Source organism: Flavobacterium sangjuense (assembly GCF_004797125.1).
GTDB lineage: Bacteria > Bacteroidota > Bacteroidia > Flavobacteriales > Flavobacteriaceae > Flavobacterium > Flavobacterium sangjuense.
On the sequence record NZ_CP038810.1, the window covers coordinates 2,479,871 to 2,537,541 of the forward strand.

The following is a 57,671-nucleotide window of genomic DNA, read 5'->3' on the forward strand; positions in this document are numbered from 1 at the left end:
CACCTATACAGACTTTACCGGAAACCCTGTTTTTCAGGATTTTGATTATAAAACTACTTCCTGGTTTACCCGTTTGACTTCTAAAGTTAGTTTACCATATAAAATTGACTGGCAGACTAACATGACTTATAATGGTGAGCAAAAAAACAATCAGGGAAGCACTTTGGGTAATTTCAGTATGAATTTAGCATTCAGCAAAGATGTCTTCAAAGACAAAGGAACCGTTGCACTTAATGTCAGCGACGTATTCAATTCGAGAAAAAGAATTCAGGACACGTATCTTTCCGGTGTTGTAGAATCACATAGTGAAATGCAATGGAGACAAAGACAAATCAATCTGTCGTTTACCTATAGATTCAATGTTCAGAAAAATGAAAAAGATAAAAAACCAAAAGGCAATCAACAACAAGATGACAATGGTGATTTCCCTGGATAATAAAAAGAAAAAAGCCCCGAAATTCGGGGCTTTTTCATAAACAAAAACTTAAAATTAAGCTTGTTCTGCGTCTCTTTTTGCTTTTCTTTCCTGCAATAATTCTTTAACACCTCCGTAAATCCAAAAAGGAACAACGAAAGTTACCAAGAACATCATCAACCAAAAACCAATGGTTAAAATGGTTAAGAAAGCTAAGAAACCTAAATACTGTTGAAATTCAAACATGTTTTCCGGAATTTTTTTGAATTATACGCAAATGTAAGCTGAATATTTAAGCTAACCAAAAACAAAATCAATTTTTATTAAATAGTTTTTATGCGTAATTTTGCGTTGCCTTTTTAGGAGCTATTTCCCGCTGTCCGCGCTACACGGTAGCTCGCTCCCATCGGGGCTAAAAACGTAAAGCTACTTATTAACATTATATAACATCACAAAATGGAATACAGAATAGAAAAAGATACCATGGGCGAAGTTAAAGTTCCTGCCGATAAATATTGGGGAGCACAAACCGAACGTTCCAGAAATAATTTTAAAATTGGGCCATCAGCATCAATGCCAAAAGAAATCATAGAAGGTTTTGCTTATCTGAAAAAAGCTGCCGCTTATGCCAACTGCGATTTGGGTGTTCTTTCAACCGAAAAACGCGACGCCATAGCAGCCGTTTGCGACGAAATCCTAGCCGGGAAATTAGCTGATGAATTTCCATTAGTCATTTGGCAAACCGGTTCAGGAACACAAAGCAATATGAACGTAAACGAAGTTATTGCCAATCGTGCTCAGGTTTTAGCCGGATTTAAAATCGGAGAAGGCGAACAATTGGTAAAAGCCAATGACGATGTGAACAAATCGCAATCATCAAACGATACGTTCCCAACAGGAATGCACATTGCCTGTTATAAAGCTGCTGTAGAAACTACAATTCCCGGAGTTGAAAAACTTCGCAATACGTTAGATGCAAAAGCAAAGGAATACATGAATGTGGTAAAAATCGGAAGAACGCACTTAATGGATGCCACTCCTTTGACTCTTGGACAGGAAATTTCAGGTTATGTTGCCCAATTAAATTACGGAATAAAAGCATTAAAAAATACGCTTTCCCATTTATCAGAAGTTGCCCTTGGCGGAACGGCCGTTGGTACAGGATTAAATACTCCAGCTGGTTATGACGTTAAAGTAGCCGAATATATTGCCAAATTTACAGGTCATCCATTTGTGACTGCACCAAATAAATTTGAAGCTTTGGCTTCTCACGACGCTATTGTTGAAGCTCATGGTGCTTTAAAACAATTGGCTGTTTCGTTAAATAAAATCGCAAATGATGTTCGTATGCTGGCTTCTGGTCCACGTTCCGGAATTGGGGAAATCCTGATTCCTGAAAACGAACCGGGTTCATCAATTATGCCTGGGAAAGTGAATCCAACGCAATGTGAAGCCTTGACTATGGTTTGTGCTCAGGTCATTGGTAATGATGTTGCAATTGCTGTTGGCGGCATGCAGGGTCATTATGAACTGAATGTTTTCAAACCGGTTATGGCAGCTAACTTTTTACAATCGGCTCGTTTGCTTGGTGATGCCTGTATTTCTTTTGAAGAACATTGCGCCAGCGGTATCGAACCAAATCACAAACGTATCAAAGAATTAGTTGATAATTCATTAATGCTGGTAACGGCTTTAAATACTAAGATTGGGTATTACAAATCGGCTGAAATTGCCCAAACAGCACATAAAAACGGAACAACTTTGAAAGAAGAAGCCGTTCGATTGGGGTATGTTTCTGCTGAAGATTTTGATGCCTGGGTAAAACCGGAAGACATGGTTGGCAGTTTGAAATAATTAAATTTCGACATAATTAAAATAAAAAAAATCCCGATTTACATCGGGATTTTTCGATCTGTCAAAATCAAACAAAACAATAATCAAACTATTTTTTCTTCATAAACATATTGGTGTAATACTTTTTTCCGGTTGTTTCATCAACTGTTACGGATATACCCAAATGAGTGTAATTACCTTCGATGTTAGCTTTGTGAGCTGGGCTGTTCAACCACGCACTCATTGCGCTTTCTGGGGTTTGGTAGTTGTAGGCAATGTTCTCACCTACTCTTTCTGCTCCTAATACCTGGATCAGATTGTTAGATCTTTGTTGGAAATAATCATGATTTACTACATCATTATCAATCATATAAATATTGTGCTCTTGTGATTTGTAAGAGATATGATTAATTACTTCAAGTGTATTCAATCCAACACTTGCACGATAATCATTGATAAGTGTAACAAGTCTCAACTCAGTTTCATTGTAATTGTAGGTAGTTACAATTTTGTTTTCAGTTGAAGAACCTTCTGAAGAATCAGAAGAACAGGATACCATAGTGAACACGATTGCTAACGGCAACAATGCTCTAAACATTTTTGCTTTCATAGTAGTAGGTTAAGTTTTTAATAAAGTAGATGTGGGGCAAACACTTTATTTCGATTAATATTGACAGTTTTTAATAAAGTAGATGTGGGGCAAACACTTTATATATTTTAATTTGAAAGAACGTATTGTTTTTATTTCTTAGACAATTCTACAACTTTTGCCGTTTAAAGTACAAATAAAATCGATGAAATACACTTTTTTTAATTTACTATAGGAATATTTCCTACTTTAATGCATTTCGTCGATACTTATTTTATCTGTTCACAAAACTAAAAAACCACTCAAAGAGTGGTTTACATAATTTCGAGGAATCGTTATACAATTTAAGGGGAAAGTCTATCAATCTCCCAATTGAAATCGTCCTGGAGTTTATATCGGATTCTGTCGTGCAGTCGGTTAGGTCTTCCCTGCCAGAATTCTACTTCTATTGGCCGAACTAAAAAGCCACCCCAATATTTGGGACGTGGAATTTCTTTACCTTCATAAGTTGATTCCAGTTCTTTCAGCTTAGTATCTAAATAGTCTCTTGACGGTATAACTTCGCTTTGTGCTGAAACTATGGCGCCCAGTTTACTTCCGTCCGGTCTTGATTCAAAATAATTATCTGAAATTGCTTCAGAAGTTTTCTCCGCTATTCCTTTAATAATGACCTGTCTTTCCATACTATGCCAAAAGAAGGAGAGGCAAATATTAGGATTGTTTAGAATGGCTTTTCCTTTCTCTGAATTATAATTGGTATAAAATATAAAACCTTCTTCATTGAACTGTTTAAGTAAAACCACTCTCGATTTTGGAAAACCATCCAAACCAATAGTTGCAACAGTCATAGCGTTGACCTCATCTACTCCACCAAACTCCTGGGTTTCATGAAACCATCGGTGAAATAAATTGATTGGATCTTCCGGAATGGTATTTTCCAGAAGCTGGCTTTTCTCATAGGACTTTCTATAATTGCTTAAGTCTTCCATTTTACTTTTATTTTACGCTACAAAATTAACACATTTCTTTTGGGAACACTTTTATTAAAACTCAAATGTTTTACCATCATCGGCAAGCAGCACATTTGAATATAGTGTTTCCGCTTCTTGCCTAAATAAGTCAATCGTATCGTATCGCGTACTGTAATGTCCTAAAATTAATTGCTTCACATTTGCTTTTGCGGCAATAGCTGCTGCCTGTTTCGCAGTACTGTGCATTGTTTTCTCTGCTTTGTCAGCTTCCGATTCTAAAAACGTTGTTTCGTGATACAACACATCACAGTTTTCAATTATCGGAATAATTGATTCGTCGTACATCGTATCGCTACAAAATGCATAGCTTTTAGGTTGGATTGGATCAAAGGTCAATTCCGCATTTGGAATTATAGTTCCATCATCAAGGGTGATGTCTCTTCCGTTTTTAATTTTTTGATAATAACACGTATCTATTTTATATTCCTGAACAGCATCGACATTCAGCTTTCTATCACCTACTTTTTCCTGAAACAGAAATCCATTGGTATATATTCTGTGTTTTAACGGAATTGTTTTAACGACAACCTTTTCATCTTCATAAACAATCTCGCTTTCTTTGGAATCCAATTCGTGAAAATATAAATTATAGCCTGTATAAGAATTCGAATAGCGCAACTGCAGCAATACAATTTCCTTTACACCTTTTGGTCCATACACGTGCAAATCGGTTTGGCGGTTAAGTAACATAAAGGTAGATATCAATCCAACCAATCCATAAAAATGATCGCCGTGCAAATGAGAAATAAAAATATGATTGATTTTGGAAAACTTGAGTTTGTTTTTGCGCAACTGCACTTGAGTTCCTTCTCCGCAATCAATTAAGAACATTCGGTTTCTAATTTCCAGAACTTGAGAAGTTGGATTAGTTATGGTTCGTGGAGTTGCTGCATAACAGCCAAGAATGGTTAATTTCATTATATCTGTTAAAATCCTAAATCGCGTTCTATCTCATCCATTTCTATGATGTCATGAGCTTCTAAAATTGTGGGAACAAGCGTAATGCTTTTTGGAACAGCATTAAAATTTACACTATTGGTTACGAGTACCAATGACTTCTTTGCTTTGTTATGAATTTTAATCAAGTCGGTAAAAAGCTTTACATCATCCATAGTCAATGCTTTATCATGAGATAAATCAACTATTAAGTTTTGTGATTTAAAACTATTGTATTCGTGATTCAGCTTTTGATAAAACTCGGCTGTACTGCCTTGAGTGTTTCTAATAGTTGTGGTATGTCCTTTTTGTTCTACTTTCATTTTGGGAAACAAATATTATATCATGATGCTAATTTACTAAGATTTTGTCACTATTCATTGATTTGTTCCTCCGATAATCAATTTGATGATGCAGTTCATGGAAAATAATGGTTTTTCATCGATGAAATACACCTTTTTTTAACATTTCATAGACGAACTGCACGAAAAAAACGTCCAAAACCCCCGAATTCATTGATTTTGTCGATTAAACGACTTTTAAGGTTAGTTATCGAAAATATTTTCAGTCGGAGAAGTGTTGATGTAGTTTTGAATCAGAAATAACAACGAAACCAAATCACGATGAAAACAACTACTAACAACAGAACTCAAACAAACATCAAATTATTTGTTGCTTTTGTATTATTAGTTTTATCATCTACTGGAGCTTTTGCTCAAACAAACACTACTAGTGTTGTTGTAACTACTTCAACTGAGGTTTCTGTTTCTAATGAAGTAAAAACGGTTATCGCTACTGATAAAGCTGTTGCTTCTACTTCAATGGATTTCGCAGTTTGGTTTATGGGAACTAAAAAAACTACAAACGATTCATCAAACGGAACATTCAGCAAAAAACAATTAATTAACTCTGGTATCAATACAAACAGTGTGTTAATTAGATCTTTCTTGAAAAAAGTAAACACTCAAGGAAACGCAGTCGCATAATTATTTTTTTAATATATTTTGGTTAGTTTAGGAAATAAAAAGTCCCGATTAAAATCGGGACTTTTTTATGCTTTCAACTTTGTGGAAATTATGTTTTATTATTTTGCCTTTAATGCTTTGTATTTATCAGTCATTTCAAGTGCATTGTAAACGCTTAATAAAGTTTTCTTTGCTGGATCATTATCAGGTTTCAATTCAACTGCTTTTTCAAGATATGGAAGCATTGATTTAAAGTTTTTATTTCTTTCTGCTTTGATGACTTCATATCTTTTATTGTCTTTGTCTGAAGTTCCCAATTTGTTCATTTCAGTAACAAATTTTTCATCAGCTCTTAATAACAACTCAGATAAATTAAGTAGTGCATTAAAATAATTCGGGTCTAATTCGAGTGCTTTTCTATAATATTTTTCGGCGTCTTCAAGCTTGTTAGCATTAGTACTAATAACACCTAAGTTATATATCAAATCCACATTAGTAGGATCTTTTTGCAATGCTTCATTCACCAAACGGGTATAAGTGTCATAATCTTTAATCTGCAAATACAATTCAGCTTCAGTTAAAATCAAACCACTGTCTTCCGGATTCGCTTTTCTGGCTTCAGCAATTGCAGCTCTTGCTTCGTCAACTTTACCTTTTTCAACAAGAATCAATGCGATGTTTTTATAAACTGTACCGGCTTTAGAAGGTAATTTTTCTTCTCTTGGCTTTGTATGTGAACCGGCTTTTATGGCTAAGTCACGCAGGCCTTTGTCACTACCAAAATTTTCTTCAACTTTAGAAGTAGTATTGAAAGCAAAATAAATGCTTCTTTCTCCTGTATATTTCAGTCTTTTTAACTCATTGTAATATTCTAATGCTTTATCTAACTCCTGAGCATTAACTGCATAACTAGCCGCATAAAATAAATTATCCTGTTCCGTATTGTCTAACTGATATGCTCCATAAAGCACTTCAGAAGCCTGCTTATATTGTTTTGCATCTCCAAGTTCAATAGCAAGATTTATAATTATAGGTTTTATAAAAGCAATATTTTTTGCAATGTCATCTGCGTAAACTCTTTTCCCTGTTTTCTTTTCATAATCTAAAGCAGCATTGTAAACATTAGCTGTTTCAATAACAGATTTCGGAGTAAAAAATTTAGTAATTTGAACTGGATTTGGATTTGGCCCAAGCAATGCTATTTCTATCTTAGGCTGATTTATCTTATAGTAATTATAATAAACCTTATCTCCTTCTTCTGTTGCAAGTGTAGCTAACTTATCTAAATTAGCCTTATAATCTGCCAGATCACTTGTTGAAAATGATTCTTTTTCATAAATCCTTTTCAATTTTTTTAACTCATCTTTTTGTGCAAAAGACGAAACAGAAACTAATACAGCAGAAGCAAGTATAATGTGTTTGATTCTCATTTTTTTTATTTTTTAATTTATAAATAAAATCACCAATTAAAACATTTCAATTGGTGATTTCTGATTTTTTATTCATCGTCCTCAGAATCGTCTTCAGCTTCAGCATCATCATCGTCAACGATATCGTCATCCTCTTCTTCATCATCTTCAACTGAACCATCATCTTCAAGAACTTCTAAAACTGGTTTTACTCTTTCGATGGCTTCAACTTCGATTACGTTTCCGTCTTCATCAACTTCCGGTTCTGAAACATCGTCTTTCATTACAACTGTAACTGCAGCAATAGAATCGTTTCCTTTCAAGTTGATTAACTTAACTCCTTGTGTTGCTCTTCCCATTACTCTCAAATCTTCAACTGCCATTCTGATGGTCAATCCTGATTTGTTGATGATCATTAAATCATCGGCGTCTGTAACAGCGCTTATCGAAATTAATTTTCCTGTTTTTTCAGTAATGTTCAGGGTCTTTACACCTTTTCCACCACGGTTTGTAATTCTGTAAACATCTTCACCATCATCATCAACCAATTTGGTTCTTTTTCCGTAACCGTTTTCAGTTACGACCAAAATTTGAGAGTCATTGATATCGTCCTTATCTACAGTAACCATGCCAATTACTTCATCGGTTTCGTCTTTCAAAGTAATTCCACGTACACCTGAAGCAGTTCTTCCCATTGGACGCGTTTTAGTTTCTTCAAAACGAACCAGTTTTCCTGATTTGACAGCCATAATAATTTGGCTCTCACCATTAGTCAACTGTGCTTCTAACAATTCATCGTCTTCTCTAATGGTAATTGCTGCAACTCCGTTAACTCTTGGTTTTGAATATTTGTCTAAAGATGTTTTCTTAACCTGACCTTTTTTGGTTACCATAATAAGGTTGTGGCTATTGGTATACTCTTTATCTTTTAAATCCTGTGTACAGATAAATGCTTTTACTTTATCGTCAGATTCGATGTTGATAAGGTTTTGCAACGCTCTTCCTTTGGCTGTTTTGCTTCCTTCCGGAATTTCATACACACGCATCCAGAAACATTTTCCTTTTTGCGTAAAGAACATCATATATTGATGGTTTGTTGCCACATACATATGCTCCAAGAAATCCTGATCTCTTGTACCGGCACTTTTTTGTCCAACGCCACCTCTATTCTGCGTTTTATATTCGGTAAGGTTTGTACGTTTGATATAACCTGCATGGGAAATCGTGATTACTACATTTTCATCGGCAATCAAATCTTCGATACTTACATCTCCACCGGAATATTCGATAAGCGAACGACGCGCATCACCATATTTATCTCTGATTTCGATTAACTCTTCTTTAATCAATTCCATTCTCAAGTCTTTGTTGGCTAACAAATCTTTCAAACGTTGGATTAACTTCATGATTTCTTCATATTCTGCTCTTAACTTGTCTTGTTCAAGACCTGTTAACTGACGTAGTCGCATTTCAACAATCGCACGAGCCTGAATATCTGACAAACTGAATCTTTCAATCAATTTGGCGCGAGCTTCATCTCCATCTTTTGAAGAACGGATTAATGCAATTACTTCATCAATATTATCCGATGCAATAATTAAACCTTCTAATATATGCGCTCTTTCTTCAGCTTTGCGTAATTCGAATTGCGTTCTTCTAATCACAACATCATGACGATGCTCAACGAAATAGTGAATCAAATCTTTTACGTTCAGCATCTGTGGTCTTCCTTTTACCAACGCAATGTTATTTACGCTAAAAGAAGATTGCAATTGTGTAAACTTATACAAGGTATTCAAAACTACGTTTGGAACAGCATCACGTTTCAATTCGTAAACGATACGCATTCCCGTTCTATCCGATTCGTCACGGATATTTGAAATACCTTCAATCTTTTTATCGTTAATCAAATCGGCAGTTTTCTTAATCATTTCTGCCTTGTTAACCTGATACGGAATTTCAGAAACAACAATAGCTTCTTTTCCATTCGACTCTTCAAAGTTTACTTTGGCACGAATAACGATTCTTCCTCTTCCTGTTTTGAATGCTTCACGAACACCTTCCATTCCGTAGATTGTTCCTCCTGTTGGAAAATCCGGTGCTTTGATATGCGTAATTAATTCGTCAATTTCAATATCGTTATTATCAATGTAGGCTAATGTCCCGTCAATAACTTCAGTTAAGTTATGCGGCGCCATATTTGTAGCCATACCAACTGCAATTCCGGATGCTCCATTAATCAAAAGATTTGGAACACGTGTCGGCATTACGGTTGGCTCTTGTAATGTATCGTCAAAGTTTAATTGAAAGTCAACCGTTTCTTTATCGATATCTGCCATAATGTCCTCCGACATTTTTTTCATTCTGGCTTCCGTATAACGCATCGCTGCCGGACTATCACCATCGATCGAACCAAAGTTACCTTGACCGTCAACCAATAAATAACGTAAACTCCATTCCTGAGCCATACGAACCATGGCATCATAAACGGAAGTATCTCCGTGTGGGTGATACTTTCCTAAAACTTCTCCAACAATTCTTGCGGATTTTTTGTGAGCTCTATTTGAAAAAACTCCTAAATCATACATTCCATATAACACTCTTCGGTGCACTGGCTTCAAGCCGTCGCGCACATCCGGCAATGCTCTTGAGACAATAACAGACATCGAATAATCGATGTAAGCTGATTTCATTTCATCTTCGATGTTAATCGGAATTAACCTTTCTCCGTCAGACATATTTTATAAATTATTTAATAAAAATTACTTTAAATTCAAAACGTGCTAATATAGAATATTTAAAAATTTCAACACCCTTTTTTGCTCATAAATTTCAATGATTTATTAACAAAATAGGTACTTTTTTTGGTTAATAAGTTAGTAGCAATACCACTTTTATTATTGGCATTTTTTTTGTCAATTAGCTGACAGTACATTTAGTCGGAATAGTTTTTGTTAGAATGATTCTGAATAACTAAATTTACATCACCAATACTATATTTATGGATGATAATTTTTCACCTAGAGTTAAAGACGTGATTACTTACAGTAAAGAAGAAGCTTTGCGTTTAGGTCATGACTTTATTGGGACCGAACATTTGATGCTCGGTATTTTAAGAGACGGAAATGGTAAAGCAATTACTATTCTCAATAATCTTTCTATTGATTTGGAACATTTGCGAAAGAAGGTTGAAGTACTCAGCCCGGCGAACCCAAATGTGGAAATCAGTAATGAAAAGAAAAATCTACACTTGACTCGTCAAGCGGAACGCGCCTTGAAAACTACTTTTCTTGAAGCTAAAGTGTTTCAAAGTTCGTCTATTAGTACGGCACATTTATTATTGTGTATTTTAAGAAATGAGAATGATCCAACAACCAAACTACTGCATCGTCTGAAAATAGACTATAATGTAGTTAAAGAACAGTATTTAAATATGACACCAAGCGAAGAAGATTTTAATGATAATTTGCCAACAAACGAATCTTACAATGATGACTCAGGACAAGATGACAGTTTGAAAGAAGGCAATTTTAACAATCCGGCTAATAAGACCAATAAAAAATCTAAAACGCCTGTTTTGGATAATTTTGGTCGTGATTTAACCGAGATGGCTGAAGAAGGAAAACTCGATCCGGTAGTTGGTCGTGAAAAAGAAATCGAAAGAGTTTCTCAAATTCTTAGCCGAAGAAAGAAAAATAATCCGTTACTTATTGGTGAACCTGGTGTTGGTAAATCTGCCATAGCCGAAGGTTTAGCGTTGCGAATTATTCAAAAGAAAGTATCCCGAATTCTGTTTAACAAAAGAGTGGTGACTTTAGATTTAGCATCTTTAGTTGCCGGAACAAAATACCGTGGACAATTCGAAGAAAGAATGAAAGCCGTGATGAACGAATTAGAAAAGAATGACGACATCATCCTTTTCATTGACGAAATTCACACTATCGTTGGTGCTGGTGGCGCAACTGGTTCGCTTGATGCTTCCAATATGTTTAAACCGGCTTTAGCAAGAGGCGAAATACAATGTATTGGTGCTACAACACTTGACGAATACAGACAATATATAGAGAAAGATGGTGCGTTAGAAAGACGTTTCCAAAAAGTAATCGTAGAACCTACTTCTGTAGAAGAAACGATTACGATTTTGAATAACATCAAAAACAAATACGAAGATCACCACAGCGTAACGTATACTGACGAAGCTATCGAAGCCTGCGTTAAGTTGACCAACAGATATATGTCTGAGCGTTTTCTTCCGGACAAAGCTATCGATGCGATGGACGAAGCCGGTTCAAGAGTTCACATTACCAATATTGATGTTCCAAAACAAATTTTGGATTTAGAGCGTCAATTGGAAGAAGTACGTGATTTGAAAAATTCTGTTGTTAAGAAACAGAAATATGAAGAAGCGGCCAAACTTCGTGATGATGAAAAACGTTTGGAAAAAGACCTTGCAATCGCTCAGGAACAATGGGAAGAAGATTCTAAAAGCAATCGTATTCTGGTTACCGAAGATAATGTTGCCGATGTCGTATCGATGATGACCGGAATTCCTGTGAATCGTATCGCGCAAACAGAAAGCAACAAATTGGCTCACTTACCAGATTTAATTAAAGGAAAAGTAATTGGACAGGACGAAGCGGTTTTGAAAATCTCTCGTTCTATTCAAAGAAATCGCGCCGGTTTGAAAGATCCAAATCGTCCGATTGGTTCGTTTATTTTCTTAGGGCAAACCGGAGTTGGAAAAACGCAGTTAGCCAAAGTTTTAGCAAAAGAGCTATTCGATTCTGAAGATGCTTTAATCAGAATTGACATGAGTGAATACATGGAGAAATTTGCCATTTCAAGATTAATCGGCGCACCTCCTGGATACGTTGGTTACGAAGAAGGCGGACAATTAACCGAGAAAGTTAGAAGAAAACCATATTGTGTAGTGCTTTTGGACGAAATTGAAAAAGCGCATCCAGATGTTTTCAATATGATGTTACAGGTATTAGACGATGGTTATTTGACAGATAGTTTAGGTCGTAAAATCGATTTTAAAAACACTATCATCATCATGACTTCTAATGTTGGTGCGCGTCAATTGAAAGATTTTGGACAAGGTGTTGGTTTCGGAACTGCAGCCAAAATTGCACAAGCTGATGACAATTCGAAAAGCGTTATCGAAAATGCATTGAAGAAAACCTTCGCTCCTGAATTCTTAAACAGAATCGACGATGTAATTGTTTTCAATCCATTGGAAAAACACGATATCGATTTGATTATCGAAATCGAATTAAAGAAACTGTTTGGCAGAATTTCTGAATTAGGATACACTTTAAATCTTTCAGACAAAGCCAAAGCGTTTATTGCTGAAAAAGGTTTTGACAAACAATTTGGTGCGCGTCCTTTAAAAAGAGCCATTCAAAAATATGTTGAAGATGCTTTAGCTGAGGAAATAATCACTTCCAAAATTGCTTCCGGAGATACTATCTTTATGGATTTAGACGAAGCTACACAAGAGTTGACTGTTGCTATCCAAAAAGCTAAAAAATCTGCGAGTTAAGAAATAATAAAGTAACTTTAAGCCACGAATTTTATTCGTGGCTTTTTAATTTTAAAAACAATGATAAAAAACAAACATCTTTTAATTCTATTTTTTGTAGCCATGATACTGGTTGTCATTGGCGCTTTATTTAAAATAACACATTGGGAATTCCAAGGAATAAACGGAAACACTATGCTTACTATTGGATTATTATCCGAAGCTGTTGTTATTGTGCTGCTAATACTCAAGATAACAAAAGACAATAAATCCGATTTTCTGAATAAATAATGAATGCTTATCTAGACATAATCCTAAGAAGCGTTGCCGTTTATCTTTTTATGGTAATAGCATTGAGGATTTTTGGCAAAAAGGAATTATCCCAACTCAACACTGCTGATATCATTCTGATTTTGCTGATTAGCAATTCGGTGCAAAATGCGATGGTTGGAAGCAATTCATCATTGTTAGGCGGAATCACTGCAGCAGTAGCTTTGTTTATCATTAATTTTCTTTTTAAGAAAGTAATGCTGAACTCAAAATTCATAAAAGGATTGGTGCAGGACAAACCTGAAATATTAATTCATGACGGCAAAATCGATTTCAAAGCTTTAGCCAAATTAGACATCAGTTCCGATGAATTACAGGAAGCGATGCGAGAACACGGCGTTGAATTTTATAAAGATGTAAAACTGGCGATGTTTGAAATTGATGGAAATATCAGTATCATTTCGGGAAATGACAGTTTAAAGCAAACGCATCACAAACGAAAAATCCATAAGACGTTGGGAACTATAAATAATTAAATAGTGAAGTTTAACAAACTAAAACCTTTACTTTATCTCTGGATATGTAGCGTGATAGTGATTATCAGTGCTTATCTGTCCTTTTCTCACAACTGGATATTGGGAATGTTTATTTTTAGTATAGCTTCTTTAGTATTGGGATTTACTACAATCATTTACACAGCTGTTACAGTTACAAAAAATATATTGAAATATGAATAAAACCAGACTTGAAGCATTTAGCGACGGCGTTTTAGCCATTATCATCACCATCATGGTGTTGGAATTTAAGGTTCCGGAAAGCGTAAGTTATGAAGCCATTCGTCCATTATTACATAAATTTCTGAGCTATATATTGAGCTTTATCTATGTTGGCATTTATTGGAACAACCATCATCACATGATGCACACGGTAAAAAGAGTTAACGGAAAAATTCTTTGGGCCAATTTGCATTTGTTGTTTTGGCTGTCACTAATTCCATTTGCTACCGCTTGGATTGGCGAGCATCACTTCGCTCCTTTCCCAATGATGTTTTACGGATTTGTCCTTTTGATGAATGGTTTGGCTTATTTTATTTTGCAAAACCTAATTATAAAACAACACGGTAATGATTCGATATTGTCCAAAGCTCTAGGCAAGGATTACAAAGGTAAATCTTCACCTATACTATATTTAATTGCCATTCTTTTTGCTTATAAATTTCCGGCAATCGCAGGCGGAATTTACATTTTTGTAGCTTTGATGTGGTTAATTCCCGATAGCAGAATTGAACGGATTTTTAATGAAAACCAATAACTATGAACACACTTTCACAACTTATCATCGGATTTATTGCAGTCTTGCATCTTTACATTCTTTGGCTCGAAATGTTTGCGTGGACAACTCGCGGAAGAAAAGTTTTTAAAACCATTCCTGAAGACCAATTTGAAAAAACAAAAGTCATGGCCGCAAACCAAGGTTTATATAACGGCTTTCTCGCAGCCGGATTGATTTGGTCACTTTGCATTACTGATATTGATTGGAGTAAAAACATCGCCATCTTTTTCCTTTCCTGCGTATTGGTAGCCGGAATTTACGGAGCTATGACAGCTTCGAAAAGAATATTCTTTGTACAGGCTGTTCCAGCAATTTTAGGATTGTTGAGTTTTATGTTGAAGATTTAATCTGTTTTCTTGAAATTTTGATCGTATCCAAATCGTTTTAAAGTCAACATTTTTTTAAACTCCTTTTTAGATAACTGAACTATAATTTTTGTCGAATCTAATTTCTGTGCTTTAATTTTTGATAAAGAATCCATTCGCTTTAAATCCTCATCAGACACAAGTGTTTTTATAGTTAATCTATTGTTGTCTAAAGTGAGAATTTTCATTTTCCAATAAATTGAATCTTTTGTGCTAAATACAATCGAATTTTTGATTCTTTTGACTTTTTGGAAATCCGAAATAGAAAAGATAGTATCGTAATTGACATCCGTAATTTCAACCGAGTCTTTTAGCTTTCTAAACTCAACAAATTTATCATCAAAATAGATTCTGTTTTCAAGTATTCTTAAACTATCCTTTATTGAATCAAATTCTGAAAAACTGATGTTGTTTTTAGTTTTCCATTTATAATAAACCGTTTTATTTTCAATAATCAGGTTAGTGGAATCTTGATTAGTATAATTACCTATAAAACGATTTGGCAAATGATTTACTTCTCTATCATCAATAGGTTGTGGTGCTTTAAACAAAAAATCTATACCGTAATACGGAACTGCATCAGCTTGTTTGCAACTAATAAAAAGAGTGAAAAGTGAAATTACAAGAAAACATTTAGATGATTTCATAAAATAAATTTTAAGAAACCCTTAACTAATATTATGCCAAAACTTAATCCTCCAACTCCACCATAAAGCTATTCAAAAACGCTACTGAATTCTCAATATCGTAATGCAGAATTCTGTCTTCATTAACCAATGGCACATCAGCTCTGTATGATTTCAAAAACATTTCTATAAACTCACTTGATTTCAAAGGTTCTCTGAAATGAATTGCCTGAGAAGCATTCATCAATTCAATTGCCAAAATTCTCTCCAGATTTTCCATAACCTTTAAGCACTTTGTAGCAGCGTTTGCTCCCATGCTTACGTGATCTTCCTGTCCGTTACTTGAAACAATGCTGTCAACACTGGCCGGAGTTGCTAATTGTTTGTTTTGGCTGGCAATGCTTGCCGCTGTGTATTGCGGAATCATAAACCCTGAATTCAGTCCAGGATTGTCAACCAAGAAAGCAGGTAAACCTCGTAAACCTGAAATCAGTTGGTAAGTTCTTCTTTCGGATATGCTTCCCAATTCGGATAAGGCAATCGCCAAAAAATCTAAAGCTAGAGCCAATGGTTGTCCGTGGAAATTCCCGCCTGAAATGATTACATCTTCTCCAATAAAAATATTTGGGTTATCGGTAACCGAATTGATTTCGGTTTTAAAAACTTTCTTTACGTATTCAATCGTATCCTTTGAAGCCCCATGCACTTGCGGGATACAACGGAACGAATACGGGTCCTGAACATGTTCTTTTTGTTGGACAATAATTTGACTTCCATCAAGCAGTTCTTTCATTCGTTTTGCTGTCATGATTTGTCCTCTGTGTGGACGCACTAAATGAATTAATTCATCAAACGGTTCTATTCTGCCATCAAATCCTTCTAACGAAATTGCAGCAATCACATCGGCAAAATAAGAATATTTCATCGCTTTCAGCAAAATATAACTTCCGTAAGAACTCATGAATTGCGTTCCATTCAATAATGCTAAACCTTCTTTAGATTGCAATACTATTGGCTGCCAGTTGAATTGTTTCAACACTTCTGAAGCATGTATTTTTTTACCTTCAAAATTTACTTCGCCTTCACCTAATAACGGTAATGACAAATGGGCTAATGGCGCTAAATCACCACTCGCGCCAAGTGAACCTTGAGTATAAATTACGGGAAGGATATCATTGTTATAGAAATCAATCAAGCGTTCAACAGTTACCAACTGCACACCCGAATGTCCATAGCTTAACGATTGAATTTTAAGCAACAACATAATCTTTACAATCTCAGCCGGAACTTCATCACCGGTACCACAAGCATGTGATTTTACCAGATTTTCCTGGAGTTGAGACAAATCTGCATTCGAAATTTTCACATTACACAACGAACCAAAACCAGTATTAATACCATAAATCGGTTTGTCATTGCTTGCCATTTTTTTGTCTAAATATTCCCTACACTTTTGAATATTTATTCTGGCTTCTTCAGAAAGCGAAAGTGATTTATGTTGAGAGATGATTTCCTGTAAAGTCTCTAAAGTCAATACTTCCGAACTGATATAATGTGTATTTTCCATTTTTTGCTTGCAAATTGTCCCCAAAATTCAATAAACAATCGTTAAAAAACAAGTTTTGTTCATAGTATTTTATTGTGAATTTAATAATGAAAGTATGCCTAAATTGGAAAAATGTTTATTTTATTTGACTAACATCCATATTACTACGATTTTGATAAAAATGGTGCTAAAACTTTTTTCCTATTCAAAAAGTAGTATTTTTGAAAAACATGTGGAATAAAAAAAACATATTTACTTCAGCATCAGCAGCTAATTTATTGGCTGTAACTATTATTGCTACCACATCAACTACAACCCCGTTTGGGGTATAATCTTTCATATAATCCTAATGCATGGACTTTCATTTAGAAAGGCAACAACTTATAATTCATAATTCACAACTCATAATTCAATCATGATAGTATTAAAATTTGGCGGAACATCAGTAGCCAATTCAGAAAATATTTCAAAAACAATAGCCATTGTAACCAATAAAAGCAAAGAAGACAAACTAGCCGTTGTGGTTTCTGCTTTTAGTGGCGTAACTGACATGCTAATCTTAGCCGGAAAAACGGCGTCAGCAAAAGACAAAAACTACAAAGACATTGTCAGCCAAATAGAAAAAAAACACAAAGATGCTATCGACGAGTTAATTCCGTTGAGTGAACAAAGCAATATTATTGATACGATTAACGGCAATATCAATCACTTAAAAACCCTATTGGATGGCTGTTATCTTTTGGGCGAATTGTCTAATAGAACAGCTGATATTGTGGCTGGATTTGGAGAATTATTATCGTCTCAAATCATTGCAGTAGCTTTAAAACAAAAAGTAAGCAATTCGGCTTTCAAAGACAGTCGTGAACTAATCAAAACCGATTCTAACTTCGGAAAAGCTGCCGTTGATTTTGGCGTAACCAATAAATTGATTGCTGATTATTTTAAATCAAGCGCTAATCAGGTTGTATTGTTCCCTGGTTTTATTGCTTCTTCCATTGATGGCAACACAACAACTCTTGGTCGTGGTGGTTCTGATTATACTGCGGCAATTATAGCTGCAGCGGTAAAAGCGGACATTTTAGAAATCTGGACTGATGTAAATGGAATGTTTACAGCCAATCCAAGAATTGTAAAACAAGCGCAGCCAATAGAAACTATTTCGTATCAGGAAGCAATGGAATTGTCGCATTTTGGCGCCAAAGTATTGTATCCACCAACGATACAACCCGTATTAAAAGACAGCATTCCAATTTTCATCAAAAATACTTTTGAACCTGAAGTATACGGAACGCTTATTTCTGATAATCCAAATGCTACAGCAAATCCTATCAAAGGAATTTCTCATATCGATAATATTGCGTTGCTGACACTTGAAGGTTCCGGAATGATTGGTGTTGCCGGTTCTTCCAAACGTTTATTCGAAACGCTTTCGCAGAATAACATCAACGTGATTTTTATTACTCAGGCTTCTTCGGAACACTCTATTTGTATTGGTATTCTAAATGCCGATGCAGATAAAGCCAAAGCAGCAATAGATAAAACCTTTGAAATTGAAATTGCCCAAAACAGAGTTGACCCAACGATTGTGGAGAAAGATTTATGCATCGTGGCTTTAGTAGGCGAAAGCATGAAAAACCATCAGGGAATAAGCGGTAAAATGTTTAGCACTTTAGGGAAAAACAATGTGAACATTCGGGCGATTGCACAAGGTGCTTCTGAAAGAAATATTTCTGTGGTAATCAATGAAAAAGACGTTAAGAAAGCGCTAAACACATTGCACGAACGTTTCTTTGAAGACAATACCAAACAGTTGAATTTATTCGTAATGGGTGTTGGAAATGTGGGTGAGAAATTCATCGACCAAATTGCACAGCAAAAGAAGTTCCTAAAAGAAAACCTGAAAATCAACCTTCGTGTTATTGCGATGGCAAACTCAAGAACAATGGTTTTTGATGAAGACGGCATCAACCTGAAAGACTGGAAAACAGTTCTCGCAGAAGGTGAAAAAGCAAACGTTGAAAGCTTTATTGCAAAAGTAAAAGACCTCAACTTACGCAACAGCATCTTTGTTGATATTACCGCAAATTATGATATTGCAGGTATTTATGACAAGTTCTTAAGCGAAAATATTGCCGTGGTGACTTGCAACAAAATTGCCTGTTCGTCTGAATATGACAATTACAAAAACCTTAAAAATCTTTCCCGAAAATACAATGCTCCTTTCCTATTCGAAACGAATGTTGGAGCTGGATTACCAATCATCGACACCTTAAAACATCTGATTGCTTCCGGAGATAAAGTCAATAAAATACAAGCAGTTTTATCAGGAAGTTTGAACTTTATTTTTAATAATTTCAGCGATACTTATAATTTCCATGATGTAGTTAAAGAGGCCGGTGTTCAAGGGTTTACAGAACCTGACCCAAAAATTGATTTAAGCGGTGTTGATGTTGCCAGAAAGATATTAATCCTTATCCGTGAAAGTGGTTATAAAATGGATATTGAGGAAATCGAAAACAATTGTTTCCTGCCAAAAGAATGTATGGACACAACTAACAATGAAGACTTCTTTAAATCATTAACGAAGCACGATGACCATTTCAATAAGCTTTTAGCTGAAGCTAAGTCGAAAGATTCACGTATTAAATTCGTTGCCAAATTTGATAATGGAAAAGCGTCAGTTGGTTTGCAGTTCATTCCAAAAGAAAGTCCGTTTTATAACCTGGAAGGAAAAGACAATATCGTAGAATTCTACACAGATAGATATGTTGATCAGCCATTAATCATAAAAGGTGCCGGTGCCGGTGCTGCGGTTACGGCTTCAGGAATTTTTGCTGATGTAATTAGAATTGGAAATGTCTAACGAAATAAAAATATTCTGCCCTGCCACTATCGCCAATCTCAATTGCGGATTTGACGTAATGGGATTGTGTCTCGAAGGCATTGGTGACGAAATGATTATTCGGAAAGTCGCTGAAAAAGGTATCAGAATAACCAAAATCACCGGAGCGGACTTACCTCTTGAAACGGAGAAAAACGTTGCAGGAGTTGCAGCTTTAGCTATATTAAATACCACACAATCCGACTTTGGTTTTGAAATTGAAATCCATAAAAAAATAAAAGCAGGAAGCGGCATTGGAAGTTCTTCTGCCAGTGCGGCCGGAGCGGTTTTTGGCATCAACGAACTTTTGGGAAAACCATTTACAAAACACGAATTAGTTGATTTTGCCATGAAAGGCGAAGCAGTTGCCAGCGGAAGCGAACATGCTGATAATGTTGCTCCTTGTATTCTAGGAGGCTTTACTTTGGTTCGTGGTTACAATCCGTTGGATGTGATTAAGATTGAAAGTCCGAGTGAAATTTACGCTGTCGTTTTGCATCCGCATATCGAAGTAAAAACTTCAGATTCACGTGCCGTTTTATCACCAACCGTTTCTTTGAAATCTGCTATCACACAATGGGGAAATCTCGGTGGATTGATTGCCGGTTTATACACCAAAGATTATGAACTCATTGGTCGTTCATTAAATGATGTTATCGTAGAACCTGCCAGAAAGCATTTGATTCCGAATTTTGATAAGGTAAAAAATGCTGCGCTGCAAAATGGTGCTTTAGGTTCCGGAATTTCCGGTGCCGGACCATCAATTTTTGCGTTGTGTAAGGGAGAAACAATTGCCAATACTGTTGCCAAAAGTATGCGTAACGCTTACACAGATACTGGGATTGCCTTTGATATTCATATTTCAAAAGTGAATGATGAAGGAACAAAAATTATATAGAAAATGAAATATTTCAGCTTAAATAATAAATCACATAAAGTAAGTTTTGAAGAAGCGGTCGTTGCCGGATTAGCGCCTGATAAAGGTTTGTATTTTCCGGAAAGCATAACTGCACTACCCGACTCTTTCTTTGCCAATATTGAAAACTTGTCTCATGAAGAAATTGCTTATGAAGCCATCAAACAATTCGTAGGTGATGAAATTCCGGAAGCAGAACTAAAACGCATTATAGCAGAAACTCTTTGTTTTGACTTTCCATGTGTGCCTGTAGAAGACAATGTATTTTCTCTAGAGCTTTTCCACGGACCAACAATGGCGTTTAAAGATGTTGGCGGTAGATTTATGTCTCGTTGTTTGGCGTATTTCAATAGAGATAAAGATATTAAAAACACGGTTTTAGTAGCAACTTCAGGTGATACAGGAGGTGCTGTTGCCAGTGGTTTTTTAGGTGTTAAAGGTGTCGAAGTTATCATTCTCTATCCATCCGGAAAAGTGAGCGATATACAGGAAAGACAGTTGACGACTTTAGGTCAGAATATAAAAGCTCTTGAAGTTGATGGTGTTTTTGATGATTGTCAGGATATGGTAAAAAAAGCGTTCCTGGATGATAGTTTGAAACACAAAAATCTCACCTCAGCCAATTCGATTAATATTGCGCGTTGGTTGCCACAAATGTTCTATATTTTCTTTGCATACCAACAATTAAAGAAACACAACAAACCAATTATTCTGTCTTGTCCAAGTGGAAACTTTGGCAATATCTGTGCTGGTATCATGGCGAAACGATTGGGATTACCCATAGCTCATTTTGTAGCTTCTACTAATGCTAACGATACCGTTCCAAGATTTTTAGAAAAAGGAGATTATGATCCAAAACCATCTATCGCCACTATTTCCAACGCAATGGATGTGGGGAATCCGAGTAATTTCATCCGAATTCAGGAGTTATATCACAACAATTTATCCGAATTTGAAAAAGATTTTTCGTCCTATTCGTATACAGATGCTGAAACCGAAATTGCTATCAAAGACATTTACAACAGAACAAAATACATAGCTGAACCACATGGTGCAGTTGGTTATCTCGGTCTGAAAAAAGAAATGGCTAAGCAGCCAAACAGCGTTGGTGTTTTTTTAGAAACCGCACACCCAATTAAATTCTTAGATACTGTTGAACCTTTGTTAAATTTGAAATTACCAATTCCAAAACAAATCGAAAGTGTGCTTGGTAAAGACAAAGTACGCACTAAGATTAAAACCTATGAAGAGTTTAAAACGTTTTTAGGATAATCATTTTTAAACTATAAAAAAATACCCGAAACACTTAATTGTATTTCGGGTATTTCTTTTTCAAAGATTTATTTCTTTAACGACCTACAACTACTTTTTTGGTCGTAGTATAAAATTCAGTCTGTACGGTTAAAATATACAAACCTGTACTTAAGCTACTAGTATCTATTTCAATAATATTGTTTCCATCCGACATCAAACTTGCAAATGAATAAACTGCTTGTCCATAACTATCTCGCAATACTATATACACTTTTGTTGGGCTTGGCAACCAAAGAGACACGTTTACATATCTATTGGCTGGATTTGGAAATACAGTTACTGATGGTGTTACAAAAGTAGCCATGGCTGAAAATGCGCTTAATCCTGCTACTGTAGTTGAACAAACTGCCTGAACCTGCCAGATATAATTAGAGCCGGCCGTCAAATTGTTAAGTGTAATCGAGTTAGTAGTAGATGTAACTGAAATAAAATCAAGAGCTGTGTTATTTGCTCTCTTATAACGAACAATATATGCAACTGCACCTGGGACAGGATTCCAATGAAGAACAGCACTCGTCTGATTGATATTTGTTGCTCTCAATTCTGTCGGAACGCCACATCCTGTTGCTGTACAAGGCAAAGTCGTAAATGTACCTCCAACTGACCATGGACTAACTGTTGATATAGGTGCACCTGTTAAAGGATCCATACAAATCAACTGTGCCTGCCATTCATAAGTAGTACCGCAAGTCAAATTACCTAATTGATATGGTAGAGTTACGTGTTCAACTGCTGTCCATGTTGTAGCATTTGCAGCGTGATAACGAATATTAAAGACACCTGCATTACCTGAGGTTGGTGACAAATATAAATACGCTCCGGTTTGACTGACATTAGTTGCCGATAATCCTATTGGAGCATTACATGGTGCTGTAGTACATGCTAAAGTAGTAAAGGTTCCAGCAGTCGACCAATCACTCAATGTAGTTGTAGTTGTCCCCGCGGATGAACTTGTGCAAACTCGTCTTACCTGCCATTCATAAGTAGTGCCACAATTTAAATTCCCTAATTGATATGGTAAAGTTACACGTTCAACCACTGTCCACGTTGTACTTGCACCAGCATGATAACGGATATTAAATGTACCCGTATTACTTGAAGTTGGAGTTAAATATAGATTAGCTCCTGTTTGACTCACGCTAATTGCTGTTAAACCTGTTGGTGTATTACATGGTTCTGTTGTACATGCCAATGTCGTAAATGTTCCTCCAGTTGACCAAGGACTGACTGTGGTCGTAGTTGCACCTGTTGCGTTAGGACAAATCAACTGCACCTGCCATTCATAAGTAGTACCACAAGTCAAATTACCTAATTGATACGGTAAGGTTACATGTTCAATTGCCGTCCATGTTGTAGCATTTGCAGCGTGATAACGAATATTAAAGACACCTGCATTGCCTGAGGTTGGTGACAAATATAAATACGCTCCGGTTTGACTCACATTAGTCGCTGTTAATCCTGTTGGAGCATTACATGGTGCTGTAGTACATGCTAAAGTAGTAAAGGTACCCGCAGTCGACCAATCACTCAATGTAGTTGTCCCCGCTGATGAACTTGTACAAACTCGTCTTATCTGCCATTCATAAGTAGTACCACAAGTTAAATTCCCTAATTGATATGGTAAGGTAACATGTTCCAATACTGTCCATGTTGCAGTTGTACCAGCATGATAACGAATGTTAAATGTCCCTGTATTACTTGATGTTGGAGTTAAATATAGATTAGCTCCTGTTTGACTCACGCTACCAACTGTTAAACCTGTTGGCGTATTACATGGTTCTGGTGTACAAGCCAAAGTCGTAAATGTCCCTGCAGTTGACCAATCACTTAATGTAATTGTACCCGCTGGACTTGTACAAATTCGTCTCACCTGCCATTCATAATTAGTGCCGCAAGTTAAATTCCCTAACTGATATGGTAAGGTAACGTGTTCAAGAACTGTCCACGTTGTACTTGTACCAACGTGATAACGAATGTTAAATGTTCCCGTATTACTTGATGTTGGAGTTAAATATAGATTAGCTCCGGTTTGACTCACGTTAGTTGCTGTTAAACCTGTTGGTGTATTACATGGTTCTGGTGTACAAGCCAAAGTTGTAAATGTCCCTGATGTTGACCAATCACTCAATGTAATTGTAGTTGAACCCGCTGGACTTGCGCAAATTCGTCTCACTTGCCATTCATAAGTAGTGCCACAAGTTAAATTCCCTAATTGATATGGTAAAGTAACACGTTCAATCACTGTCCATGTTGTACTTGTACCGGCATGATAACGAATGTTAAATGTACCTGTATTAGTTGAAGTTGGAGTTAAATATAGATTAGCTCCTGTTTGACTCACGCTACCAGCTGTTAAGCCTGTTGGTGCATTACACGGTTCTGTTGTACATGCCAAAGTCGTAAATGTCCCTGCTGTTGACCATGGACTAACAGTGGTTGCTCCTGTTGCTGAATTTGTACAAATCAACTGTGCCTGCCATTCATAAGTAGTGCCACAAGTCAAATTCCCTAATTGATATGGTAAGGTAACATGTTCAACTGCTGTCCATGTTGCAACGTTTGCAGCGTGATAACGGATATTAAAAAACCCTGCATTGCCCGAGGTCGGTGACAAATATAAATAAGCACCTGTCTGACTAACATTAGTTACCGATAATCCTATTGGTGCATTACACGGTGCTGTTGTACAAGCCAAAGTTGTAAACGCTCCACCAGTTGACCAATCACTCAATGTAGTTGTAGTTGCACTCGCTGATGAACTTGTACAAATTCGCTGTACCTGCCATTCATAAGTAGTGCCACAAGTTAAATTCCCTAATTGATATGGTAAAGTAACACGTTCAATCACTGTCCATGTTGTACTTGTACCGGCATGATAACGAATGTTAAATGTACCTGTATTAGTTGAAGTTGGAGTTAAATATAGATTAGCTCCTGTTTGACTCACGCTACCAGCTGTTAAGCCTGTTGGTGTATTACATGGTTCTGGATTACAAGCCAAAGTTGTGAAAGTTCCTGCTGCCGATATTGGGCTAACAGTGGTTGTTCCTGATCCAGTTGGACAAACTAACCTCACTTGCCATTCATAGGTAGTACCGCAAGTTAAGTTACCTAATTGATAAGGCAAGGTAACATTTTCAAGAACTGTCCATGTTGTAGTGTTTGCAACGTGATAACGAATATGAAATGTGCCAGTATTACCAGATGTTGGAGATAAATACAAACTAGCACCTGTCTGAGTTATATTAGTCGCCGATAATCCGGTTGGCGCATTACATGGTGTTGTGGTACAAGCCAATGTTGCAAACGTCGAACTAGACGACCAATCACTTAATGTTGTTCCAGCTGAATTTGTACAAATTAATTGTGCCTGCCATTCATAAGTAGAACCACAAACTAAATTTCCTAATTGATATGGCAAACCAACATGCTCCAATACCGTCCAGGTAGCAGTTCCGGAAATGTGATAACGAATATTATACAAAAGAGAATTAGCCGTTGTTGTATTCAGATGTAGGTAAGCTGTTGTCTGACTTACATTAGCAGCCGATAATTCTACCGGTGCATTACATTGCGCTTCTAATTGTGTTGGTACAAGCAACTGAAGAGCAAAAAACAAAATGGTTACAAGAGAGTAGCATTTTTTCATACGGTTTATTTTGGTTTGTTTAATGAGTAAATTTAATTAATATTTACATTGCGGAATCATTTACAGTGCTTTTTTTCGTTAAAATTCAACATATAACTCATTGAATATAAGATATTCTTACATTTATTCATGTTTAATTAAACAGATTGAAATTAGTTCTTACAGAACCACACTATTTGATTAAACAATAAACAAAATAAAGGCTTATAGTTTAAAACGATTTTTCCTATTTTTGTCAATAAACCAATATCCCATGAAAAAAATTACTTCACTCCTAGCCTTATTCCTTATTATTACATCTTGTGGTGTAAAACAAACCCGTGAATTGTTAACTTCCGGTGATTATGATGCTGCCATTAGAAACGCTGTTGATGGTTTGCGTGGTAACAAAAATGCTAAAGGCAGACAAGACTATGTCTATATGCTCGAAGAGGCTTTTGCCAAAGCCAAAGAACGCGATTTACGTAACATAAATGGTTGGTTTAAGGATGCCAATCCACAAAACTTAGAAAAAATATATGAGACTTATATTCAGTTGAATTTTCGTCAGGAACAAATCCGACCTTTATTACCATTGAAATTACTTAAAGAAGGACGTGATGCCCAATTTCCTTTTGACGATTATACCGACCAAATTGTAAGTAGCAAAAACGCCTTGTCAAAATATTTGTATGACAATTCCAAAGCGCTTTTGGTAACCAAAGACAAAATGACGATTCGTCGTGCTTATGATGATTTGGTTTATTTAGAAAGTATTAATCCCGGATTTAAAGATGTTGCCAAACTAACTGACGAAGCCAAGTTTAAAGGAACCGATTTTGTTAGTGTTTATACCAAGAACGAAACCAATATGGTGATTCCGGTACGTTTAGAAAATGATTTGTTAGATTTCAGCACTTATGGTTTGAATGATAAATGGACTGTCTATCACAGCAACCGTCAAAAAGGAATTGACTATGATTATGGATTGATTGTCAACTTCCGTCAAATCAATATCTCACCAGAGCAGGTAAAAGAAAAACAATTTGACAAAGAAAAACTGATTAAAGATGGTGTCAAAAATCTTTTAGATGCTAATGGGCATGTAGTAAAAGACAGTTTAGGAAATCCCATCAAAGTGGATAATATGAAAACAATTCGTATTAGCATTTATGAGTTTTCACAAACAAAAGCCTGTCAGGTAACCGCTAAAGTAGATTATATCAACTTTAAAAACAACCAACTAATTGAGACTTTTCCATTAGCGAGTGAGTTTGTGTTTACAAATATTTACTCTAGATATAAAGGCGATAAACGAGCTTGTGAAGAAACGTATTATCCTAATTTCGACAGAAAAGCGGTTCCGTTTCCAAGCAATGAACAAATGGTTTTTGATACCGGAAACGATTTAAAAGCCAAGCTAAAAGATATTATTTCCAGAAATAAATTTAGAAGATAGTAAATAAAATCATGCCTAATTCCTTCACATTAGCGAAAAGAAATACCATTCTAAACAGAATGGCAGAACTTCTTGAACAAGAGAGATCCAGCATCAAAATTGTTAATCAGGAAGATATTGCTAACTATACCGGTGATGATTTGGCAATGAAAAAACGGCTTTTGGTTGATGACCAAAAAATAGACGGCATGATTGCTTCCTTATTGCAATTAGCCAGTCAGGAAGATCCTGTTGGGAAACTTTTATATAGTTTCACTCCGGAAAACGGCATGAAAATTCAAAACAAAACTGCTGCTTTCGGAACTATTTTAATCATTTATGAATCAAGACCCGATGTAACCGTTGAAGCAACAGCTATAGCGTTTAAATCCGGAAACCGAATTCTATTGAAAGGTGGTAAAGAATCCTTACAGTCTAATTTAAAGATTATGTCTTTATGGCATCAGGCTTTATCTGATAATGACATCCCAAATAGTTGGATTAGCTATTTAAATTTTGACAGAAAAGAAACCCAACAGTTCTTAGAAAAGCCTTCTCAAAAAGTAGATTTAATTGTTCCAAGAGGTGGAGAATCGCTAATCGAGTTTGTAAAAAAACACGCTGTTTGCCCAGTAATTGTTAGCGGAAGAGGCAATAATTTTGTGTATGTAAGTCAGGAAGCTGACACAGAAAAAGCATTGGCAATTATCATTAATGGCAAAACATCTAATATTTCGGTCTGCAATGCGTTGGACAAAGTACTTATTGATATAAATCTTCCAAATTGGGAAGCATTTGCAGAAAATGTAGTGTCGGAATTGCAAAAACGAAATGTCACTGTTTTGGGCGATGCAACTATTTCAAAAGTAACCAGCGTTCCTCAAATTGAATCGGATTTGATTTGGCATGAAGAGTTTTTAGATTATAAAATTGTCATTGGAACTGTTAACTCAAACCAGGAAGCAATTGATAAAATCAACACTTACTGTGGCGGACATTCGGCATCAATCATCACTTCAAATGATGCAATTGCGCAAGACTTTATGGAAAATGTAGATGCAGCAGCAGTATATCAAAATGCGTCAACACGTTTTACAGATGGTGGACAATTTGGACTTGGAGGCGAATTAGCCATCAGTACAGACAAACTTCACCAACGTGGACCGCTGGGTTTGCAACATTTAGTGACTAATAAATGGTATATTTACGGCAATGGACAAATCAGGTAAAAAAAGAATTCTTTTAAAAATAGGAAGCAATACCTTAACCAAAGAAACCAATCATATTTCGAGAGGAAAGATTGAAGATATTGGGATGCAAATTGCTGCTTTAAAAGACAAGTACGAATTTGTAATCGTAAGTTCCGGCGCTATTGCTGCAGCCAAACAGTTTGTAAAATTAGAAAGTCAGGACAAAGAAGTCTTTGTAAAACAAGCCTTGGCTTCTATAGGTCAACCTCATTTGATGCGTATTTATCAGGAAAACTTTAGCGATTTGGGTTTACTCATATCCCAATGCCTGCTATCCTACTCCGATTTTGAGAAAGCACAATCCAAAGTCAATATTGTAAACACCATAAACGTATTATTAAAAAATAATTATATTCCGATTATAAATGAAAATGATACGGTAGCTACTGATGAAATTCAATTTGGTGATAATGATAAATTGGCGGCACTAACCGCTGTTTTATTGAATGCTGACATATTAATCATCGCTACAAATACCAATGGAATTTATACCAAAGCTTCTATCAATAATGAAATTCCTGAAACCATTTCGATAGTAACTGATTTAAAAGTATTAGAAAAGGAAATTGGTGATTCAAAGTCGTCTCATGGAACAGGTGGAATGCAATCTAAAATTGAAGCGGCAACTATTGCCAAAGAAGGCAAAATAGAAACCTGGATAGTTAATGGATTAGAAGATAACTTCATCCTGAAAGCTTTAAAGAATGAAAACAGGTTTACTAAAATAGTATAACCTAAATAAACTGCTTTAATTTTCCGGCATCAATGCTTCCATGCGAATCATTAAAAACCGCTGTTCCATCCTTGATAACAATTAGTTGTGGCGATTGATGAAATACCCCAAACCGACTGGCAATTTCATCCGAGACATTTCTGTGTTCTAACAAGTCTAAGAAATAAGGTGTGATTTTTTCGTGCAAATCAAACTCGTTTTCAAATTGCTTCAAAACCATTCGGCTCACACCACAACGCGTACTGTGTTTAAAAATAATAACGGGCTTTTCTGCTGACTCGGCAATTATTTCATTCAGTTGACCTAAATCAGCCAACTGCCTCCATCCTACTTTTGAATCGGATTGATTTTCTTCAGAAGAACTAAAAATGCTATTTAAAAAACCCATAATTGTCTGTTTTTAAGACACTTTGTCTTGTTTATATGATAAAAATCATTTGAAAAAAGACATTCTGTCTGTAATTTTACGTTGGAACACAAATTGAGCAACGCTCGGCAAAGATATACATCTGAAAACATAATTAATTTATTTTAACAACACACAACAATGAACATAAATAATTTAACCATCAAATCGCAGGAAGCATTGCAACAAGCACAGCACATTGCACAAGGTTTTGGTCAGCAACAGCTCGAGAACGAACATATTTTCAAGGGAATTCTGGAAGTTGACGAAAACGTTACACCATTCATTTTGAAAAAACTCAATGTGAATGTCGATTTATTTGAAAAGATATTAGACAGCACTATTCAAAGCTTCCCAAAAGTTTCAGGAAGTGAACTCATGTTGTCCCGAGAAGCGAACAATGCTTTGAACGAAGCGAATATCATCGCCAAAAAAATGAACGATGAATATGTTTCCATCGAGCATTTGATTTTGGCCATATTCAAATCTAAAAGTAAGGTTGCCCAAATCTTAAAAGACCAAGGGGTTACCGAAAAAGGATTAGAATCGGCTATTGCCGAAATCCGAAAAGGCGAACGCGTGACTTCTGCTTCTGCCGAAGAAACGTATAATGCTTTGAACAAATATGCTAAAAACCTCAACGAATTAGCGAGTCAGGGAAAACTGGATCCCGTTATAGGACGTGATGAGGAAATTCGCAGAGTGTTGCAAATACTAACACGTCGTACTAAAAATAATCCGATGCTCGTTGGTGAACCCGGTGTTGGTAAAACAGCTATTGCCGAAGGTTTAGCACACAGAATCGTAGATGGCGACGTTCCCGAAAATCTTAAAGACAAAGTCGTTTATTCGCTTGATATGGGTTCACTGATTGCTGGTGCCAAATATAAAGGTGAATTTGAAGAACGATTGAAAGCGGTGGTAAAAGAAGTAACTTCTGCCGAAGGTGATATTGTACTTTTCATTGATGAAATCCATACGCTTGTTGGTGCCGGAGGTGGCGAAGGCGCAATGGATGCAGCCAATATTTTGAAACCTGCTCTGGCTCGTGGTGAATTGCGTGCTATCGGTGCAACAACATTGGATGAATATCAAAAATACTTCGAAAAAGACAAAGCATTGGAACGACGTTTTCAAAAAATTATGATTGACGAACCGGATACCGAAAGCGCCATTTCGATTCTTCGTGGTATTAAGGAAAAATATGAGACGCATCATAAAGTTCAGATAAAAGACGAGGCGATTATTGCTGCTGTTGAATTGTCACAACGTTATATTACGAATCGTTTTCTGCCGGATAAAGCCATCGATTTAATTGACGAAGCCGCTTCAAAACTGCGTATGGAAATCAATTCAAAACCCGAAGAATTGGATGTTTTGGATAGAAAAATTATGCAATTGGAAATCGAATTAGAAGCCATCAAACGCGAAAATGACGAAAGCAAAATGAAAGCGCTGAAATTAGATTTGGCGAATCTTAAAGAAGACCGAAATGAGATTTTTACCAAATGGAAATCAGAGAAAGATGTCGTAGATAATATCCAAATAACAAAAACAGAAATCGAAGACTTTAAATACGAAGCCGAACGTGCCGAACGTGATGGCGATTATGGTAAAGTAGCCGAAATCCGTTACGGAAAAATAAAAGAAGCTCAGGAACGTTTGGACAAATTTCAAAAAGAATTACTGGAAAAACAAGACGGAACTTCTTTAATAAAAGAAGAAGTAACCCGCGAAGATATTGCCGAAGTAGTTGCCAAATGGACCGGAGTTCCGGTAATGAAAATGCTACAGGGCGAAAGAGAAAAACTCCTAAAACTTGAGGACGAACTCCACCACAGAGTCGTAGGTCAGGAAGAAGCCATTGAAGCGATAAGCGATGCCGTTCGCAGAAGTCGCGCCGGATTGCAGGATATGAAAAAACCAATCGGAACCTTCTTATTTCTGGGAACAACCGGAGTTGGAAAAACCGAATTAGCCAAAGCATTAGCCGAATATTTATTTGATGATGAAAATGCTTTGACACGTATCGATATGAGTGAATATCAGGAACGTCACAGCGTAAGCCGATTGGTTGGTGCGCCTCCGGGTTATGTAGGTTATGACGAAGGCGGTCAACTGACTGAAGCGGTACGTAGAAAACCGTATTCCGTAATACTGTTAGACGAAATCGAAAAAGCGCATCCTGACACGTTTAATATCTTATTACAGGTATTAGACGAAGGAAGATTGACCGATAACAAAGGACGTTTAGCCGATTTCAAAAACACGATTATCATTATGACTTCTAATATGGGAAGTGCCATCATACAGGAAAAATTTGAAAATTTAAAAGGTTCTGTAGAAGCCGCAACAGAAGCTGCCAAAGCAGAAGTTCTAGGTTTATTAAAACAAACGGTTCGTCCGGAGTTTATCAATCGTATCGATGAAATCGTAATGTTTACGCCTTTGACCAATGCCAATATCAAACAGATTGTAGGCTTGCAGTTAAAAAATGTTATCAAAATGCTGGCGCATCAAAACATTACATTAGACGCAACACCGGAAGCCATTGATTATTTGGCCGAAAAAGGATTTGATCCACAATTTGGAGCGCGTCCTGTAAAAAGAGTCATTCAAAGAGAAGTCTTAAACCAGCTGTCCAAAGAAATACTGGCTGGGAAAGTAACCACTGATAGTGTTGTGCTCTTGGATAGTTTTGGCGGTCAATTAGTGTTTAGAAATCAAAGTGAGTTAGTTTCATAAGTTTTTATAAAGGTTAGTTTTAAGCCCCGATGGTGGAAACACTATTGGGGCTTTTTTTTTTATTAGGAGCGCAGCAATTCTTTTATTCAGGAAGTTCACTCCCGCTGTCCGCACTACACGGTAGTTTGCTTCCATCGGGGCTAAAAAGGGCGCACTTTTTCCTGTTCTCTTTTCCCTAATCCCTTTTTTTCTCTATTTTTGGTACATGCTTCAAAAATTAAAACGTCATAAAGAACTCTTCAGTTATGCATTAGCAATGGCTATACTAATGTTGTTGTTGCGTTGGTTAGAGTTTAGGTTTTTGATTTTAGAACATCAGTATGAAATCTATGTCGGATTGATCGCTGTTTTCTTTTTATTGTTTGGCATTTGGGCTGCCAACAAAGTAACAAAACCCAAAGAAAAAACCGTTATCATAGAAAAAGAAGTTAGAGTAATCTCAAACGATGACTTTGTATTAAATGAAACCGAACTGCAGGAACGAAAAATAAGCAAGCGTGAACTGGAAGTGTTAACTTTAATGGCAGAAGGTTTAAGCAATCAGGAAATTGCCGAGCGCTTATTTGTTTCGCTTAATACAATCAAAACGCACAGTGCCAAACTGTTTGAAAAACTGGAAGTTAAAAGAAGAACACAAGCCATTGAAACCGCTAAAAAACTTTTGCTGCTTCCTCCTACTTTAGGATGATTTATATAAAATCACCCAAAAGGATGAGGTGTTTTCAAACTACATTCTTAAACTTTGCTCTCACTCGAGGTCGAAAGACCGAACAGAACGAAGTTAAATTTAAAACAAAATAGTATGAAAAAAATTATCTTAACTTATGGTTTAATTGCCGGAGCCATCGTGACCGCATTTATGGCGTATGGCGTCTATTCATTAAACAAAAATCCGGATTACGAAGGCAGCATGATTTTAGGCTATACCGGAATGCTGGTAGCCTTTTCATTTGTATTCATCGGAGTGAAAAATTATCGCGACAAGCAAAATAATGGAGCAATCACCTTTGGAAGAGCCTTAAAAATAGGCGCGTTGATATCTTTAATTGCCTCAACGATTTATGTTGGAGTTTGGTTGATTGAATACTACTGCCTGTATCCCGATTTTATGGAGAAATATTCTGCAGCTGCGATTCAAAAAATGAGCACTTCCGGAATATCTGCTACTGAATTAAAAGCCAAAACAGATGAAATGCTCATGATGAAGGAAATGTATAAAAATCCGTTTTGGGTAATTGTCTTTACCTATGTAGAAGTACTTATCCCAATTGGATTATTGGTACCGATAATCAGTGCTTTGATTTTAAAACGAAAAGTGCAATCAGCCTAACAATAAAAAAAGCCTATTCAAATTGAATAGGCTTTTTTATTATACTCTTCCATTTTTAATCTCATCCACAATTTCGGGATTCAATAAAGTAGAAGTATCTCCAAAATTGCTAAAATCGCCTTCAGCAATCTTTCGCAAAATTCGACGCATGATTTTCCCTGAACGTGTTTTAGGCAGGTTTGATACAAACTGGATTTTATCAAGCTTGGCAATCGGACCAATTTGGTTAGAAATAATCTGATTTATCTCTATGGCTAAATTATCCTGATTTCTGGTTTCTCCAATTTCTTTGAGTATAACAAAGCCATACAATGCATTTCCTTTAACATCGTGAGGGAAACCAACAATAGCACTTTCAGCTATTGCCGGATGCTCATTGATAGCATCTTCAATAGGAGCTGTACCAAGATTGTGTCCCGAAACAATGATCACATCATCCACTCTACCCGTAATTCTGTAATACCCAACTTCATCGCGCAAAGCACCATCTCCAGTGAAATATTTACCCGGAAAGGCCGTAAAATACGTTTCTTTATAACGCTGGTGATCGCCCCAAATCGTTCGGGCTATCGATGGCCATGGAAATTTAATACACAAACTTCCGGTAACCTGATTGCCTTCAATTTCGTTGCGTAATTCATCCATCAAAACAGGTTGAATTCCAGGTAATGGCAATGACGCATAAGTTGGTTTAGTTGGTGTTACAAAAGGAACCGGCGAAATCATAATTCCTCCTGTCTCGGTTTGCCACCAGGTATCAACAAGTGGACAGCGTTTGCCGCCAACGTGATCGTTATACCAATGCCACGCTTCTTCATTTATAGGTTCACCAACAGAACCAATAACTTTTAACGACTTCAACGGAAAACGTTGTACATAATCAAGGCTTTCTTTTGCTAACGAACGAATAGCTGTTGGTGCCGTATAGAATTGTGTAATTTTATGTTTTTCGATTACTTCCCAAAAACGACTGAAATCAGGATAAGAAGGAACACCTTCAAAAATCACTGTTGTGGCTCCGTTCAATAATGGTCCGTAAAGAATATAAGAATGTCCGGTAATCCAACCAATATCAGCAGTACACCAAAAAATATCATTCTCTTCGTAGGCAAAAACATTTTTAAAAGTATAGGCAGTATAAACCATATAACCGGCTGTGGTATGCACCATCCCTTTTGGCTTTCCGGTTGAGCCCGAAGTGTAAAGTATGAATAACGGATCTTCAGCATCCATAACTTCGGCTACGTTATTTGGAATCGCAGCATCGAGTAATGGTTGCAGCCAAAAATCTCTGCCATCTTTCATAGTTACTTCAGTATTCGTTCTTTTAACGACCAATACTTTTTCCACACAAGGTGTTTTTTCTAAAGCTTCATCCACAATTCCTTTTAGGTCAATGGATTTATTTCCACGATAACTCCCATCAGAAGTAATGACCATTTTACATTCGCAGTCATTAATACGCGCTGCAACTGCCGAAGCAGAAAATCCTGCAAATACTACTGAATGCACTGCTCCAATTCGGGCGCAGGCCAAAGTAGCAACTGCTAATTCGGGAATCATTGGCAAATAAATACAAACTCTGTCTCCTTTTTGAATACCTTGTTCTCTGAGCACATTCGCCATTCTGGCAACTCTGTCGTACAATTCGTTATACGAAATATGTAATGCCTCTTCATCAGGATTATTTGGTTCAAAGATGATAGCCGTTTTATCTCCACGTCTCGCCAAATGCCTGTCAATACAGTTTTTGGTAATATTAACTTTGGCATCAACAAACCATTTGAAACTTGCTTCTGAAAAATTAAATTCAAAAACCTTCTCCCATTTTTGATACCAGGTAAAGTTTTCTTCGGCAATCTTATCCCAAAACTTTCTAGGTTCCCGGACAGATTTTTTATACATCTTGAAATAATGTTCTAAATTGAGAATTTTATAGTAGCTCATAGTGTTGGTGTAATATTTTTATAAAAATACTACTTTATTGTAATTTAAAAAGAAATTCATTCTCAAAATACTTGCATTATTTTACTAAAACGATATAGTACTTGACAATTTTTTTTAATGCAAAAGGTGAAAGGTAAATTCATCAAAATGCATTTTGTGATTTAACAATGTTGATTCATCGGTGAAAATTACATTTCATCGGATTTATTATTTTTAACAAAATAAAAACTGTTAAATTTAATTCAGATTTTTTGATAAAGTAACACCTACTTTTATTAATTAAATTATCTTTTGTTTACGGAAATCAATTTCCTCCATAATTGATGCTTGATTCCGTTTCAACCTACTTTTTTTTCGCGTTACCTACTAATGGTTATTTAAGCACTTTTTGTGTTTAAATCGCTCCTCAAGTCGTGTTTTACTTTCCTTTTTGGAGAGTGAGGCTTATTTACTATTGCGCATTGGGAAGAAGCCGAAAATCCCTTCAAAGAGTAGGTAACTGAATATTACAACTAAACAAGCAACTTAAAACCAAAAAAAATGAATTACAAAAAACTACATCCAACCATTTTGTTAATGACCTTATTTTGTTTATTAACGATAAACAAATCAAATGCTCAAAGCGCTACTGTAATTGAGCCAGGACCGGAACATTACGCTTCTAAATCATCATCGATTGGGAATAGAGCAACACAAATAAGCCCAATAAAAAATGTAACTACTGGAAATTCCGGACAATTAAATCAAGCATTCAATCTAAGTCGCAGTAATAGTGAAATTACCGCCTCACCTGCTGTTAATTGCTATATTCCGCCTGATGGCACTTATACCAATTTCCCGGGAAATGATGATGGATCAGTTGGACCCATTGCATTACCATTTACATTTAGCTTATATGGAGTAAATTATAATTCTGTTTATATTAACAATAATGGAAATCTAACATTTACTGGGCCTTCTGCAGTGTACGATCCTGCTGGTTTTCCTTTTAATGTACCAATGGTAGCACCATTTTGGGCAGATGTAGACACCCGTGTTGGAAACACAGTTAAATATAAAGTAAATCCAACCAATCTGATTGTTACCTGGCCTGGAGTAGGGTATTATAATCAAAAGACTAATTTATTAAATACCTTTCAGGTAATCATAACAAATGGAAATGATTCTTTGATAGGATTAGGTAGTAATGTTGCCTTTTATTATGGCGATATGCAATGGACTACAGGTGAGGTACCTTCAAATGGAGGTGTAAATGGTTTTGGAGGACTCCCGGCAACTGCAGGAATTAATCAGGGAGATGGTATTAACTACATACAAATTGGTCGCTTTAATGCGAACAATGGAACTTATATCGGACCTCTAAGTGGAACAAGCGGTATTAATTATCTTGATTTCGGCTGTTTCCCATTAACTGCAGGTTCACTTACTAATTTGCCCCCGAGTGTTTCAGGTCTTCCGGCTAATAATACGCTTAATATAGCTTGTGGAGAAACCGGTACAATAAATTTAACGGCCTTGCCTCCTGAAGTTGGTCAAAATGTTTTAGTAGCTATTGATACCGGAAGTTTGTGTAATGCTACTGTTACCTCGTCAAGTGGCCCTTCTTCTAATGCAATAGTTTCGATACTTGGCGCTGCATGCAATGAAGGTTCACATAACGTCAGTTTTTATTTTGCTGATAATTTCAACCCTACTGCAAGCACTACTGTAAACATTACTGTTGTAGTTGGTTCGGCTCCTGTCATATCCTGCCCATCTGATATCACAGTTTCAAATACACCGGGACAATGTGGTGCCATCGTCAATTATCCTGCAGCCACAGCAACCGGTACATCACCAACTATAACTTATTCTATAGCTTCAGGAAGTTTCTTCCCAGTAGGCACAACAACAGTTACGGCAACAGCTACCAATAGTTGTGGTTCTCAAAGTTGTGACTTTACGGTAACGGTTAATGATACACAACTACCCAACGTTATCACTCAAAATGTAACTGTCAATTTGGATGCAAATGGCACCGCTCAGGTTACCGCAGCTCAAATTAACAATGGCAGTACTGATAATTGTAGTATTGCCAGCATGAGTTTAAGTAAAACAAATTTTGACTGTAGTGATCTTAATTTGTCAATCGGGAATTGTCAAATGGATGCCAACTATATAGATTCCGCAACCAATGCCAATTCAGGGCCTAATGGACAAACTTTTACTTGTCTCACATCGGGACTCTTATCAAAAATTGATGTGATATCATATAATCCGGCACAATTAAGGCTTAGAAATTATGTGAGCGAAGATTTAGCCACTGCTTTTACAGGAGCTATTCTGGCTACTTCAAATTCAGCAGACGGTGCAGCTAATTTCCCTGGTTTTACAAGCTTCACCTTTGCAACGCCCCCTTTTTTAACAGCTGGTACAAAATATATTTTTGAAGTTGTAGGTTCTGGTACAGTATATCATCATATTACAGGAACTTATGCAGGCGGAACAGCTGTTAGTCCAACTAATCCGGGTGCCGTTAGAGATATTCCTTTTAAAACCTATATATGTTCGGCGGGGACAGTTGTAACATTAACCGTTACCGATGTCAATAATAATTCAAATACTGAAAATGCATTTGTCACGGTTGTTGATAATATAGCTCCAGTAATTACATGCCCACCAACGGCAAACGTAATTGCAAACAATACAGGTTGTACATATAGTGGAAGCATTGGTACAGCAACTGCGACTGATAATTGTGGTTCGCCAACTATTTCAGGCCCGGTTCCTGCTGGTCCGTATCCGGTTGGAACTACAGTTGTGACATGGACAGCAACAGATGCCAGTGGTAATTCGGCAACCTGTACCCAATCTGTGGTGGTTGTAACTTCTGTACCTGCTGTTACAGCAAATAATGTCAGTGGTTGTTTTGGAACTGCAATAGCTTTGTCAGGAACTCCTGCTGGAGGTACATGGAGTATTGCTAATCCTTACACTGGTCCAAGTACAACTTACACACATTCTTATACAGATGGTAATGGATGTAGTGCGACAAGTGCTTCGGCAACAGTTACGACACACAAATTAGATTATGCTAATCTTCAATGGCCGCCCAATGCCGCAATTTGTCCGGGAGGAAGTTTCACTACTTATGGGCAGGTTTATGAAGGAGGTTTAACAGATGTAGCACCTTATATTACAGGTCAGGCACCAAATATTCAGGCATGGGTTGGAATCAGCCCCGAAGGAAGTAATTCAAATCCGAATACATGGACCAATTGGACTCCTGCTGTTTTGAATGCCTCTGCTATTTCAAATAATGATGAATACATGGCTAATATCGGTAATTTATTAACTCCAGGAACCTACTATTATACATTCCGTTATTCTTATATGGGTTGTGGTTATCAATACGGAGGTTTTGGAGGCAGTGGTGTTTGGGATGGTTCATCAAGTGTAAGTGGTGTACTCACAATAAAAACACTTGATTATGTCAATTTACAATGGCCGGGTTCAGGATCTATTTGTCCTGGAGGCAGCATGACAGCTTACGGTCAGGTTTATGAAGGTGGCTTAACTGATGTTGGTGCTAATATCCCTGGTCAAGCTCCGGGAATTCAGGCATGGATTGGAATTAGTCCGGTAGGAAGCAATTCTAATCCAAATACATGGTCAAATTGGACTCCTGCTACTTGGAACTCTGATCATATAAGTAATAACGATGAATATAAGGCTACTTTCGGTAGTTCTTTAGCTCCGGGAACTTATTACTATACTTTCCGTTATTCTTTAGATGGTTGTGCCTATCAGTATGGTGGATTTAATTCAGGTGGTAGTTCATTTTGGAATGGTGTAAACTATGTCAGCGGTGTATTGACGGTTAATCCATTACCAACAGTTACAGCAGCTGATGTAAGTGGATGTGCAGGCACAGCCATTGCATTATCAGGAACTCCGGCAGGAGGCTCATGGAGTGTGGCAAATCCTTATACAGGACCGAGTACTACTTATACCCATACTTATACTGACGGAAATGGTTGTACTAATACCAGTGCTCCTGCAAATATTACTGTAAATCCATTACCAATACCAGTTATTACGGCTAATGGTCCGACAACCTTTTGTGATGGAGGTAGCGTTACACTAACAGCAGATTTTCCTTATCCTAGTAGTAATACTACTTTTATGAACTCACCTAGTGGAGGCGGTACGCCTGTAGATTGTAAGTGTCCGGCAGGATATGTAGCTGTAGGATATACAGGTTATACAGGCTCCTGGATGGACAAAATACAATTGGCATGTAAAAAATTAAATTCAAATGGTACGCTTAACCCTAATATAGTGTATACTTCTGCATTAGGTATTGGTGGAGGCGGTGGTCCAAATGGTCCTTATTTACTGACAGGTGATAAAGTATTGGTAGGAGGTAGAGCCGATAATGGTTGTTGTGGTTATCTTTCCCGTTTCGAAGGATATGGACAATCTATAAATTATATACAGGCTAATGGGAATAATAGTTCATCACCAACTTCTGCCGGTGCCTTTGGACCAGCTGGATCTTCTTTAGGTACTCAATATGTACCTAATGGAAATGTAGTAGTTGGTATTAAAGGATGGCTAAATGGCTTTGTTTCTGGACTTAGCTTGATATATGCTCCTATTAATCAAGTAATGAATACAAGTTATTCTTGGAGTAATGGTTCCACAGATGGTGCGATAACAGTAGCTACTGCTGGAAACTATAGTGTAACAGCAACAAGTGCTTTCGGTTGTTCTGCAACTGTTAGTCAAACGGTTACTGTCAATCCACAACCTGTTGCCGTTAGTCCTACTACTATTGCGATCTGTATTGGCGGTAGCACAACATTGCAAGTTAGCGGCGCCAGTGGTTATAACTGGTCTCCAGCCACAGGTTTGAATCAAACTACAGGAGATACAGTAACAGCCAGTCCAACAGTTACAACGGTTTATACGATAACTGCTACTGATCCTGGCTCGTGTTCAACTACTATTACTGTAGTAGTTAATCCTCTGCCAACACCTGTAATAAGCGTTACTGGTCCGACTACATTCTGCCAGGGCGGTTCAACTATTTTAACGGCAGGACCATCTAATCCAAATATTTGGAATGCAGGTAGTTTGACTTTTGTTAAAACGGTTGCAGGTCAAACAGATAATATTACTGCTAACACTCATCTTACCAGAGGCAATTCGTTCCCTCTTTATAATGCTATTACAGAAGCAAGTGCACCAGCGGGTAATTGCAATTGGACTCCAGGTAATACGGAATGGGCATATGGAAACATAGCCGACTGGAATACCTTAAGTTACCAATATCTATGGCCAATGATTGGTTGTTATCCTCCGGGTATGGTTAATCAGCCTATGGTCGTGCATTTAATTTCAGAAAATATTTATTTCCAGTTAACATTTACTTTCTGGCAAGCGGGAGGTGGAAACTATACGTATACCCGTACCACTCAGGCAGCCGCATATGCAGGTCAAAGTTGGTCAAGCGGTCAAACAACTCCATCTATTTCTGTAAACACTTCCGGGAATTATACAGCAACAGTAACCGATAATAATGGATGTATTGCTACTACTGCAGCAACAACTATTACTGTTGACCCAACTAGTGTTGGAGGAGCAGTAAGCGGTGGAACAAGTCCAATTTGTACAGGATTTGCACCGGGCACCTTGACTCTTAGCGGACACACAGGAGCTGTGCTGCAATGGGAAAGTTCTTCGGATGACGTGACTTGGTATCCAATTGCCAATACAAGTGATACCCATTCACCAGGCGTTTTACTAGTAACAACTAAATTTAGAGCAGTTGTGCAAAGTGGCACTTGTCTTATTGTCTATTCCGACCCTTTAACAATTACGGTGTATCAAGAATATCCATTCTATGCAGATAATGATAGTGATGGATATGGAGCTGGACCTTCAGTTTTATTGTGTTCTATAAACGCGACTACAGTACCGGCAGGATATTCATTAGACAATACCGATTGTGATGATTCCAAAGATGACAGACATCAAACGTATCCATTCTATGTAGATGCTGATGGTGATACCTATGGAGCTGCAGGATCAACTGCTGTTCAGTTGTGTGCAATAAATGCCAGCACACCTCCGTTACCTAATTATTCTGTTAATGCATTAGATTGCAACGATGCCGTGTTTGCTATTCATCCTGGAGTATATGACATTCCATATGACAATATTGATAACAACTGTGATGGTTCATTATTTGACGGTCATTCACCAATAGTGGTTTATGTACTATCGCCTAGCTGTGGTGGTATTAATCATGGTTTAAATAACACTATCAATTGTACAGAAATCGATTTGGGTGAAGGTTATGTGATTGGTTACCGATTTAAAGTGACTAATTTAGTTACCGGTGAAATAGCTTATGTTGACACTGTGCAGCATCACTTTAAATTGACAGATACTAGTATTTATTCTTATGGCACGCCATATTCTATTCAAGCGGCTGCTATTATAAATGGTGAAGTACAACCGTTCAACGGACCAATTTGTACCCTTACAACAACAACTGTAGCAACAACCAAAGTGATTGCCACACAATGTGGTTCTACTTTAATCTTTATGACTTCTACTATCAATGCAACAGCAGTAAATCAAGCTCTTGCCTATCGTTTTAGAGTTTCCCGTGCTGATGCACCTGGTGTATATTACTTATCTCCTGAACGCACATCACCAAACTTTAATTTGACAATGTTGACTGTTCCTGCAGGGTTCTTAACTTATGCTACAGAATACAAAGTAGATGTTCAGATAAAAATAAAATTAGCCAACTTAATTGCCTGGTCTCAATTTGGACAAGCTTGTTCTATATTTACACCTCCAATGCCTGAAACATCTTTAGTTGCTTCACAATGTGAAATGACAGCTACGAGCAATACACAAGTGATTAACACCACTCCTTTTACTGGTGCTACTCTGTATCGTTTCAGATTGACATTATATAATTTAATAGGTGATTTAGTATACAGTCAATATGTTGATACACCTAATCCATATTTCACCTTGAGTATGTTCTCCGGATTGCTCCCGGGTAATACCTATGTAGTCTCGGTGACCATGCAACTCTATGGTACTTTTGTTGATTATGGAAAAGACTGTAGTGTGACGACTCCACTAGTAGCAAAAACAACGATGACGCTACCTTTCAAAGCGATAGCACATCCTAATCCATTTGCTGAAAACTTCATAATTGATGTCACTACCTCGATCCAGGAAATGGTTAGTCTAAAAGTCTATGACATGTTAGGCAGACTAGTAGAACAACGAGAGGTGAAAAGATCTGATTTGGAGAATTCACCATTTGGAGATCGCTATCCTTCCGGAGTGTATAATATCATTGTTACACAGGGCGAAGAAGTAAGAACTGTTCGTGTGGTAAAAAGATAAATAATAAACCAACTTAAACTTATAAACCCTCATTGATTTATTTCAGTGGGGGTTTATTAATTAAAAAGAAATTCATTTTCAAAATACTTGCATTATTTTACTAAAACGATATAGTACTTGCCTATTTTTCATTTAATTTGTAGTAAAGAAACAACAACATGCAATTTGACCCAAACGAATTAGATCATACTGCCGTTTATAAACTTTTAACCGGCTCCGTAATTCCAAGACCTATTGGCTGGATTTCAAGTATTAGCGAGCATGGCATCAACAATTTAGCACCCTTTTCCTATTTCAATGCCGTTGGAGATGATCCGCCTCATGTTATGTTTTCCACTGGTAGAGGCAATAATACCAATAAAGACACACTTAATAATGTTTTGGCAACCAAACAATTTGTGGTGAATATGGTAACCGAAGAATTGACCGAACAAATGAATTCTACTGCACAGGCTGTTCATTCTGATATTGACGAATTTGAATTGGCTGGTGTAACTCCGATTCCTTCTTTAAAAATACAACCAAGACGTGTCAAAGAAAGTCCAATCACTTTTGAATGTGAATTGGTTCATCATTACTTCCTTGAAGATCATAAAAATGGCGGTGCCTGCGTCATAATTGGCCGAATCGTTATGATGCATATTGCAGATGATGTACTGCTTGATAATTACAAAATAAACCTTGAAAACTATAAACCGGTTTCTCGTTTAGCGGGTTCAGGTTATGCAAAAATCGGAGAAATTTTCTCTGTCAAAAGAAACTAATTATGAAACCCGACGTTTTAGAAATAAATGTGGCTATGCAAATTTCAAAACCAATCAATGAGGTTTTTGAAGCCATTGTAAACCCTGAAAAAATGTGTAATTATTTCATTTCACAAAGTACAGGAAGAATGGAAGAAGGCAAAGATTTGATTTGGAAATTTCCCGAATTTGATTTTGAATGTCCGGTAAAAGTTGTCAAAGCTGAGCCAAATCTAATTTCATATTATTGGGAAAACAGTGGTGAAAATCTTTTGGTTGAAATGAAACTTTCTACCGTTGGCGACAATTTTACTTTAGTAAAAATCTCTGAAAAAAGTATGGCAAACAATGAAGCCGGACTCAAATGGCTTTCCGGAAATTCCTTTGGCTGGTCAAATTTTCTGGCGTGTCTAAAAGCCTATCTTGAATACGGAATCAATCTCAGAAAAGGTTCCTTTGATTTTATGAAAAAATAATTATGAGGATATCAGTAATTGGCGGCGGTCCGGGCGGATTATACTTTTCGATACTAACCAAAAAAGCAATGCCCGATTGCCAAATTGATGTTTACGAACGTAACAAAGCAGATGACAGTTTCGGGTTTGGAGTCGTGTTTTCAGATGAAACTTTAGGCGAATTTCTTTCCCGAGATTTAAAATCCTATGAATTAATCAGAAGCAATTTTGCCTATTGGGATGACATCATCATTGCCCGAGACGGACAAACCGTAAGCATCGCCGGAAACGGATTTTGTGGTTGTTCCCGAAAAAAATTATTGCAATTATTACAACAACGATGCACAGAGGAAGGCGTAAATCTTCATTTCGAGCAAAATATAGATGATGTTTCCCAATTCAAAGATGCTGATATTATTGTGGCTTGCGATGGAATTGGAAGTACAATCCGGACACAATTTGCCAATGACTTCGGAACCAAAATTTCATTAAAGAAGAACCGCTTCGTCTGGCTTGGATCAACCAAACCTTTAGATGCTTTTACCTATTTCTTTAGAACAACGCCACACGGAACTATTGTTGCTCATACTTATCAATACCAACCGGGAATGAGCACGTGGATTTTTGAATGCAGTGATGAAACCTGGCAAAAACATGGATTTGAAGTTACTAATGAAGAAGATACAATTGCCAAAATATCCGAAATATTCAAAGAAGAATTGGATGGTCACGGCTTAATCACAAACAAATCACATTGGCGCCAGTTTCCGCATGTTACGAATGAAAAATGGTATCACAATAACATAGTTCTTTTAGGAGATGCCAAAGCCACAGCCCACTACTCTATTGGTTCGGGAACCAAATTGGCTATGGATTCTGCCATAGGTTTATCAGATGCTGTGATTGCCAATCCGACCAATGTACAGGCAGCTTTTGAACAATACGACAAAACCCGAAGAAACACAGTTGAAATGATTCAGCATGCCGCTTTGGTTTCGCTAGACTGGTTTGAAAATATGAACAGAAACAACCAGCATCCGTTTTATCAATTCGCTTTTGGATGCATGACAAGAGCGAAGAAAGTCACATATGAAAACCTTCGCTTACGCGATAAATCGTTTACGGATAAAGTGCTGAGCGAATTTAACAGTAACCATATTCCTCCGGCTTTTACCAAATTTAAACTGCGAGATTTAGAACTCTCAAACCGAATTGTAATGTCACCAATGGGACAATATTCAGCCGAAAACGGATTGATCAACGATTGGCATTTGGTGCATTATGGAAGTCGGGCAACAGGCGGTGTCGGGTTGATTATAACCGAGATGACAGCGGTTTCAGAAACAGGACGTATTACTTTAGGTTGTGCCGGAATATATACTGAAAAACAAATGCTTAAATGGAAATCAATTATAGATTTTATTCATAAAAATACGCAAACAAAAATCGGAATTCAACTTGGTCATTCAGGTCGAAAAGGTGCGTCAAAAAAACCTTGGGAAACCGAACCAATTCACCCGAGCGATAGCGAACTGGCGAAGCAAAATCCATGGGAATTGATTTCAGCATCTACAATAGCTTTTAATGAAAATTATGCTATGCCAAAAGCAATGTCTTTAGCAGATATGGATTTGGTTACATCTCAATTTGTTCAGGCAACAAAAAATGCAGACGAAGCCGGTTTTGATATGATAGAATTACAGGCACATCACGGATTTTTGTTAGCCTCTTTCCTATCGCCTTTCACGAATGTCAGAACGGATGAATTTGGCGGAGGTATCGAAAACAGATTGAAATTCCCGTTACGCGTTTTCAACGAAATGCGAAATGCATTTCCAAAAGACAAACCAATGTCGGTTAGAATATCCGCAACTGATTGGGCGGAAAACGGCATTTCAGAAGAAGATGTCTTGACCATTGCTACTGCGTTTAAAAATGCCGGTGCCGATATCATCAATGTTTCAACCGGAAATACCGTAGCAAATCAGAAACCACAAACGGGAAGAATGTGGCAAACACCATTCTCGGATTTGGTTCGGAATACAATTCATGTTCCAACCATTACAACGGGTTACATTCAGGACATTGATCAAATCAATACCATCATTCTGAATGGCAGAGCTGATTTAGTCGCATTGGGAAGACCATTGTTGGCTGATGCCAATTTTGTTAGAAATGCGCAGGCTTACGAACAATTTCAAACGGATGATATTCCAAATCAATACAAAATGGGAAGTTCTCATTTGTATCCGTTAAAAGCTGCCGAAAGAAAGCAAACGGAAAGCATGAAAATAGCATTGAAACCGAAGAGTAATAAGAAATAGATTAAAATCAAAACTTTGTGACTTTGCATCTTTGCGAGAAATAATTAAACCATGAAACATTACGCAGACAATTTCGCTCACGAACATTTACCAAGCCCAGACTTGCAGCCTGATTATGTTTTTCTGGATTTGCCTCAGTTCAATCGTCCGGAAATGATGAATTGTGTTGACAAATTATTAGACAATCATATCAAAGAAGGTCATGGCAATAATCCTTGCATTCGAACATTTGAAACGACATGGACATACAATGATTTATACGAAAAAGCCAATCAGCTTGCTCATGTTTTAGTGGATGATTTGGGATTGGTTTCCGGAAATCGTGTGTTGATTCGTTCTGCTAACAACCCAATGATGGTAGCTTGTTGGTTTGCCATTTTAAAAACTGGTGGAATTGTCGTTTCAACTATGCCTCTGCTTCGTTCCAAAGAACTAACTACGATTATTGATTGCGCCGAAATCTCACACGCTCTGTGCGATAAAGCTTTGCAGGATGAAATGAATTTAGTTAAATCAGACTTCCTGAAAAGTACTTGTTTCTATGATGAATTAGAAACATTAATGCAATCTAAAGCAAAGACATTCACCAATTACCATTCAAAATCAGATAGTGTTGCGTTAATCGGATTCACTTCAGGAACTACAGGCTTACCAAAAATGACCTCGCATTATCACAAAGACATTCTAAATATTTGCGAAGCATTTCCGCCCTATTCATTACAACCAACACAAAAAGACATTTTCACCGGAAGCCCACCATTAGGATTTACTTTCGGTTTGGGTGGATTGGTTTTGTTTCCGATGTATTTTGGAGCATCCACGTTTCTTATAGAAAAACCAACACCCGAAATGCTGTTACAGGCCATTCAGGAACATAAAATTACAATTTGCTTTACGGCGCCAACAGCTTGGCGCGTGATAACTTCTAAAGTAACCGACTTTGATATTTCGAGCTTACGCAAATGTGTTTCTGCTGGCGAAACCTTACCGTTAAAAGTTTGGCAGGATTGGTACGATGCCACAGGACTGAAAATCATCGACGGAATTGGCGCAACCGAAATGCTGCATATTTTTATTTCTTCTAATACCGAAAATATGAAACCCGGAGCAACCGGACTTGCCATTACTGGATATGAAGCCAAAATTATTGATGCAAACGGGAATGAATTGCCAAAAAATGAACCCGGAAGATTAGTCGTTCGTGGCATCACAGGCTGCAAATATTTAAATAGAATTGAAAAGCAAAAACAATACGTCGAAAACGGTTGGAATGTTACCGGAGATATTTTCCGTCAGGACGAAGATGGCTATTTTTGGTTTGTAGCGCGTGGCGATGACATGATAATTTCTTCGGGCTATAACATAGCGGCGATTGAAGTAGAAAGCGTACTTTTAACTCACGAAGATATACTGGAATGTGCTGTGGTTGGTTTGCCCGATGAAGAACGCGGAATGCTGGTTTGTGCGCATATTGTACTCAAAGAAAAAAGTAAAGCTACAGATAATATGAAAAACCATATTCAACACTGGTTCAAGGAAGTAGCTGCGCCGTATAAATATCCTAGAGTAATTTATTTTACAGAAGCACTGCCCAAAACCGAAACCGGAAAAATACAACGATTTAAATTGAAATAAGTAGTGAAATAGCGCATTAAGATTAAAATCTTTGCGAACTTTGTGTAACTAATTTTGACCTTTAAGAATAAAAAAATAGCAAATGAATAACCCTTTTATAAAAACCGAAAAAATCCGTTTCAAACATGTTGATTATGCGGGGATTGTTTTCTATCCGCGTTTCTTAGAAATGCTCAACGACTTGGTTGAAGATTGGTTTGAAGAAGCGCTGGACCGACCATTTTCAAAAATCCATGAAACGAACGGAATTCCGACAGTAGATTTAAAAGTACAATTCAAAAAAGCAGCACGATTGGGTGAAACATTAACCAAAAAACTTTGGGTAATAAACCTTGGTGGTGCTTCTGTAAATTGCGGTTTCCGTTTTGAAGATGAACAGGGAAAAACCTGTTTGGAAGGAGAAGTAACCTTGGTAAACGTAGCCATAGCTGAAAACAGAAATGACATCAAAGCGGAAGCTTTTAATGACGATATGAAAGCAAAGATTTCATCATTTATAATTTAAAATTGTCTAACGACCTGTTCGCTATCGCTCGGGTCAGAATTTAAAATAATTTTCGAATGGAGTTCAAAAAATTCAAAGCCGCAGCCGTACAAACATCACCCGTTTTTATTAATGTAGAAAAAACGATTGACAAAGCGATTTCATTCGTAAAAGAAGCCACTGCAAACGGAGCTAATTTGGTTGCGTTTCCGGAAGTTTTTGTGGCTGGTTATCCGTATTGGAATTGGATTATGACTCCGGTTCAGGGAAGCAAATGGTACGAGCAATTGTATAAATCATCAGTAAAAGTCGATGATGCCGTAATGCAGCCATTATATCAGGCGGCAAAAAATCACAATTGTCACATCGTTATCGGAATCAATGAACGAGGCGATAGTTATGGCGAAATATACAACACCAATTTAATCATAGACAATAACGGAAAACTTATTGGCAAACACAGAAAACTGGTGCCAACCTGGGCAGAAAAACTGACATGGACAAGCGGTGACGGTTCTTCTCTAAAAGTGTATAATACTGAAATTGGCCCAATAGGAACTTTGGCTTGTGGCGAAAACACAAATACACTAGCACGTTTTACCTTGTTATCGCAAGGCGAATTGATTCATATTGCTAATTATATTTCACTTCCTGTTGCGCCACCAGATTATGATATGGCGGAAGCGATAAAAATCCGCGCTGCCGCACATTCATTCGAAGGTAAATTGTTTACAATCGTTTCGTGTTCAACGATATCCAAAGAAATTATGGAAGCTTTAAAACCTGACGTTCCAAATGTAGAAGAATTATTGACCAGAAAGAATTCTGCTTTCTCAGGAATCATTGGTCCAAATGGCGCTGTCGTTGGGCAACCTTTAATTGATGACGAAGGAATTGTTTACGCCAATATTGATTTGGAAAAATGTATTCAGCCAAAACAAATGCACGACATTCTTGGCCATTACAACCGCTTTGATATTTTTGATTTGCGGGTAAATACAGCTCCAACAAGAAAGATTACTTTTATAGACAATCACGAAGAATTTAATAAAAGATAAGATGAAACCTTTATTACTCTTTGCATTTATATTGTTACTTTTCCAATCCTGTGGGACAATGGAAAAAAACGACCGTATTTCCAGACGACACGATTTTTTCAATCGATATACATCCCAAAGAGCATTGAAAGCCACATCCAATTGGAAAATGGGAGATGACATATTGATTTTGAGAAAAAACAATACCTTCAGATATTATTCTAAAGTATTTGGATTGGTCAATTCCGGTTATTATACGGGTAGTTACAAATCAGAGAATAATGTAATTTCATTTAAATTCCATAAAAATTATAAGCCCGCATTTTTCGAAAGTGACACATTACTGGTTGAACAAAAAGACGGCTTTTTTATATTAAAATGTAAAAAAACCAATAACTATTTAGTTATTAATTAAACAGATTGCAATATGAACGAAAACCATTCAGACGACCAAATTGGTAGAGCACGTGTTCAGGATTCGCCCGAATTATTAGCCTATTACAAAGAACTCGAAACACTTGGCGCTGGTGCCTTATGGACCGTTGCCAACGATATTGAACCATGGGAACCAAGAAGTTCATCGGTTGCTATGCTGTGGAAATATGAAAGCTTACGCGACTTAGTTTTAAAATCATCCGAATTAGTTACACCTGAACAAGCTGGACGAAGAGTAGTTTATTTGGTAAACGACAAACGAAAAGATGTTTCTGCAGCTGTTGGCTGGTTATACACCGGAATTCAGGTTACACGTCCGGGTGAAAGCACTTCGGCTCACCGACACAAAGCTTCTGCCTTGCGTTTTATCATGGAAGGCGAAGGCGGTTACACTGTTGTGGATGGGAATAAAATTACATTTGAAGTAAATGATTTTGTGATTACACCTAATTCAACCTGGCACGAACACGGCGTTGATACGAATGGCAAAACCTGTATTTGGCAGGATGGTCTGGATATTCCGTTAGTGAATGCTTTGGAAGCCAATGATTATGCGGTTTTTGATGGAAAACAACCTTTAGCAAATGAGGTCAATTTTTCTCCTATAACTTATGGTTGCACAGGATTAATTCCAGCTGATAAGACCTGGGACAAACCGTATTCGCCATTGTTTAAATATTCCTGGAAAAAAGTTTATCCGGCAATAGTCGAAGCTGCAAAAGTAAATCCTGTAAATCCAATTGATGGAATTCTGATGCAGTATTCCAATCCTTCAACTGGCGGACATGTAATGCAAACAATGAGTGCGAGCATGCAATTATTACCTACGGGTTTCAAAGGAAAAGCACACAAACATACAGGTTCTTTTGTCTATCAATGTGCGAAAGGAAAAGGCTATTCCATTATCAACGGGAAACGTTTTGACTGGAAGGAAAGAGATATTTTCTGCGTTCCATCCTGGGCATGGCATGAGCATCACAACGCATCAGATACCGAAGATGCCTGCTTATTTTCGTTCAACGATTTGCCTGTAATTGAAAAACTAGGATTATACCAAGAAAGAGAATTAGAAGAAAACAACGGATTTCAGAAAATAGAATAAAGAGATTAGAAAATACAATTTTAACTTTACGCCTCTGCGCCTCTGCGAGAAATAAACATGAAACTACTAACATACAAAACACAAGACAGCGACGAACCACGCCTGGGATTTATCCATAATAATCAAATTATCGATATGGAGGATTTTGGTGAAATATCCAATTTCCCATTACCGACAACGATGTTGGAATTGATTGATATGGGGTTTGAACTGGTGGAAGAACTTAACGATATGATTGCCGATACTGAACCAGCTTTCTTCGAAGAAATCGCTTATGAAATGGACGAAGTGACGTTCCTTGCTCCTATTCCGAAACCAAGAAAGAACATTATAGGTATTGGCTTGAATTATACCGAGCACGTTGCTGAAAGCGCACGAACCTTAGACACAACCGGAAAGCTTCCTCAAAAACCAATCATCTTTTCAAAGCCTCCAACAACGGTTACGGCTACAAATACCGATATTATTAAAAACACCAAACTGACTTCACAATTAGACTGGGAAGTTGAATTGGCTGTGGTTATTGGCAAAAAAGGAAAATATGTTCCCAAAGCTGATGCCATGGATTATGTGTTTGGTTATACAGTTATCAATGATATTTCGGCGCGTGATTGCCGCCGTGAAGGTCAATGGATTGTTTCCAAAGGTCAGGATACTTTTGCGCCAATGGGACCAATATTGGTCACCAAAGACGAAATCAAAAATCCACACAACCTGAATTTGTCGTTAAAAGTAAACGGCATTGAAAAACAGAACTCGAATACCAAATTCCTATTGTTTAACATCAACGATTTGATTGAAGATTTGAGTACGGTTTTTACTTTGGAACCTGGTGATATAATCGCAACCGGAACTCCATCCGGAGTTGGAGCTGGTCGCAATCCACAGGAATGGTTATATGATGGCGATGTGATTGAAGCCACTGTGGAAGGAATTGGAACCATTGTAAATACTGTAAAAGAAATTTAGATTGCTTCGTGCCTCGCAATGACAATGGATCAAACAAAAATAGCAGTCGATGTATTCAACAAACTTGCCGATGTTTATCAGGACAAGTTTATGGATGTTTCCTTGTACCATGATTCGCTCGATGTGTTTTGCAATTCGATAAAAAAAGGCAACCCGGAAATTTTAGAATTGGCTTGTGGTCCCGGAAATATTACAAAGTACCTGCTGGAAAAACGTCCCGATTTTAAAATTCTAGGTTCTGATTTGGCTCCGAATATGATTGAATTGGCAAAAATAAATAATCCAAATGCCCATTTTAAGTTAATGGATTGCAGAGCAATAGCAAGTCTTGCAAAGAAATATGACGGAATACTTTGTGGGTTTGGCCTACCCTATTTATTAAAAGAAGAAGCCGTTCAATTTATCAAAGATGCAAGTCAAAAATTAAATGAAAACGGAATCCTCTACATCAGTACTATGGAAGACGATAATTCCAAATCGGGATTTAAAACCGGAAGTACAGGCGACAAAATGTACCAGAATTTCCATCAAGCCGATTATTTGACAAAAGAGCTTGAAGAAAATAATTTTAGCATCATTTATCTTGATCGAAAAGAATATATTCACAACCAAGAAAAAACTACCGATTTAATTATTATTGCAACAAAATGAAGAAATACAGAATAGGTCAAATTGTACCATCATCAAACGTAACAATGGAAACCGAAATCCCGGCGATTTTCCGTTCCAGAGAAACTATTTTACCGGAGCGTTTTACGTTTCATTCTAGCAGAATGCGAATGAAAAAAGTAACCAAAGAAGAACTCGAAGCCATGGATGCCATGAGTTTGAAATGCGCTCAGGAATTATCCGATGCACATGTCGATGTTATGGGTTATGCCTGTCTAGTAGCAATTATGAGTATGGGAAGAGGTTATCACTGTGTTTCGGAAGTTAACCTGCACCAGGAAACTATTGCCAACGATTTCCCAACGCCTATAGTAACTTCAGCCGGATCCTTGATTAATGGTTTGAAAGTTTTGGGTGCCAAACAAGTTTCAATCATAACGCCATATATGCGTCCGTTAACCGATATGGTTGTCGATTATATAGAGCATCAGGGATTCAAAGTAAAAGAAAGTATTGCGCTGGAAATTCCGGATAATCTGGAAGTCGCTGCCCAAAATCCAATGAACTTATTGGAAATCTATAAACGATTGGATTTAACTGATGTTGATGTTTTAGTCGTATCAGCCTGTGTGCAAATGCCATCTTTAGAAGCTATCGATTTAATCCAGACAGAAATCGGAATTCCGGTAACTTCGGCCGCGGTTTGTACTACCTATGAAATGATGAAAAAATTGGGCATCGAAGCCAAATCTGCTATCGGTGGAGAATTGCTAAGCGGAAAATATTAAATAATCAACCTTCATTGATTTTCAAACCTAATAACTTTAGACTACTTTTGCGGAACAATTTTTGATAACTCAAAAATCTTATTTGGGGTCGACTGGTTTTGACAGCAAGTCGAATTGAATTGTAAGCACGTCGAGCATTGTGTTTTTTGCTCGTAAATCCAAATTCACAAAAACATAAACGGCGAAGGAAACTACGCTCTTGCTGCATAATCTGAATTAAAGTAAGATTAGCCTCGTCCTACAAGGTAGGAAAGCAGGATTCACCTCGATAGCTTTGGTTTGTGGCGGTCGGCTCAGGTGAATCGTAAAAATAAACCTAAGAACAGTAAAGCTTCGGAGCTGTTACGAAAATTTAAGAAGATAAGTATGGTGTGGCTGTTTCTGGCCTATCACTATATCGAAAATCCAATCAGAAAATAAGCGTGTAGAAAACTCTTTAGTTGCTTGTTTGGACCCGAGTTCGATTCTCGGCGACTCCACTAAAATCCTGTCTTGTTTGAAACGAGACGGGATTTTCTTTTTTAGGAGCAGTACTTCTCAACATCACTACACTACTGCTCCCGCTATCCGTTGCAATCTGTCATTGCGAGGCACGAAGCAATCTCATCATGATTGTCTTACGCAATGTCAGGATTTCCACTGCACACGAGCGTAGCGACTGCCGAAGGAATCGGGGCTATTTTTCAACTATTTCTTTCTGTCACATAAAAAAAGCCCTGGCTAAACCAGGGCTTTTTAACTTATAATTTATAACTCATAATTCATAACTCAAACTATCGTTTCATAGCGAAGTGTGACTTAAATTGTTTCATCACGCCGCCTTCCACAAAATCAACCGTAAACCAGTAATCATCCGATGGTAACAGATGCCCGTTATACGTTCCATTCCAACCTTGTCCTGTTGGACTGATTTGTTTGAGCAGTTTGCCATAACGGTCAAAAATGAAGATTTTTGCAGATTCATCCAATCCAACAACATTCCATGTATCATGGATTCCATCGCCATTCGGAGTAAAGTAATGAGGATAATCAATGATATAAACCTCGTTTATAATTAACTCCTCACAACTGTATGCTATGTCACCTTTGGCATCCCAAACATGGATGATGTGTGTGCCCATGCTGACACCTTCAAACACATTGCTATCCTGTCTCGGTCCGTCATCCAAACTGTACTGATAATCCGGTGCGCCATAACCTTCTACAGTCACAGTAATAATTTGTGACGAACTAAAGGCGCCCGTTACCGTGTATCCTACTGTTCCTGCCGCTATAACTGCCTGCCCTGATTGTATCACAGGGAAAGATGCCGATGTAGTCTGGCATGCCAGTGGACTGGCACTGGTTACCCTTACCGTATACTCTCTGGTGGCTCCTGCTACTGCCGGTGTGTCAACGGTATATGTTGGTCCCGTTGCTCCCGGTATTGGTGTCGTAGATGCATCTTCAAACCATTCATAAGTATAGTTGTTTGGATTCACAACACCACTGTTCAGCGTAAGTGGTCTTACCACCTGATTCGTAATAAAGTCAACACAGATAGTCGTTACATTATTTGCTGTATTTATAACCGGATTTGGATAACGCTCCACTTTAATATCTATTGTAGTGATAGCATAACATACCGGAGTAATCAGATTGCTGCTGTTCTCTACCTTAACCCAAATCGTATCGGTATCCGCATCGGTTTGATACGCCTGTGCCTGTGCCAAAGTCAAGGCATTGGTTCCTGCTACTGCATTGGCTAAGCTGGTGTAATAACTAACTATAAATATAGCAGCATCCTGTCCGTCTAATATATCCGCTGCATAACTCGTTAAATCAACAAGGCCAACCCCATCATACGGATTACCGTCATTATCACATTCGTTAAACTGCTGTGGACCTACAGCTCTGGCATACGCCTCTACTACAAGTGGCAGCACTCCTGTGTTAACACAACTTGTAGCATTGTTAACCACTCTGACGTAAATATCCTGAGCATTCGGAGTTACATTGGTATAACTGTTCGGTAGTGTCGGAGTCCCTGCTGTGGCTGCTGCCTGCGATGGGTGATAACTAATGGCATAATCTGCCGGTAATTGAGTAGGGCCTAATATCGCCTCAGCCAAATCAGGATTAGTCAAATCAAATACAGCGATGCCATCAGCATTATCATCACATGCTCTGTATGGTGCCAGTGGCTGAACAACAATCGGTAATGGATTTACCGTTAATGCTTGTTCTACTATTACATAACAGTTCTCACCTTGGTAGTCTACCCTGTTGTTCTCTACTCTAATCCAAACATTGTCGCCTACTAAAGCTGCTGTGGCCGGAATTAATTCGCTTACGTTGTCAACGGCATTGTCCCGCGTTGCAAAATAATGGAACGTCAGATTCGGGTCTCCGTTTCCTATATACGCCTCATTAACCGTTAAATCAAACACCTCCATCATGTCGCCCGGATTGTTGTCATCACATTTCGGTGCCAGTGGTGTTGGATTTCTATTTGGTGTTGGTATTGACAACACTCTGATATCTAAAGTTGTGATGCTTGTACATCCATCCGCTGTCGTGACTACTACTCCAAGTGTTTGTACTGGTGGATTCTGGATTAAATAAGCAGTTGGTGTAGTGATAACATTGGTATCATTCTGAGCATCCAATAAACTTGGATAATACGTTACCGTATACCCTGTAGCCTGGTTGATCTCGGTATTTTTTATGGTTAAATCAAATACATACAACTGATCATTTGGAACGTCATCGGCATCACAAACACTCAGCGGTGTTGGTGTAGTGAGTAATAACGGAGTATTAATCTCTATTTGGAACGAACCAACATTATAACAACCAGTCGTATTATGCTCAACTCTAACCCATATCGTTGTGCCATCACTAACATCATAGCCGGTATCATTTACAATTGGTAAAGTACCTTGCTCTGCTAATGGTTGTGAGGTGTAATACTCCACAGTATAATCAGACGGGGCTCCGGTTTGTTGGGCTAAAACAGCGGCTGTTGCCTGGGTTAAATCTACAAGCGTACTTGCGCTTTGTGGACTACTGTCCTGATCACATACCGTTATTGGGTCCAGATTTACCGGAGCAATCGGACTTGGATCAGCATTTAACTCTATTGGAAGAATGCTATAGCAATGCGTAATATTATCCTCAGCTCTAACATACAATATTTGTACAAATGGATTGATAGTGCAATAAGGTACTGTAGTATCAATTGCGGTAATAACATTTTCTGAGATAGCATCTGCTAATGTTTCGTAGAAGCTCAGGGTATAATTAGCCGAACCTGGTGCGCTTCCTAACAAATTTGCCTCTAAACTCGATAAGTCAAAGCCACAGCTATACCCATCCTGATTGTCATCACAAATTGTGTAAGGCTGTGTTGGTGGAATCAATACTGGCAATGGTTCCACTCTGATATCTATCGTAGAGATTACATAACAGTCTGTGTCAGTATTCGTTATACGGACACCTAAGGTCTGAACGTAAATTACAGCGTTAGTGTATTGTAAATTGGTAATGGCATTACTGTTTGATTGTGCCTCGCCTAAACTAGGATAAAAAGTAACAGCCATACCGGTTTGTCCCAATAATATAGCATTCACCTGTGAGGCTAAATCAAAGGTCTCAAAGCCCACTAAACCAGTCGTATCACAAAGTGAATACTGCGGATAGTTTGGCTGGGTAGCATTCGGTAACGGATTTACAATTAACTGCAAAGTGACAATATCATAACAACCTGTAGCCGTAGTTTCTACTCTGACATAAATCGTCTGGGTATTAATGGTACCATTGGTATAACTCGTCGGATTAGTGATGTTACCTGTACCCAATTCTGCTGCTGCCTGAGTGGTGTAAAAAGTTATCGTGTGGGTAAGTGGATTTATAGTACCCAGTATATCAGAAATGGTGCTTGTTAAATCAAATGTCTCATAACCTGCTGCTCCGGTATAATCACATAGTTCATAATCATCAGGCTCGGTAGCAACCGGAGTTGGGTTGATTATTAATTGTAAAGTAACAACCCGATAACATGTAGACGTATTGGAAGCTACTCTTACATAAATTGTTTGCAAAAAAGGATTAATATTATCGTAACTTGCGGGAGTCAGGATAGCTGTTGCACCAGTATTTGCATCGACATTAGTTTCATGGAAACTAACATTATAGCCAGGATTTCCACCTGTAATACTATTTATAGTTTGTGTCAAATCAAATGTTTCAAACCCATCATTG

The 57,671-nt window shown here is 37.3% G+C and carries 43 protein-coding genes and 1 other RNA gene (2 of these 44 running past the window's edge); 30 read left to right on the forward strand and 14 right to left on the reverse strand.

What is annotated here, in order from left to right:
• Positions 1-436, forward strand: the 3' portion of a protein-coding gene (locus tag GS03_RS10990) for an outer membrane beta-barrel family protein (protein ID WP_136152593.1). It extends 2,024 nt beyond the left edge of the window; 436 of the gene's 2,460 nt are visible here — the last part of the coding sequence; its start codon lies beyond the left edge, outside the window; the stop codon is at positions 434-436.
• A gap of 54 nt (positions 437-490) precedes the next feature.
• Here the strand turns inward: GS03_RS10990 and GS03_RS13360 are convergent, their stop codons facing one another.
• Positions 491-661, reverse strand: a complete 171-nt coding sequence (locus GS03_RS13360) for a hypothetical protein (RefSeq protein WP_168710299.1) — start codon at positions 659-661, stop codon at positions 491-493.
• A 210-nt stretch (positions 662-871) separates the two neighbouring features.
• On the opposite strand from GS03_RS13360, the gene fumC reads away from it, so the two are divergent.
• Entirely contained in the window at positions 872-2,269 is a 1,398-nt protein-coding gene (gene fumC, locus GS03_RS10995; RefSeq protein ID WP_136152594.1) for a class II fumarate hydratase, read from the forward strand.
• A gap of 88 nt (positions 2,270-2,357) precedes the next feature.
• On the opposite strand, the gene GS03_RS11000 is transcribed toward fumC, so the two are convergent.
• The 4 genes from GS03_RS11000 to GS03_RS11015 form a co-directional block, all read right to left on the reverse strand.
• Positions 2,358-2,858: a CAP domain-containing protein gene (locus GS03_RS11000; protein ID WP_136152595.1), complete on the reverse strand. Its 501-nt coding sequence runs from the start codon at positions 2,856-2,858 to the stop codon at positions 2,358-2,360.
• Positions 2,859-3,181: 323 nt separating this feature from the next.
• The gene (gene pdxH, locus GS03_RS11005; protein ID WP_136152596.1) at positions 3,182-3,826 is read right to left on the reverse strand and encodes a pyridoxamine 5'-phosphate oxidase; all 645 of its coding nucleotides are present in this window, start codon (positions 3,824-3,826) and stop codon (positions 3,182-3,184) included.
• Positions 3,827-3,880: 54 nt separating this feature from the next.
• Positions 3,881-4,786 (reverse strand): ribonuclease Z, encoded by a 906-nt coding sequence (locus GS03_RS11010; protein ID WP_136152597.1) that lies wholly within the window; start codon positions 4,784-4,786, stop codon positions 3,881-3,883.
• A gap of 8 nt (positions 4,787-4,794) precedes the next feature.
• The gene (locus tag GS03_RS11015; protein ID WP_136152598.1) at positions 4,795-5,127 is read right to left on the reverse strand and encodes a ribonuclease Z; all 333 of its coding nucleotides are present in this window, start codon (positions 5,125-5,127) and stop codon (positions 4,795-4,797) included.
• Between the two features lie 300 nt (positions 5,128-5,427).
• Here GS03_RS11015 and GS03_RS11020 point away from each other — a divergent pair, with 300 nt between their 5' ends.
• Positions 5,428-5,790 (forward strand): hypothetical protein, encoded by a 363-nt coding sequence (locus GS03_RS11020; protein ID WP_136152599.1) that lies wholly within the window; start codon positions 5,428-5,430, stop codon positions 5,788-5,790.
• Positions 5,791-5,888: 98 nt separating this feature from the next.
• Here the strand turns inward: GS03_RS11020 and GS03_RS11025 are convergent, their stop codons facing one another.
• A complete protein-coding gene (locus tag GS03_RS11025; protein ID WP_136152600.1) occupies positions 5,889-7,199 on the reverse strand; it encodes a tetratricopeptide repeat protein in 1,311 nt (436 codons plus the stop codon).
• A gap of 68 nt (positions 7,200-7,267) precedes the next feature.
• Positions 7,268-9,916: a DNA gyrase subunit A gene (gyrA, locus tag GS03_RS11030; protein WP_136152601.1), complete on the reverse strand. Its 2,649-nt coding sequence runs from the start codon at positions 9,914-9,916 to the stop codon at positions 7,268-7,270.
• Between the two features lie 263 nt (positions 9,917-10,179).
• Here gyrA and GS03_RS11035 point away from each other — a divergent pair, with 263 nt between their 5' ends.
• The 5 genes from GS03_RS11035 to GS03_RS11060 all read left to right on the forward strand — a co-directional run bounded on the left by GS03_RS11035 (position 10,180) and on the right by GS03_RS11060 (position 14,651).
• Positions 10,180-12,723, forward strand: a complete 2,544-nt coding sequence (locus GS03_RS11035; protein ID WP_136152602.1) for an ATP-dependent Clp protease ATP-binding subunit — start codon at positions 10,180-10,182, stop codon at positions 12,721-12,723.
• A 60-nt stretch (positions 12,724-12,783) separates the two neighbouring features.
• On the forward strand, positions 12,784-12,993 hold the full coding sequence (locus tag GS03_RS11040; protein ID WP_210726612.1) for a GldL-related protein: 210 nt from the start codon (positions 12,784-12,786) through the stop codon (positions 12,991-12,993).
• Positions 12,993-13,508 (forward strand): DUF421 domain-containing protein, encoded by a 516-nt coding sequence (locus GS03_RS11045; protein WP_136152603.1) that lies wholly within the window; start codon positions 12,993-12,995, stop codon positions 13,506-13,508. The genes GS03_RS11040 and GS03_RS11045 overlap by 1 nt, the downstream gene beginning before the upstream one ends.
• A gap of 193 nt (positions 13,509-13,701) precedes the next feature.
• Positions 13,702-14,283 carry a TMEM175 family protein gene (locus GS03_RS11055; RefSeq protein WP_136152604.1) on the forward strand — a complete coding sequence of 194 codons (582 nt, stop codon included), beginning with the start codon at positions 13,702-13,704 and terminating at the stop codon, positions 14,281-14,283.
• Between the two features lie 2 nt (positions 14,284-14,285).
• A complete protein-coding gene (locus GS03_RS11060) occupies positions 14,286-14,651 on the forward strand; it encodes a DUF1304 domain-containing protein (protein ID WP_136152605.1) in 366 nt (121 codons plus the stop codon).
• Here GS03_RS11060 and GS03_RS11065 read toward each other — a convergent pair.
• The 3 genes from GS03_RS11065 to GS03_RS13435 all read right to left on the reverse strand — a co-directional run bounded on the left by GS03_RS11065 (position 14,648) and on the right by GS03_RS13435 (position 17,181).
• Positions 14,648-15,316 carry a hypothetical protein gene (locus tag GS03_RS11065; RefSeq protein WP_136152606.1) on the reverse strand — a complete coding sequence of 223 codons (669 nt, stop codon included), beginning with the start codon at positions 15,314-15,316 and terminating at the stop codon, positions 14,648-14,650. The genes GS03_RS11060 and GS03_RS11065 overlap by 4 nt on opposite strands.
• 43 nt (positions 15,317-15,359) lie before the next feature.
• On the reverse strand, positions 15,360-16,862 hold the full coding sequence (hutH, locus tag GS03_RS11070; protein WP_136152607.1) for a histidine ammonia-lyase: 1,503 nt from the start codon (positions 16,860-16,862) through the stop codon (positions 15,360-15,362).
• A 184-nt stretch (positions 16,863-17,046) separates the two neighbouring features.
• Positions 17,047-17,181, reverse strand: a complete 135-nt coding sequence (locus GS03_RS13435) for a hypothetical protein (RefSeq protein ID WP_262712299.1) — start codon at positions 17,179-17,181, stop codon at positions 17,047-17,049.
• A gap of 75 nt (positions 17,182-17,256) precedes the next feature.
• On the opposite strand from GS03_RS13435, the gene thrA reads away from it, so the two are divergent.
• The 3 genes from thrA to thrC are packed head-to-tail and all read left to right on the forward strand — an operon-like array spanning position 17,257 to position 21,910.
• A complete protein-coding gene (gene thrA / locus GS03_RS11075; protein ID WP_136152608.1) occupies positions 17,257-19,704 on the forward strand; it encodes a bifunctional aspartate kinase/homoserine dehydrogenase I in 2,448 nt (815 codons plus the stop codon).
• Positions 19,697-20,620, forward strand: coding sequence for a homoserine kinase (locus GS03_RS11080; protein ID WP_136152609.1), 924 nt, complete (start codon positions 19,697-19,699; stop codon positions 20,618-20,620). The genes thrA and GS03_RS11080 overlap by 8 nt, the downstream gene beginning before the upstream one ends.
• Positions 20,621-20,623: 3 nt before the next feature.
• A complete protein-coding gene (gene thrC, locus GS03_RS11085; protein ID WP_136152610.1) occupies positions 20,624-21,910 on the forward strand; it encodes a threonine synthase in 1,287 nt (428 codons plus the stop codon).
• A gap of 76 nt (positions 21,911-21,986) precedes the next feature.
• On the opposite strand, the gene GS03_RS11090 is transcribed toward thrC, so the two are convergent.
• Complete coding sequence (locus GS03_RS11090; RefSeq protein ID WP_136152611.1) at positions 21,987-25,601, reverse strand: fibronectin type III domain-containing protein; 3,615 nt, start codon at positions 25,599-25,601, stop codon at positions 21,987-21,989.
• A gap of 253 nt (positions 25,602-25,854) precedes the next feature.
• Between GS03_RS11090 and GS03_RS11095 the strand changes: the two genes are divergently transcribed.
• The 3 genes from GS03_RS11095 to proB are packed head-to-tail and all read left to right on the forward strand — an operon-like array spanning position 25,855 to position 29,001.
• The gene (locus GS03_RS11095; protein ID WP_136152612.1) at positions 25,855-27,039 is read left to right on the forward strand and encodes a hypothetical protein; all 1,185 of its coding nucleotides are present in this window, start codon (positions 25,855-25,857) and stop codon (positions 27,037-27,039) included.
• Positions 27,040-27,050: 11 nt separating this feature from the next.
• The gene (locus GS03_RS11100; protein ID WP_136152613.1) at positions 27,051-28,247 is read left to right on the forward strand and encodes a glutamate-5-semialdehyde dehydrogenase; all 1,197 of its coding nucleotides are present in this window, start codon (positions 27,051-27,053) and stop codon (positions 28,245-28,247) included.
• A complete protein-coding gene (gene proB, locus GS03_RS11105) occupies positions 28,231-29,001 on the forward strand; it encodes a glutamate 5-kinase (protein WP_136152614.1) in 771 nt (256 codons plus the stop codon). Before GS03_RS11100 ends, proB begins: the two co-directional genes overlap by 17 nt.
• Position 29,002: 1 nt before the next feature.
• On the opposite strand, the gene ytxJ is transcribed toward proB, so the two are convergent.
• Entirely contained in the window at positions 29,003-29,389 is a 387-nt protein-coding gene (ytxJ, locus tag GS03_RS11110) for a bacillithiol system redox-active protein YtxJ (RefSeq protein ID WP_136152615.1), read from the reverse strand.
• Positions 29,390-29,548: 159 nt separating this feature from the next.
• Here ytxJ and clpB point away from each other — a divergent pair, with 159 nt between their 5' ends.
• From clpB to GS03_RS11125, 3 genes are all read left to right on the forward strand, one after another.
• On the forward strand, positions 29,549-32,152 hold the full coding sequence (gene clpB / locus GS03_RS11115) for an ATP-dependent chaperone ClpB (protein WP_136152616.1): 2,604 nt from the start codon (positions 29,549-29,551) through the stop codon (positions 32,150-32,152).
• Between the two features lie 205 nt (positions 32,153-32,357).
• On the forward strand, positions 32,358-32,840 hold the full coding sequence (locus GS03_RS11120; RefSeq protein ID WP_136152617.1) for a response regulator transcription factor: 483 nt from the start codon (positions 32,358-32,360) through the stop codon (positions 32,838-32,840).
• 114 nt (positions 32,841-32,954) lie between these two features.
• Positions 32,955-33,482, forward strand: a complete 528-nt coding sequence (locus tag GS03_RS11125; RefSeq protein ID WP_136152618.1) for a DUF4199 domain-containing protein — start codon at positions 32,955-32,957, stop codon at positions 33,480-33,482.
• 39 nt (positions 33,483-33,521) lie between these two features.
• On the opposite strand, the gene acs is transcribed toward GS03_RS11125, so the two are convergent.
• Positions 33,522-35,429, reverse strand: a complete 1,908-nt coding sequence (acs, locus tag GS03_RS11130) for an acetate--CoA ligase (RefSeq protein ID WP_136152619.1) — start codon at positions 35,427-35,429, stop codon at positions 33,522-33,524.
• A 540-nt stretch (positions 35,430-35,969) separates the two neighbouring features.
• On the opposite strand from acs, the gene GS03_RS11135 reads away from it, so the two are divergent.
• From GS03_RS11135 to ssrA, 13 genes are all read left to right on the forward strand, one after another.
• Positions 35,970-42,848: a nidogen-like domain-containing protein gene (locus GS03_RS11135; protein ID WP_136152620.1), complete on the forward strand. Its 6,879-nt coding sequence runs from the start codon at positions 35,970-35,972 to the stop codon at positions 42,846-42,848.
• 158 nt (positions 42,849-43,006) lie between these two features.
• On the forward strand, positions 43,007-43,612 hold the full coding sequence (locus GS03_RS11140; RefSeq protein ID WP_136152621.1) for a flavin reductase family protein: 606 nt from the start codon (positions 43,007-43,009) through the stop codon (positions 43,610-43,612).
• Between the two features lie 2 nt (positions 43,613-43,614).
• Entirely contained in the window at positions 43,615-44,067 is a 453-nt protein-coding gene (locus tag GS03_RS11145) for an SRPBCC domain-containing protein (RefSeq protein ID WP_136152622.1), read from the forward strand.
• A gap of 2 nt (positions 44,068-44,069) precedes the next feature.
• Positions 44,070-46,370 (forward strand): oxidoreductase, encoded by a 2,301-nt coding sequence (locus GS03_RS11150; protein WP_136152623.1) that lies wholly within the window; start codon positions 44,070-44,072, stop codon positions 46,368-46,370.
• Between the two features lie 51 nt (positions 46,371-46,421).
• Positions 46,422-48,005, forward strand: a complete 1,584-nt coding sequence (locus GS03_RS11155; protein ID WP_136152624.1) for an AMP-binding protein — start codon at positions 46,422-46,424, stop codon at positions 48,003-48,005.
• Between the two features lie 82 nt (positions 48,006-48,087).
• A complete protein-coding gene (locus tag GS03_RS11160; RefSeq protein ID WP_136152625.1) occupies positions 48,088-48,510 on the forward strand; it encodes an acyl-CoA thioesterase in 423 nt (140 codons plus the stop codon).
• A gap of 56 nt (positions 48,511-48,566) precedes the next feature.
• Positions 48,567-49,547 (forward strand): carbon-nitrogen hydrolase family protein, encoded by a 981-nt coding sequence (locus GS03_RS11165; protein ID WP_136152626.1) that lies wholly within the window; start codon positions 48,567-48,569, stop codon positions 49,545-49,547.
• Positions 49,548-49,605: 58 nt separating this feature from the next.
• Positions 49,606-49,941 (forward strand): hypothetical protein, encoded by a 336-nt coding sequence (locus GS03_RS11170; protein WP_136152627.1) that lies wholly within the window; start codon positions 49,606-49,608, stop codon positions 49,939-49,941.
• 12 nt (positions 49,942-49,953) lie between these two features.
• The gene (locus GS03_RS11175) at positions 49,954-51,063 is read left to right on the forward strand and encodes a cupin domain-containing protein (RefSeq protein WP_136152628.1); all 1,110 of its coding nucleotides are present in this window, start codon (positions 49,954-49,956) and stop codon (positions 51,061-51,063) included.
• Positions 51,064-51,120: 57 nt separating this feature from the next.
• Entirely contained in the window at positions 51,121-52,032 is a 912-nt protein-coding gene (locus GS03_RS11180; protein ID WP_136152629.1) for a fumarylacetoacetate hydrolase family protein, read from the forward strand.
• A 24-nt stretch (positions 52,033-52,056) separates the two neighbouring features.
• Positions 52,057-52,683, forward strand: a complete 627-nt coding sequence (locus tag GS03_RS11185) for a class I SAM-dependent methyltransferase (RefSeq protein WP_136152630.1) — start codon at positions 52,057-52,059, stop codon at positions 52,681-52,683.
• Positions 52,680-53,429, forward strand: coding sequence for a maleate cis-trans isomerase family protein (locus tag GS03_RS11190; protein ID WP_136152631.1), 750 nt, complete (start codon positions 52,680-52,682; stop codon positions 53,427-53,429). Before GS03_RS11185 ends, GS03_RS11190 begins: the two co-directional genes overlap by 4 nt.
• Before the next feature lie 84 nt (positions 53,430-53,513).
• Positions 53,514-53,911: a transfer-messenger RNA gene (ssrA, locus tag GS03_RS11195) on the forward strand.
• Between the two features lie 291 nt (positions 53,912-54,202).
• Here the strand turns inward: ssrA and GS03_RS11200 are convergent.
• Positions 54,203-57,671: the final stretch of a T9SS type B sorting domain-containing protein gene (locus tag GS03_RS11200; protein ID WP_136152632.1), read on the reverse strand. The gene runs 4,904 nt beyond the window's last position; the window shows 3,469 of its 8,373 coding nt (coding positions 4,905-8,373); its start codon lies beyond the right edge, outside the window; it ends in the stop codon at positions 54,203-54,205.

Coding starts and splice junctions, on each gene's coding strand:
- GS03_RS13360 (WP_168710299.1), bottom strand. CDS start 661: ATGTTTGAATTTCAACAGTATTTAGGTTTCTTAGCTTTCTTAACCATT.
- fumC (WP_136152594.1), top strand. CDS start 872: ATGGAATACAGAATAGAAAAAGATACCATGGGCGAAGTTAAAGTTCCT.
- GS03_RS11000 (WP_136152595.1), bottom strand. CDS start 2,858: ATGAAAGCAAAAATGTTTAGAGCATTGTTGCCGTTAGCAATCGTGTTC.
- pdxH (WP_136152596.1), bottom strand. CDS start 3,826: ATGGAAGACTTAAGCAATTATAGAAAGTCCTATGAGAAAAGCCAGCTT.
- GS03_RS11010 (WP_136152597.1), bottom strand. CDS start 4,786: ATGAAATTAACCATTCTTGGCTGTTATGCAGCAACTCCACGAACCATA.
- GS03_RS11015 (WP_136152598.1), bottom strand. CDS start 5,127: ATGAAAGTAGAACAAAAAGGACATACCACAACTATTAGAAACACTCAA.
- GS03_RS11020 (WP_136152599.1), top strand. CDS start 5,428: ATGAAAACAACTACTAACAACAGAACTCAAACAAACATCAAATTATTT.
- GS03_RS11025 (WP_136152600.1), bottom strand. CDS start 7,199: ATGAGAATCAAACACATTATACTTGCTTCTGCTGTATTAGTTTCTGTT.
- gyrA (WP_136152601.1), bottom strand. CDS start 9,916: ATGTCTGACGGAGAAAGGTTAATTCCGATTAACATCGAAGATGAAATG.
- GS03_RS11035 (WP_136152602.1), top strand. CDS start 10,180: ATGGATGATAATTTTTCACCTAGAGTTAAAGACGTGATTACTTACAGT.
- GS03_RS11040 (WP_210726612.1), top strand. CDS start 12,784: ATGATAAAAAACAAACATCTTTTAATTCTATTTTTTGTAGCCATGATA.
- GS03_RS11045 (WP_136152603.1), top strand. CDS start 12,993: ATGAATGCTTATCTAGACATAATCCTAAGAAGCGTTGCCGTTTATCTT.
- GS03_RS11055 (WP_136152604.1), top strand. CDS start 13,702: ATGAATAAAACCAGACTTGAAGCATTTAGCGACGGCGTTTTAGCCATT.
- GS03_RS11060 (WP_136152605.1), top strand. CDS start 14,286: ATGAACACACTTTCACAACTTATCATCGGATTTATTGCAGTCTTGCAT.
- GS03_RS11065 (WP_136152606.1), bottom strand. CDS start 15,316: ATGAAATCATCTAAATGTTTTCTTGTAATTTCACTTTTCACTCTTTTT.
- hutH (WP_136152607.1), bottom strand. CDS start 16,862: ATGGAAAATACACATTATATCAGTTCGGAAGTATTGACTTTAGAGACT.
- GS03_RS13435 (WP_262712299.1), bottom strand. CDS start 17,181: ATGAAAGATTATACCCCAAACGGGGTTGTAGTTGATGTGGTAGCAATA.
- thrA (WP_136152608.1), top strand. CDS start 17,257: ATGATAGTATTAAAATTTGGCGGAACATCAGTAGCCAATTCAGAAAAT.
- GS03_RS11080 (WP_136152609.1), top strand. CDS start 19,697: ATGTCTAACGAAATAAAAATATTCTGCCCTGCCACTATCGCCAATCTC.
- thrC (WP_136152610.1), top strand. CDS start 20,624: ATGAAATATTTCAGCTTAAATAATAAATCACATAAAGTAAGTTTTGAA.
- GS03_RS11090 (WP_136152611.1), bottom strand. CDS start 25,601: ATGAAAAAATGCTACTCTCTTGTAACCATTTTGTTTTTTGCTCTTCAG.
- GS03_RS11095 (WP_136152612.1), top strand. CDS start 25,855: ATGAAAAAAATTACTTCACTCCTAGCCTTATTCCTTATTATTACATCT.
- GS03_RS11100 (WP_136152613.1), top strand. CDS start 27,051: ATGCCTAATTCCTTCACATTAGCGAAAAGAAATACCATTCTAAACAGA.
- proB (WP_136152614.1), top strand. CDS start 28,231: ATGGACAAATCAGGTAAAAAAAGAATTCTTTTAAAAATAGGAAGCAAT.
- ytxJ (WP_136152615.1), bottom strand. CDS start 29,389: ATGGGTTTTTTAAATAGCATTTTTAGTTCTTCTGAAGAAAATCAATCC.
- clpB (WP_136152616.1), top strand. CDS start 29,549: ATGAACATAAATAATTTAACCATCAAATCGCAGGAAGCATTGCAACAA.
- GS03_RS11120 (WP_136152617.1), top strand. CDS start 32,358: ATGCTTCAAAAATTAAAACGTCATAAAGAACTCTTCAGTTATGCATTA.
- GS03_RS11125 (WP_136152618.1), top strand. CDS start 32,955: ATGAAAAAAATTATCTTAACTTATGGTTTAATTGCCGGAGCCATCGTG.
- acs (WP_136152619.1), bottom strand. CDS start 35,429: ATGAGCTACTATAAAATTCTCAATTTAGAACATTATTTCAAGATGTAT.
- GS03_RS11135 (WP_136152620.1), top strand. CDS start 35,970: ATGAATTACAAAAAACTACATCCAACCATTTTGTTAATGACCTTATTT.
- GS03_RS11140 (WP_136152621.1), top strand. CDS start 43,007: ATGCAATTTGACCCAAACGAATTAGATCATACTGCCGTTTATAAACTT.
- GS03_RS11145 (WP_136152622.1), top strand. CDS start 43,615: ATGAAACCCGACGTTTTAGAAATAAATGTGGCTATGCAAATTTCAAAA.
- GS03_RS11150 (WP_136152623.1), top strand. CDS start 44,070: ATGAGGATATCAGTAATTGGCGGCGGTCCGGGCGGATTATACTTTTCG.
- GS03_RS11155 (WP_136152624.1), top strand. CDS start 46,422: ATGAAACATTACGCAGACAATTTCGCTCACGAACATTTACCAAGCCCA.
- GS03_RS11160 (WP_136152625.1), top strand. CDS start 48,088: ATGAATAACCCTTTTATAAAAACCGAAAAAATCCGTTTCAAACATGTT.
- GS03_RS11165 (WP_136152626.1), top strand. CDS start 48,567: ATGGAGTTCAAAAAATTCAAAGCCGCAGCCGTACAAACATCACCCGTT.
- GS03_RS11170 (WP_136152627.1), top strand. CDS start 49,606: ATGGAAAAAAACGACCGTATTTCCAGACGACACGATTTTTTCAATCGA.
- GS03_RS11175 (WP_136152628.1), top strand. CDS start 49,954: ATGAACGAAAACCATTCAGACGACCAAATTGGTAGAGCACGTGTTCAG.
- GS03_RS11180 (WP_136152629.1), top strand. CDS start 51,121: ATGAAACTACTAACATACAAAACACAAGACAGCGACGAACCACGCCTG.
- GS03_RS11185 (WP_136152630.1), top strand. CDS start 52,057: ATGGATCAAACAAAAATAGCAGTCGATGTATTCAACAAACTTGCCGAT.
- GS03_RS11190 (WP_136152631.1), top strand. CDS start 52,680: ATGAAGAAATACAGAATAGGTCAAATTGTACCATCATCAAACGTAACA.